We start from the raw sequence: 57,671 nt of genomic DNA on the forward strand, positions 1-57,671 counted from the left end.
ACGCCTCGTCCTGCGGCGACGGCACGTGAACCACGTGCATGCGGTCATGCTCGCCGCGCAGCCACGCGCGCAGGTTGATCACCAGCTTGATGACATCGAGCCGGTCGGTCTTCGCGCGTCGCTTGTGGCGTTCGACCGGAATGCTCGCCGGATCGACGACGTAGCACTCGATGCCGCGCGCCTGCAGCGCGCGACAGATCCAGAACGCGTCCTGGCCGGCCTCGTAGCTCACGACGACCCGCACGCCCGCGGGCAGCAACCACTTCTCCTTGTGCCATTCGATCAGGTCCAGCACCGCCTGCAGGCGGGCGGCGGCCTGTGGCTGCGCGACCGTGTGCACGGCGGGCTTCTCGCGCCGGCCGTCGTGCAGCGCGACCTTCCAGTTTGCTCCGGCAAGCTCGAGTGATACCGCCAGCACCGGTTCCTCACCACCCGTCGTGAACGTCTGATCCGTGCGCATGATGCTCTCTCCTTTGAACAGGACTCGACACGCTGATTTTACGTATCAGTTCGTCGACGTCCCCTGCTCATAGGATCTGTTCGAGGGTTTGGAGCTTGCGGACAAAGCCGCTTCTTCACTAGGTCGACTCGACCGACTGGGCACTCGCAAGGCCAATGCAGCCGCCAAGATTCACCGGAATCTGGCGGGTGAAGCCCCATGTATCGCGCCGCCGCATGAAGCGAGGTGCGAGGGGCCCAGCTGCAAGTTCACATTTCACAAAATCGGAGAAATGTATGAATGCGCATCCCAATCACACTACATTTAGCGACGAGTTAACAGACCTGATAGCCCGCCTGCACAGCTTCGGTAGCTTGGCCGACGCCAGACACAGTTCACTGCCGCCTCGAGCGTCTTTGCCCGAGAAATGTCACGGCGTGCTCGCTATGGCGGAGGCGCCTCGAGCGGCGGCGATACACGGACGAAATTCTCCGACTTTGTGTCCGCTTAGCATCCGTCGGCTTTGCGCTCCCGCAACAAGCAGCCAAGTGGAATCGGAAGTCGATAGCCCTGACTACCGTAAGCGGCCCGGGCATCACGAGGTCAATCCTGGAATAGAAACAACGGTCAGTGTTTCTTGCCATGGTCGACTACTCGAAGTGACGGTTCTCACTCTAGAGATTCTTCGAGAGAGAGACTGGAGGCAGCCAAGCGATTGGGTATGTAGCTGGTCTACCGTTTTCTCTAACCATCATGTGTTTCGCCGTGTCTCAACCAGGCAAGCATTCGAACATGCGGTGCATCACCTCGCATCCTTACCCGCGTCGGTTGTCAAGGCTTATAACGATGCTTACCTTGACTACCAACTCACACCATGTACGGAGCACGGCCGCGCGAACGAAGCAAAAAGGCTGCGCGAATCGCTGAAAATTGCAACCACCTGGACGGAGTTGCGGGTGAGAGTGCGGCCAGTATTCGATGCCCGTCAGGTTGAGCTGCCGCACCAAGGCGTGCGCCGCTCGGAGCAGATGAGTCGTGTGCGAATCTTGGATAACTCGATTCCACGCCACACCGAGAAACCTTGCTCGGACGATTCACTTACGTGGCATCGCCCGCCTTACGCTCCAAGACCAAATCTGAAGAATGCAAACGGACGCGAGGCGCTGGCACCAGCTCAAGCAACCAACCCTAGTGCGTGACAGGAGACCATCATGAGCATTGCGCTCTTGCATAGAGATATGGACAACTATCCGATGCCCGCCCCTGATGCGGCTGACATGGTGCGACGACCTGCGAACAGCAGATGCATCGAAAGATGGAAGGACCACGCAGAACTCGAAGGCGTCGTCGAGGGATATGATGGGCATTCGGTCGCGTCGCCAGGAGACACGTCATTGACCTCTGCCGGGGGTCGGAGATGAGTGTCAACCTTCCTACTACCATCCCGAAAAAATCTCAGTGGCAATTGCTGGAAAGTCGTTGGTCCTGCGACAGCCCCATTGGAACCGCACTGTCGCCGTACTCCGACGCGGAATTGCGGACCGAACTCGAACGGTTGGGTACGCCGGTTGAAGGTCAACGATACATCTGGGAGGCCCGTGCTAAGTCACCGTCTCGAAAAGTCCAGTCGCGAAAGGGCAACATCATCTCTCGTTACACGTCCCGCAAGATGAAGTGCAGGATGGCAACAGAGAGTCGAAAGGCCGAGTTCGGTGCGGTCGTCAGATACGATTGGGATGGGACAACGCGCGAGTTCTATTGCCAGCCACCCCAGGTCAGAATCAGCGTGGAACTCGAGCGAAAGCGGCCAGACGGCACATTCACGGTCTATCGTGCTCCCACGCCCTATACGCCGGACATCCTTAGGCTGACGCCCTATGGCATCTACACCGATGAATGGAAAACGGAAAGGGACCTTGAAAAGCTTGCTGAAGAGTATCCGCGCCGATTCTACAAAGACGACGAAGGAACATGGAGATGTCCTGAGCGCGAACGGCACTTCGCTGCTTTGGGCATCACGTTTTGCCTACGCTCGGGGAACGAGAACGGCGCGATATTTGTATCGAATCTCGAGTTTCTCGACGACTATCTATGCGACAAGAGTGCACCGCTAACTGACAGCTCCTGGCGGGCGATTGAAAAAATAACAAGCACCTCCTGTCCGATGACCTTAGGCCTGCTTTTAACGTACGCCTATCCAGAGCGTACGCCGTGGAACGAGTCTCTCCTCGTCGAGACGCCACCCGACGCATTCCTCGTCGACGATGTCAATAAGGCGATAGCTGACCAGCGCATTTTCGTCGACCTCGAATACGATGACCTGAGCGAGCCAGACGACGTTGTAGTGTGTAATTCCCGCGCGCAGCTCGATGAGCTTCAGTTCAATCGACCGGTTCCGAAGGCAGTCAGCGACGAGGTTAGCTTCGGGGTCGATATGGGCACCGAGTTCATGTTTAAGGGTCGCCTTGAGGTGTTTGAGGTTTCGTTCGTCAGCTCGGAATCGGTTCACTACTTCGACCAGCGGAGCCACAACAGCGGCCTGATGCAAGTGTCTGACTTCGAGCGGGCGCTCTTCAACCGACAGATACTTCTACTTTCGTCTCAAACGTCGACCGATAAGCCCCTCTCTCAAATCGACGGTCTCACTGACTATCAGATTGTTGAAGGAAAAAAGCGGTTTCTCATTGTTCGCGACCTCGAAGCAGGCAAGAAGGTTCGGTGCAACCTAGGCCCGAGGCAGATACAGCGAATACGAAGGGAAGTGCGGGCGGCAGGCGAGTCGTTGCCAGCCCAGCGACGGGCCGCGACACCAAAGCGTCGGAGCGGCGGACGGTGCCAGATAATCCCTCAGCAGTTGGACCTGATTCGAGAGACCACCGAGCGGGGTAACAATTCAACAAATCCAAGCGGCGCTGCATCATATCGAATCTACGTGGAACTCAGCGAAGCTGCGGGAGTAGACGTCGTTTCGAGAAAGACGTACTACTTCCACCGACAGAAATTCCTCGACATCAAGGCCAGGCAAGGCAGCAGAGTCGCCTACAACGAGGAGCCCGCAATATGGTATCTGCACGTTGAAGACAAGATACATGGCGGCCGTCCATTCCATCGGGTCCACATCGACCATACCAAGCTGGATGTCTTCATAAAAATCCGAGGCAAAGGCGGGAGGGTTTTTCGAAAACGCCCATGGCTCACCGTCGTGATGGATGCCGAGACACGCATGGTGCTGGCCTTCTATCTCTCAATGCACGCGCCGAGCACCATAAGTTGCATGATGGCTATTCGAGCGATGGTCCGAGTGTTCCGACGTACACCCGCAATCATCATCGTCGACAATGGAAAGGAGTTTCACTCCGACGCATTCGATACTCTCTGCGACCTCCTTCGCATCACGTTGCAATTCCGTCCCGCGCACAAGTCCCGTTTTGGTGGCGTGATGGAGCGGTTGTTTGGAACAACCAATAGCAAGCTTATCCACTACTTGGTAGGCAACGCAAAAGCGTTACGCAACGTCCGAACGGTGACGCGGTCCGTTGACCCGATAAGGGCTGACCTCATGAGTTTCGCGGAATTGCATGGGCTTCTCGATGAATACTTCTTCAGGGAATACAACCTCCAGGTGCACCCAGCCCATGACCATTCTCCCATTGAATACATGCATCTCCGGTTTGCCCTTACCGGGCGCCGCCTGAAAAGGCTGACTCCCTACGACTCCTACTTCTACATCCTGACATGTGTGCCGCCTTCAAAAGGCGCAACTCGAAAGCTCGACAAGCAGATGGGTGTCAAAGTCGGTCATGTCTGGTATTGGGCAGATGAGTTCGCCGACAAAATGGTGCGTCCGCAGAATCTTCCGGTGCTCGTGGACATGTGGGACGTAAGCATCGTCTATGCATTGCTCAATGGCAAATGGGTTCGTTGCCAATCGCGGCTGCTAATGAAGTACCGGAAGCTGACGTACGTGGAGTGGGGCTACGTCATGTACGAGGTCCGAATGCGCATGCGCGGCGAGCCCGATGAAGCTCTGGAAACTGCACTGTACGCCGTGCTCAAAGGTCATGTCCTCCCAGATGTGGCTTCGATGACCGAAGCTACGCGCCAAGTTTACGGCGATGCTCGCCTCATTGAAGACCATACGGCAGCTCAGAAGGAAGCAATCATCGAGTTGCCGGTTACCACACCTGCCGAGCTTGGCCCGCCCGAGGACGACAGCATTATGCGCATCCCTCTGCCCAAGGCGCAGAAGGGTCGATTCAAGATGAACTACAACTCCCTGCCCACGTCCCGCCCGGTCTAGTCGAGGAAACGTCATGAGTTCAATCACTTTTCAACAAGCGTTACACGGAAGTCCGAACGAAAAGGGTGCGTACATCGCCTCACTTCGATTCATGCACCGAAATCTTGAGAGAGTCCTGGGTGAAGTCGAACGGCATATGATTCCGAGCGCCGGTCTCTCGCTTACCGTTGTCGTTGGTCCCGCAGGCGTTGGTAAAACAACATTTGCCGGGCTCGAGACTGAAATGCTGCTCAAGCTCTATGACGCGGAGATACGCGATAACCCCGGCGTGATTCCGGTCGTATTGAGCAGTATTGACGCCGCAGATGGGAAGGAAATCAACTGGCAATTGTTCTACCAGCATCTCCTTGATGACCTTCATACATTGAGTCCGGACGTCCCCGCCCAACGAGACGGACAACCTGTTGACGTTGTGAAGAGCTATCGGGTGACCTTTCAAAAAGCTCTGCTTAACCGAAAGGTTCGTCACGTGTTGCTCGACGAAGCTGTGCACTTGACCGATTCGAGAACGGAACCTTTGCAGTACGGAAACCTTCTGAAGTCTCTGGCGAACCGTGGCTCCATGAATTTGCTGCTCGTGGGTGCCTACGGCTCTGAAAGGCTGGTTCGCGCTAGCGGACAATTGGCTCGGCGAACCAGCGTGGTCCACTTCCCGCGGTATCTGGCGAATCAGGACGATTTCGACGCGTTTACGCAGTTCATCAAAGACTTGGCGAAGGAGCTTCCGCTGCCATTCGAGGTTGACCTCGGGAAGTACGTGGAAACGCTCTTTGACGCTCACCTCGGCATCCCGGGATATGCGGTCAAGACCTTAGTCAGGTCGGTCATTGCGTGCGCGTACGAAGGATGCAACTCGTGGAAAGACGAATACGTATGGAACTCGCTACCGTCCAGAGCAGAATACGAGACGATTGCGACTGAGACGTTGGAGGAAGAAGAAAACATCAAGCCTTATCTCTCGTCTGCAACACCGATTACATATCCGAGCGAAGCTGAATTGCTTGCCGGCATTTCAGCGAGGCAGGCACGAGCGCTCGGTGACGCTGCGCGAGGGTTCCGTCGATGAAGAGTCCGTTTCGAACGCGATTGCCTGGCGGCTGGCCCGACGACGCGCCGCCGCGGTCAATTCTGCCCAGCCTTCCACCCTACGGGTGCTCGGGCGAAGACCGCGAGAGTCTGGGCAGCTACGTTTCTCGACTGAGCGATGCTCAGGACATTCCGCGCGGCGCGTTGGGGTATCGAATCGTGGGTCCAACCGCGCACGAGCTGTTTGGCACTGACCCGCTCCGGTTGGCTCAAGACATTGGACGTTCCGATTACGCTGCCAATGTCTCTAGCCTTACAGAAGAAGCGAAGCATTGGGCGTACGCGCTTAACAGCCTCACGCTGCGCAATAACCTGCAGCTGTGTACGCTGCTGCCAATGAAAGGCCTCGTCTCACCATTGAAGTTGATGTCAAGCGACAGGCGATTTTGTCCCGTTTGTTTCAAGGAGGACGAGAAGTCGGGGCGCCAGCGTTACGACAGGTTGCTTTGGAGCATCAAGGCTGTCGTTGCATGCCCTCTACACCGAACACGGCTCGTCACGCGCCTGGAGCAAAACCGGGACGCCAGCTCATGCAACGGTGCAAACGTTCGTCCGGCCCAAGGCGGGTTGCCCGAATCACCCCCAACAGTTCCGGCGTCAGAATACGAAATCGAGAGCGCACGTCTAATCGCGGAACTTCTGGACGATGCAATCTTCTTTCCAGGTCTTAGCTACGTGCCATCTGCTCAGTCCGCCTTTCTAGTCCACGCCATTGATGCTCTGTTCGCAGGAAAGTCCGCTCATTTCGCGGCGCATCTTCGCGTCGGCAAATCGCAAGTGCATGCATGGGTTAAGGGAAAGGTGCGCATGAGCCTCCCCCGGCTCGCGCTGACTGCCTACTGTTGCGGGTGTGCAATCGCGGACATATTGCTCGGCAACCGGGTGATGCTTTCACGGCGAGCAGCACCGGAGTGTCAAGACCGGCGATTGCTACAAATTGGCGGCACCGGAGCCAAGCAACCGAAGAATGAGCTTCGGTCGAAACTCGGAGAACTGATTTGCGGAGGTACCGTTAAGAGTGCGGCGGAGGCGGCGAAGGCCGTTGGAATATCTGAAAAGTTTTTTCGAAGGGAATTTCCGCTAGAACATGCGGCCGTGAAACAGCAGGGTCGCGACCTTGTGACGACTCTCCGGGACGAGAACAGAGACTCGTATGACCAACTTTACCTGGCGGAACACATCGCACTCTGGGAAATGGGAACCTATCCTTCCAGAAGGCGGGTCACCAAGCGCATGCGTGGGAAGACAGAGAGCTTGGGACGACACCAAGATGCGCACAGGGCTCAAATGAAAGCTCACGCGCTCACGGGAATACCAATCGCTCGATGTGGAGGCAGAATGCCGGGGCGTCCGGTCAGCGGATAACCGGAAAAAAGGATGTGATGCGGGACTTTTTAAGGCTGCTCGTACTACCTACAGATGTCGTTTACGACATCTGTAGAGTAACGACACATACCGCCCGGCTTCCACTAAGTACTTGATTTTCTTGGTGCGCCCGGCTGGGATCGAACCAGCAACCCCTGCCTTCGGAGGGCAGTACTCTATCCATTGAGCTACGGGCGCTTCAACACGAAAGCGCGGCAACCTGAACAGGAGCGACGCCAAAGCGAGACAGAAAGGATACCCGGTTTCAGCCCAACCGTCCACCGGACGGCCTATATGGCGAGATTGGGCGCCATCTGTCCGCCATCCCGCAGGTGCCGGCTACACCTCGCGATGCGGGTAAACGCCTGCTGAACACCTCGCCGCGCCCCTCGCCGCCGCCGAAATGTTGCGTCTATAATCGTCCGTGCCTGAATAAAGCAAAGAAAAAGAAGTTGCCGTCACGCTGTACCGCTCACATACCCACGGAGACGAGACAAGCATGAGCGAAGCACCACACGGAGCCCCAATCAAAACCCCCGGGCAGCTCATTGCCGCGATCATTGCCAGTTTTGCGGTACCGATCGTCATCATCGTTCTGCTAGTGATCTACGTCGATAACTCGACGCGCACCGGCGCCGGCACCGACAGTCTTTCCCAAGCCGAGGTCAGCGCGCGCATCAAACCGCTCGCACAAGTCGACATTCGCGACGCCAATGCGCCGCGTGTCTACAAGACCGGCGAAGAGGTTTACAAGGCCGTTTGCTCCGCGTGTCACGCGTCGGGTGCGGCAGGCGCGCCGAAATTCACCAACACCGCCGACTGGGCCCCTCGCATTGCGCAGGGCTTCGACACGCTGTGGCACACGGCGCTCGCCGGCAAGGGCGCGATGCCCCCGCGCGGCGGCACCAGCCCGGACGACTACAGCGACTTCGAAATCGCCCGCGCCGTGGTTTACATGGCGAACAATTCCGGCGCGAGCTTCCCTGAACCGGCGCAACCGGCAGCGGGTGCGGCGGCGGCCGCCTCGGGCGCTGCTGCTGCCGCGCCGGCGGGTGCTTCGGACGCTGGCGCCGCACAAGCCGCTGCCGCGATGGCAGCCATGGCAAGCGTGCCGCAAGCAGCTGCACCGGCAGCCGGCGGGACGCAAAGCGCGGACGCCTCGCAAGCCGGCAAGGCGCTTTATCAGCAGGTTTGCCAGGCGTGTCACGCGGCCGGCGTGTTGAACGCACCGAAGTTCGGCGACAAGGAAGCGTGGGCGGCACGCCTGAAAGACCCGATCGACACGGTCTACAACTATGCGCTGCACGGCAAGGGCGCGATGCCACCGAAAGGCGGATCTACAGCTTCCGACGCCGACGTGAAGGCCGCTGTCGATTACATGATCAGCGCCGCGAAATAAGGCGCTTGCGAGATCGCTTCGGGCGGTTCTCGCAAAACAGAAAATCCCTGCATCGTGGCGACACGGGCAGGGATTTTTTCTTCAAGGTTTCTGCAACAGCGCCTTCAAACTCGCGAGCCGGTCTTTCGGCGACATCGGCGCTTCTTCGGGCGTCGGCGGCGGAGCATCGTCGAGCAGCATCTCCGGGATGAAGCGCGACGGCTCGCACACCACGGTTTCGCGCGCGCGCTTGCGCTTTTTGCACCAGTTCAGATGCAGGCTGCGCTGCGCACGCGTGATCGCGACGTACATCAGACGGCGCTCTTCCTCGATGCGCGCGTCGTCGATCGGCTCGTCGTCGGGGCCGCCGCGGTGCGGCATGATGCCTTCTTCGACGCCCACCAGAAACACGTGGGGATATTCGAGCCCCTTGGACGCATGCACGGTCGAAAGCCGTACCGCATCCGGATCTTCTTCACGGCCTTCGAGCATCGACATCAGTGCGACGGTCTGGATCAGGCCGAGCAGATTCTTGCCGGTGTCGCCGAGGCCATCGGCGGTGTCATAGCCGGTTGCTTCGCTTTTCTCCGAACCCTCGGGCTCAGCTTTGGTGCCTTTGCGCTTCAACCATTCCATGAACTCGAGCACGTTCTGCCACTTGGACTGCGCCTGACGTTCGTCGAACGCGTCGTACAGATAGGCTTCGTAGTGGATCGCGTCCATCAGTTCGTCGAGCAGCGGGCCGGCGGCGTCTTTCTCGGCGCGGTCGGTGAGACGCTGCATGAAGTCGCAGAACACGCGCATCGGTTCAATCTGGCGCGGCGACAGGCGCGCCTCGATGCCGCCCATGTACACCGCTTCGAATAGCGACACCTTCGCCTGACCCGCGAACGACCCGAGCGCTTCGAGCGTCGTATTGCCGACGCCGCGGCGCGGTGTGGTGATCGCGCGGATAAACGCGGGGTCGTCGTTCGCGTTGGCGATCAGGCGCAGATACGCGCAGATATCCTTGATCTCGGCTTTGTCGAAGAACGACTGGCCGCCGGACAGCACGTACGGGATCCGTTCACGGCGCAGCACCTGTTCGAAGATGCGCGCCTGGAAATTGCCGCGATACAGGATCGCGTAGTCGCGGAAATTCGCGCGCCGCTCGAACTTGTGCGCGGACAGGCGGAACACGACGGACTCGGCTTCGTGCTCTTCGTCGTTGCAAGGCGTGACGGTGATCGAGTCGCCCATGCCGTGTTCGGACCACAGCTTCTTTTCGAACAGCTTCGGGTTGTTCGCGATCACGTTGTTCGCGGCGGTGAGAATGCGCACCGTCGAACGGTAGTTCTGTTCCAGCTTGATCAGATGCAGCTTCGGAAAATCCTTGCTGAGCTGGCCGAGATTTTCGAGCGTCGCGCCGCGCCAGCCGTAGATCGCCTGATCGTCGTCGCCGACGGCCGTGAACGCCGCACGGGGGCCGGCCAGCAGCTTCACCAGTTCGTACTGACAGGCGTTGGTGTCCTGATACTCGTCGATCAGCAGATAGCGCAGCTTGTTCTGCCAGCGGTCGCGCACCTGCTCGTTCTTCTCGAAGAGTTCGGCGGGCAGGCGGATCAGATCGTCGAAATCGACCGCCTGATACGCATGCAGCGTCGCCACGTAATTGCGGTAGACGATCGCGGCCTGATGCTCGTCCTCGTTCGCGGCGATCGCGATCGCCTGCTCGGGCATGATCATGCCGTTCTTCCACAGCGAGATGATCGACTGGATCTTGCGGATGAAGCCCTTGTCCGTCGAGCCGACCTGCTCCTGGATCATGCCGAAGCAGTCGTCCGAATCCATGATCGAGAACTGCGGCTTGAGGCCGACATGTTCCGCTTCCTGCCGCAGAATCTGCACGCCGAGCGAGTGGAAGGTGCAGACCGTCAGCTGGTTGACGGGCACTTTGCGGCCTTCCTTGCCGGGTGTGGTCAGCGTCTTGCCTTCGAGCAGCTTGCCCACGCGCTCGCGCATTTCCAACGCGGCCTTGTTCGTGAACGTGACGGCGGCGATGTGGCGCGGCTCGAAGCCTTTGGCTTCGATCAGGTGCGCGATTTTCTGCGTGATCACGCGCGTCTTGCCGCTGCCGGCGCCGGCGAGCACGAGACACGGACCGTCAAGATAACGGACCGCTTCATTTTGAGCGGGGTTCAGGCCTGCGGACATCGTCTGTGGATGGGTAATGCGGTTGAGGGCGCTTAGGTGCGGAATCGCGAGACCGAAGGCCCGGGGGCATGCTGCGAGGGGCCAGCGGCTGGAATGGCACAGCGCGTGCTGCGGGATTCCGGCTCGCTACGCTCCGCGCGAGAGGAGCGATGTTAACACGGATAAATGCGACGGATAAATGCGACGGATGATTGCGACAGACTGGGGACGGATGACCGCAGCGGACACGCCGCGCCGGATGCCTCGACGGCGGATCCCAGGCGACGTCGCGTCCACGCTTGAGCGATGAGATGACAGATATCGCTGACAGCCATCCATGACAACGCTGACAGTCTGCCTTCGGGACATGCCACAATTACGCTGTTGCGCGCCGTCGCCGCGGTGGCAAAGCGGCGCGCCGTTTTTGCAGGAAGACACGCATGTCCGCATCGCTGAAGATTGGATTGATGGGTTACGGTTTTGCTGGCGCGACCTTTCATGCGCCGGTGATCGAGCACTGCGGGCGCGCGAGCATCGCGGCCATCGCGACGAGTCAGCCGAAGCACGCACTGGCCGATTACCCGCACGCAAAGGTGGTGGCGGATCTCGACGCGCTGCTGGCGCTTGAAGAAGTCGAGTGCGTCGTGATCGCGACGCCTAATGACACGCACTTCGACCTGGCGCGCCGCACCCTGGAAGCAGGCAAGCACGTGGTGGTCGACAAGCCGGTCACGCTCACCGCCGCCGACGCCCACACGCTCGCCAACATTGCGCTTGCTCGCGGCAAGCTGTTCGTGCCCTTTCACAACCGCCGCTGGGACGGTGATTTTCTGACCGTGCGTGATCTGCTTGCCAGCAGAGAGTTGGGGCGCATCACGCAATACGAGTCGCATTTCGACCGTTTCCGGCCAGAGGTTCGGCAGCGTTGGCGTGAGGAGGCTTCGCGCGGCGGTGGTTTGCTATTGGATCTTGGACCGCACCTCATCGACCAGGCGTTGGCGTTGTTCGGCGCACCGCAGACCGTATCCGCGACGGTTCGAACACATCGCGACCAGGCCAGCGCGCCGGACTACGTGCATATTCAACTGGGGTACGGCGAGTTCGAGGTGGTGTTGCATGCAAGCGCATTGACTGCGCTGGTCGCGCCGAGGTTTGCGATCCACGGCACGCAGGGGAGCTATGCGAAATACGGGCTCGATACACAGGAAGATCAGCTGAAGGCCGGCTTGCGGCCTGGCGACGAAGGGTTCGGCGCCGGCAATACAGCGGGGGTATTGCGCGTGCTCGAAGGCGATCAGGAAGTCGAGCGGGCGGTGCCTACGCGTAACGGCGAATACGTCGGTTTTTATATTGCCCTGGCGGATGCCATTCAGAACGGCGTGAAATTTCCTGTCAGCGCTCAGGATGCGGTCGACGTGATGACGATTATCGAGCTTGCCGCCCGAAGCTCCGAGGAAGGTACCCGGCTGCCGTTCGAGCGTATTCGCTGAGTTCTTCCTTACGAGGCGTGTTCTGGCTATCTAGCGGTGGCACATGGGCAAACCGTGTCGCCGCCAAATCGAAATTCCTGACAACGCCGAAAGGAACATAACGTTACAAATAACCCCGCCTCCGCGGTCAGCGCGAATCCCCCGTAATCCGTTGCTACCCCAGTAGCACCACAAAACGACAACGACTTCCGGAGAGTCCATGCCCCGTATCGTCCGCGCACTAGCAGCATGCGCATTGCTTAGCTCACTGGCCGCCTGCGTGGTGACCCCGCAGCAACCTGCACCGGCGCCGCGCCCCAACCCGCAGCAGATCGCGGATGAGCGTCTCCATCAGGTGAACGGCCGTATCGACAACCTGAGCCGCCGCATCGACGCACGCGTCAACCAAGGCTACTACCCGCCCCCGCAAGGCGGCGCGTTGCACCACCGCCTCGACGTGATCCGTCAGGAAGCGCACGACATGGCGGCGCAACACGGCGGCGGCCTGTCCGGCGACGAACAGCGCGTGCTGAACCAGGAACTGGACAACGCGGCACACGCCATCGGCGAATAATCGCGCAGGTTCAGGCACTGAAGCAAAGAAGCGCGGGCATCATGTCCCGCGCTTTTTTTTGGCTTTCGCGAAGCCGCAGGGCCAACCGCCATGCCCCTTGCGGGCCTTTATTTGACAAGCCCCCGGCCCTCGCGTACATTCGCCGCACGCGTCGGGAGAGCGTGCTGGCCGCAGAAAATTGCAGGCCGCGCCGCCGAAGGGGCACACCCGCAAACTCTCAGGCAAAAGGACCGACCGCGTCGAAGAACCCGCGCCCAGGCAACATCAAGGCATCGGTTTTTCGCACTCTGGAGAGCGGCAGTAGCCGTCTGCGTCGCGTACGTCAAACGTGCATCGAGCAGATATTGGCAGGCTGCCCACCGAAGGGGCGCGCGTTTCACCGTAGCGATCACGGCTTCAACATCGCACGGTGGCGCAATCTCTCAGGTATCGAGGACAGAGGGGTCATGCAACGCATTCGCTCGCAGCCGGCAGGCCGCGAGGCGTAGCGCCGCATGGCCTTTTTTGTTTCACGAGACGCCTGAGGCCCCATGACCGAACTCAAACACACCCCGCTCAACGCCACCCATCGTGCGCTCAACGCCCGCATGGTCGATTTCGGCGGCTGGGACATGCCCGTCAACTACGGCTCGCAGATCGACGAACACCGCGCCGTGCGCACCGACGCCGGCATGTTCGACGTCTCGCACATGTGCGTCGTCGATTTCACCGGCGAACGCGTGCGCGCCTTCTTCGAATACGCGCTGGCCAACAATGTCGCCAAGCTGCAAACGCCGGGCCGCGCGCTCTACTCCTGTCTGCTGAACTCGAATGGCGGCGTGATCGACGATCTGATCGTCTATTACTTCGGCGAAGATCACTTCCGCGTGGTCGTCAACGCCGGCACCGCCGATAAAGACATCGCCTGGTTCGGCCAGCTCAACGCAGAGGGCAGCTTCGGCCTGACCATCACGCCGCGCCGCGATTACGCGATCGTCGCCGTGCAGGGCCCGAACGCCCGTGAAAAAGTCTGGCAAACCGTGCCGGCCGCCCGCGCCGCCACTGAAGCCCTGAAGCCGTTCAACGCCGCGCGCGTCGAAGACACGCCGTTTGGCGAACTCACCGTCGCCCGCACCGGCTACACCGGCGAAGACGGCTTCGAAATCATCGTCCCGGCGGATCACGTCGCAGCGCTGTGGAACGCGCTGCAAGCACAAGGCGTGCGCCCCGCAGGTCTCGGCGCGCGCGACACGCTGCGTCTCGAAGCCGGCATGAACCTGTACGGCCAGGATATGGACGACAACGTCTCGCCGCTCGACGCCGGCCTCGCCTGGACCGTCGATCTGACTTCGCCGCGCGATTTCGTCGGCAAAGGCAAGCTCGAAGCCGACGGCTCGCAGGCCGCGTTCGTCGGTCTGATCTTGCTGAAGGAAAACGGCAAGGCGGCAGGCGTGTTGCGTGCTCACCAGAAAGTCGTCACGCCGCAGGGCGAAGGCGAAATCACCAGCGGCACGTTTTCACCCACGATGCAGGAATCGATCGCCTTCGCGCGCGTGCCGAAAGGCGTGCAGCCGGGCGACACCGTTCACGTCCAGATTCGTGACAAAAACGTTCCCGCAAGCGTGGTAAAACTGCCGTTCGTGCGCAACGGCAAAGTGCTCGCAGTTTAAGCAGCCGTCGCGTGCGTCTACCTTTTTAAGTTCATACCGAATAACACCGCATAGGAGCATCCGATGAGCATCCCGGCCGATCTGAAATACACCGAATCGCACGAGTGGGTCCGCACCGAAGCGGACGGCACGCTGACGGTCGGCATCACCGACCACGCGCAGGAAGCGCTCGGCGATATCGTCTTCTTCGAAGTCCAGGAACTGGGCAAGACCGTCGAAGCCGGCGACACCGTCGCCGTGATCGAATCGGTGAAGGCCGCTTCCGATATCTACGCACCGGTTTCGGGCGAAATCATCGAAGCGAACCCGGCCGTCGCCGACACGCCGGATGGCGTCAACAGCGCGCCCTACGAAAACTGGCTCTTCAAGATCAAGCCGGCCGCGGGCGCAGCGCTTGACCGCCTGATCGACGCGGACGCGTACTCGAAGGCGATCGGCGCCTGATTCACCGCAAGCTGCACCATTACGTTTAAACCCGACAGGCGCGGCGCGTCCGATTCAATCGCTGAACGGACGCCCGCACCGGCAGGAACACCTCATGAAGCTCGAACACCCGGATCGTCTGATGAACCGCACTCCTCTCTCGCTCGCCGCGCTCGAAGTGCATGATGCCTTCGCCGAACGGCACATCGGCCCGGATTCGGCCGACCAGCATGCGATGCTCGAAGCCCTCGGCTTTGCGTCGCGCGCCGCGCTGATCGACGCCGTCATTCCGAAGACGATCCGCCGCACCGAAACGCTGCCGCTCGGCCCCTTCGCCCAGCCGAAGAGCGAAGCCGAAGCGCTCGCCGCGCTGCGTGAACTCGCGGACAAGAACCAGGTGTTCCGCTCGTACATCGGGCAGGGTTATTACAACGCGCACACCCCGACGGTGATCCTGCGTAACGTGCTGGAAAATCCGGCGTGGTACACCGCGTACACGCCGTATCAGCCGGAAATCTCGCAAGGCCGTCTGGAAGCGCTGCTGAACTTCCAGCAGATGATCGTCGACCTCACCGGTCTGGCGATCTCGAACGCCTCGTTGCTCGACGAAGCGACCGCAGCCGCCGAAGCGATGACGCTGCTGCAACGCGTCGGCAAGCCGAAGTCGAACGTGTTCTACGTCGCCGACGACGTGCTGCCGCAAACCATTGAAGTGGTGAAGACGCGCGCCACGCCGGTCGGCATTGAAGTGAAAGTGGGCCCGGCTGCGGATGCAGCGAACTCGAATGCATTCGGCGTGCTGCTGCAATACCCGGGCGTGAACGGCGATGTGCGCGACTACCGCGCACTTGCCGACGCCATCCACGCAGCGGGCGGCCACGTGGTGGTCGCCGCCGATCTGCTCGCGCTGACCGTGCTCACGCCGCCGGGCGAATGGGGTGCGGACGTAGCCGTCGGCAACACGCAGCGTTTCGGCGTGCCGGTTGGTTTCGGCGGCCCGCACGCGGCTTACCTCGCTGTGCGCGACGAATTCAAGCGTCAGATGCCGGGCCGTCTGGTCGGTGTGACCGTCGATGCCCAAGGCAATCCGGCGTTGCGTCTGGCTCTGCAAACGCGCGAACAACATATCCGCCGCGAAAAGGCGACCTCGAACGTGTGTACCGCGCAAGCGCTGCTCGCGATCATGGCCAGCATGTACGCCGTCTATCACGGCCCGCACGGCCTGAAGACGATCGCGCTGCGCGTGAATCGTATCGCTGCGCTGCTCGCGGCCGGTGCGAAAAAGCTCGGCTACACGCTCGTCAACGACACATTCTTCGACACGCTCACGTTCGAAACCGGCGCACGTACTCAGGCGCTGCATGACGCCGCCACCGCGAAGCGCATTAACCTGCGCCGCGTGAGCGACACGCGCGTCGGCATCTCGATCGACGAAACCACCAAGCGCAGCGATCTGGCCGATCTGCTCGCGGCATTTGCGCAAGCGGCGTTCGTGAACGACGTGCCGCAAATCGACGCCCTCGACGCCGAACTGCCCGCCGAAAGCACCGTGCCGGCCGCGCTCGAACGCACCAGCGCGTACCTCACGCACCACGTGTTCAACCGCCACCATTCGGAAACGGAAATGCTGCGCTACCTGCGCAGCCTCTCGGACAAGGATCTGGCACTCGACCGCTCGATGATCCCGCTCGGCTCCTGCACGATGAAGCTGAACGCGACCTCGGAAATGCTGCCGGTCACGTGGCCCGAGTTCGGTCAGATTCACCCGTTCGCTCCGGCTGAGCAAACGGTCGGCTACCGCGAAATGATCGATCAGCTCGAACAGATGCTGGTCGCGGCCACCGGCTACGCAGCCGTGTCGCTGCAGCCGAACGCCGGCTCGCAAGGCGAGTACGCGGGTCTCTTGATCATTCACGCGTACCACGCATCGCGCGGCGAAGGTCACCGCAACGTCTGCCTGATTCCCGCTTCGGCGCACGGCACGAACCCGGCGTCGGCGCAAATGGCCGGCATGCAAGTGGTCGTGGTTGCTTGCGACGCGCAAGGCAACGTCGATATCGAAGACCTGAAGAAGAAGGCCGAGCAGCACGCCGACAAGCTCGCGGCAATCATGATCACGTATCCGTCAACGCACGGCGTGTTCGAATCGAACGTCCGCGAAATCTGCGAGATCGTGCATGCGCACGGCGGTCAGGTCTATGTGGACGGCGCGAACATGAACGCCATGGTCGGGCTGTGCGCGCCGGGCCAGTTCGGCGGCGATGTCTCGCACCTGAATCTGCACAAGACCTTCTGTATTCCGCACGGCGGCGGCGGACCGGGTGTCGGTCCGGTCGCAGTCGGCGCGCATCTCGCGCAATTCCTGCCGAATCAGATTTCGTCGGGCTATGAGCGCGCGCCGAACGGTATCGGCGCCGTGTCGGGCGCACCGTACGGTTCCGCGTCGATTCTGCCGATTTCGTGGATGTACATCGCGATGATGGGCGCGAAGAACCTCACGGCCGCCACCGAAACCGCGATCCTCAACGCCAACTACGTCGCGAACAAACTCGCCCCGCATTATCCGGTGCTGTATTCGGGCCCGGGCGGACTGGTTGCGCACGAGTGCATTCTCGATCTGCGTCCGATCAAGGAAACCAGTGGCATTTCGGTCGACGACGTCGCCAAGCGCCTCGCCGACTACGGCTTCCACGCACCGACCATGAGCTTCCCGGTGCCGGGCACGCTGATGGTCGAGCCGACTGAATCGGAGTCGAAGGAAGAACTCGACCGCTTCGTCGAAGCGATGATCGCGATCCGCGAGGAAATTCGCGCGGTGGAAGATGGCCGCTCGGATCGCGAAGACAATCCGCTGAAGCACGCGCCGCATACGGCAGCGGTGGTCATCGCCAACGACTGGAAGCATGCGTATGCGCGCGAAACCGCCGCTTATCCGCTGCCCACGTTGATCGCGAAGAAGTACTGGCCGCCGGTCGGCCGTGCGGACAACGTGTACGGCGACCGCAATCTGTTCTGCTCCTGCGTGCCGATCGCCGACTACGAGTAAGCGTGGCCGCCAGCCGCGCATCGCCTGAAGGTTGTAAGCAGGCGTTGCGCGGTTCTGTCGCTTGTCACGGCAAACGGCTAACATCACACACCGAATCAGCCTAACGAGGAGTTTCGCATGGCGCGAAAGGTGCGATTGATGCAGAGCCGGACCGAAGCAAGGCGAGCCCAGACGTGGCAGCAGGCTTGCACACTGTTGTTGGCAGGCGCAGCGATGCTGCTGCCGCTGCGACAGGCGCAAGCGGCGATGAATTTTTGTGCAGCACCCGCGCTGCAAACCAGCGAGCGCACCAACGCTGATCCAGGCGTCAAGGCATTGGTGAGCAATGTGCAGGCGCATCTGAACGACCCGCCGCATGCGCTGGCGAAACTGCATACCGAGGGCACGCTGCCGCACGAGGGCATCTACGATCAAAGCGTCGAGGCGGAGAAGGATCTCGATCTGCTGCGCGACGCCGCGCTCGCCTGGCGCGCGACCAGCGACGACCGTTATCTGAAGCTCGTCGACCGCCTGCTGTATGCGTGGGTCACGACTTATCAGCCCAGTTTCAATCCGATCGACGAAACCCATTTCGATGGCCTGATCCTCGCTTACGACATGACCGCGAGCGCGTTGCCGGTGAAGACGCGCAATGCATCGATGACGTTCCTGACGAAGCTCGCGAGCGGCTACATCGCGCAGATCGACGCGCAGCCTCGGCCGCTCAAGGGCACGTTCAAGAACAATTGGCAGAGCCACCGGATCAAGCTGATCGCGATGGCCGCGTTCACGCTCGATAACCGCAAGATGATCAACGCGGCGCAACGTTTGTTCGACGAGCATATCGGCGACAACATCGCGCCGGACGGCTCGACGGTGGATTTCGCCGAGCGCGATGCATTGCATTACGTCACCTACGACCTGCAGCCGCTCGTGACCGCCGCGCTCGCGGCGCGCCGCCACAACCGCAACTGGTTGCCGGAGAAGGGGGCAAACGGCGCGTCGCTGCAAGCCGCACTCGACTGGCTCACGCCGTATGCGGACGGCAGCAAGACGCATGAAGAATTCGTGCATTCGACTGTTCCGTTCGATGCCAAACGTCGCGAGGCTGGTTTGCCTGGCTATTCGGGTCAATGGGATCCGAAAAACGCGACGGAACTGTTTCACCTGGCGGCGCGTCTCGATGGACGCTATACGCCGATCGCGCTGCAGCTCGCACCGACGCCGCCCGCGTGGCTCGCCGTGTGTTTACCGCTGCCGGCGCGCTAAACTAACTTTTATCAGCAGGAGCAGTAAATGGCAGTCAGCGTCTTCGACCTTTTCAAAATCGGCATTGGTCCGTCCAGTTCGCATACGGTCGGGCCGATGCGCGCTGCGCTGATGTTCGCGCAAGGGCTCGAACGCGACGGGCTGCTTGCGGCGACAGCATCGGTGAAAGTGGATTTGTATGGTTCGCTCGGCGCGACCGGCAAGGGGCACGGCACCGATCGCGGCGTGATGCTCGGCTTGATGGGCGATGCGCCTGACACGGTCGATCCGGACACGATCGCGCAGCGTCTGGACGCGGTGAAGGCGTCGCGCAAGCTCGCCTTGCTCGGCACGCACGAGGTGCCGTTCATCCAGAAAGATCACATTTCGTTTTATCGCCAGGCGCTGTCCGAGCATCCGAACGGCCTGAAGCTGCGTGCGCTCGATGCGCAGGGCGAGACGCTACGCGAGTCGACGTATCTGTCGGTGGGTGGCGGGTTTGTGGTGACGGCGGGCGCGCCGAACACGAAGGTGCTGAGCGCCGTCGAACAATTGCCGCACTCGTTCCGCAGCGGCAACGAATTGCTCGCGCTGTGCAAATCGACCGGCAAGAGCATCGCGCAATTGATGTGGGAAAACGAGCGGGTCTGGCACACGGAAGAAGAGACGCGTGCGGGCTTGCTGAAGATCTGGAACGTAATGCAATCGTGCGTAGCGCGCGGTTGCGGCATCAACAATCCGGTTGCAGACGGTACGTTGCCCGGTCCGTTCCAGGTGAAGCGCCGCGCACCACAGTTGTATCGTGCGTTGTCGAGTAATCCTGAGCTGGCGCTGCGCGATCCGCTGTCGATGGTCGACTGGATTAATCTTTACGCCATCGCCGTGAATGAAGAAAACGCTGCGGGCGGGCGCGTGGTCACGGCCCCGACCAATGGCGCGGCCGGCATCATTCCCGCCGTGCTGCATTACTACACGCGCTTCATGCCGGGCTCGAACGAGCAGGGCGTGATCGACTTCCTGCTGACGGCGGCGGCAATCGGGATTCTGTACAAGCTGAACGCGTCGATTTCGGGCGCGGAAGTGGGGTGCCAGGGTGAAGTGGGCGTGGCCTGTTCGATGGCTGCGGGTGCGCTCGCGGCGGTGATGGGCGGCACGCCTGAGCAAGTCGAGAATGCTGCCGAGATCGGCATGGAGCATAACCTCGGGCTGACGTGCGATCCGGTCGGCGGGATGGTGCAGATTCCGTGTATCGAGCGCAATGCGATGGGCTCGGTGAAAGCCGTGAATGCCGCACGAATGGCACTACGCGGTGACGGTACACATTACGTGTCGCTCGACTCTGTGATCAAAACAATGATGCAAACCGGCGCGGATATGAAGACGAAGTACAAGGAAACGTCGCGCGGTGGGTTGGCGGTGAATATTGTGGAGTGTTGAGAGCGCAACGACCCGATCGCACCCATCGCAACGCCTGGAGGCTTCATCGCAATGCCGCTCGCTTCTGAAACTTCTTCCACCGCCCAAACCACCGGCGCGCGTCTCGTCGTCGATGCCTTGCTGACGCACGGCGTCGAACGTGTTTTCTGTGTTCCTGGTGAGAGCTTTCTCGCCGTGCTCGATTCGTTGCACGATGAGACCGAACGCATCCAGACCATCGTCTGCCGTCACGAAGCGGCCGCGGCGAACATGGCCGAAGCGGTTGGCAAATTGACCGGCCGTCCGGGCGTCGCTATTGTCACGCGCGGACCCGGTGCGACTCACGCGTCGATCGGTGTGCACACCGCGTTTCAGGATTCGACGCCGATGATCCTGCTGATCGGTCAATGCGCGCGCGAACATCTGGACCGCGAGGCCTTCCAGGAAATCGACTACCGGCGCATGTTTGGGCAGATGGCGAAATGGGTCGCGCAGATCGACGATCCAAAACGCATTCCCGAATATCTGAGTCATGCGTTTCACGCGGCGACGTCGGGACGGCCGGGGCCGGTCGTGTTGTCGTTGCCGGAAGATGTGTTGAGTGATGCGTGTGACCTTGTTGCCGGCGCGCCCGCGTACAAGCGTGTGGCGGCGTCACCGTCAGCAGCGCAGATGGAAGAGTTGCGTCGATTGCTGGAAGGGGCACAACGGCCGATGGTGATTGCGGGCGGCAGTGGTTGGACGCCCGCGGCATGCGCCGACCTGCAACACTTCGTCGAAAACTGGCAATTGCCGATCGGCCTCGCGTTCCGCTTCCAGGATACGCTCGACAATGAGCACCCGAACTACGCGGGTGATATTGGCCTCGGTATCAATCCGGCGCTTGATCAACGTATCCGCGATGCGGACCTGCTACTCACGCTCGGACCGCGCCTAGGCGAAGCCACGACGAACGGTTACACGCTGCTCGACATTCCCAAGACCAATCAAACGTTGGTGCATGTGCATCAAGGTGCGGAAGAACTTGGGCGGGTCTATGCAGCAGACTTGCCGATCGTCTCCGGTATGCCCGAGCTGGCAGCGCTGCTTGCGGTGTTGAAGCCTTCTGCCGGGAAGCTCGCATGGGCCGGTGCGGCTGAAGAAGCCCATCGCGCGTATCTCGACTGGCGCAAGCCCCGTCAGATTCCCGGTGACGTGCAAATGGGCGAAGTAATCCAGCAGTTGCGCGCGCACCTACCGGAAGATGCGATCCTCACAAACGGTGCGGGCAACTACGCCACGTGGCTGCATCGGCATTTCTCGTATCGGCATTTCCGCTCGCAGCTAGCGCCGACCAGTGGCGCGATGGGCTACGGCGTACCGGCGGCGATTGCGGCGAAGTCGATGTATCCGCAACGCGCGGTCGTCGCGTTAGCCGGCGACGGCTGTTTCATGATGTCCGCGCAGGAACTCGCGACGGCGATGCAGTACGACCTGCATGTGATTTTCATCGTCGTGAATAACAGCCACTTCGGCACGATCCGGATGCATCAGGAGCGGCACTATCCGAATCGTGTGCACGGCACCGGTCTCACGAATCCCGATTTCGCCGCGTTCGCGAGGTCATTCGGCGCGCACGGTGAAACCGTGGAGCGGACTGAAGATTTTCTGCCTGCGTTGCAGCGCTCAATGGAAGCGAAGCGTGCCGCAGTGATCGAGATTCGCATGCCGCAGGAGGCAAGTACGCCGGGCGCAACGTTGGAGCAGATTCGCGAGCAGGGGAGGAAACTGCGAGGCGAAACGGCTTAGTGTAAAACGCTTGTGCGCAACGTCCCTCTGCGCCGGCGAATCCTAAATCGAATCTTTGACGTACAGCAGACTTCCCATTCGATCGCCTTGTGTGTCGTTTGACGAATCGGCTACGGTTGCTGTTCGTCTGAACGATTCAAGGAGTCGATATGCTTAAGGCTGCGGTATTTGCGGGTGCGTTGGGACTGTCGAGCGCCGTGTTCGCAATGGACGTGTCCTGTCCAGTTCATCCCACGGCGGAATGGCTGAAGGAGAGTGACGCCCGTGCGCAGATCGAAGCGCAAGGCTACAAGATCGCGAAGTTCGAGATCGACGACAACTGCTATGAGGTCGAGGCCTACAACAAGGACGGCAGAAAGGTGGAATTGAACTACGACACCAAGACGCTTGCAGTCATTCGGCAGAAGATGGAATGACGCCATCGGCTCACGCAAGTAGCTTCATAAAAAAGCCCCGCGGAAAAGCGAGGGCTTTTTTTTACCTTCACGCTACAACCTGTTTACCTGGCAAACGAACAACTACGCGTATATGACCGACAACGCACCAAGCTCTTTCATCAGCGCGGGCTTTTGCGATTCGATCACGTCGGTTTGGATTTGATAGATCACGGACTTGATGACTTCTGTCTGACTCATGGTCGTCTCGTGCATGAGTGTCTTGATATCTTCGGCGATGCGCGGCGTCACCTTCATCGACAGCCGCCGCCGTGCAGCGCCGCGGCGCTCCTTGAAGCGTTCGGTCGCCGATTTATGTGCCTTGATCAGCCTTGCCCGCGGATATTCACCGGACGCAAACCGGTGCAGATAGAGCGTCATGAGCACCTTCCGAAATTCGGTCGAGCTCGCGCTGTCGACCATATACGCAGCCAGGTCGAGAACATCCAGATAGATGGCGGGCAGTTGTGCCTCGATCGGCCTGACTTCCTTCTGCCGCGCTTCGCGGACGGCTGGCGTGGATTGCGCTGGAATGGCGACCACATGGTCACAGACGTCACACACCGCTGCGAGAATATTCTTCACCTCACCTTTGCCGTCACTGAAAGGTACGTCACGCCGCGCAAAGGTCGTGCTCACAAGCTGCTTGCAGTGATGGCAGATTGCCTTGCTCTTTTCGCCTTCTTCGTAGAGTTTCATCTTCATGGCTTCACTCACTGGTGCACGCTGATAAACACGGTTTCCGGGTCGCCCACGAAGTAGAACTTCACGTACCAGCCGCCGGACTCAATGATATGAACATCTATTGCCGGCGCGTTGTGATGAGGTGACGAACTGTATTGTGTGCCATCGCTCTTCGTAACGAGAACCTCGACGAACTGAGCTGTGACTTGCCCGGTCGACAGAAGGTTTTTCACGTTAATGGCAGAACGGGCCTCATGCTCGAACTTCCCGGACCTGAGCGCGGAGATGACCGCGCGCTTCACTTGCCTGTACTTGCTTGGTATCGACAACCGCACCTCCGATTATACGATATGTCTCGTATAAAACGCGCTTCACTAATTTCGTGCCACCCTCGGGGATTGTCGATGCATTTTTTTCGGGAGAAGGCTAACTACACTTGCGTGCGGACTCGACCTCGATACGCCAGCCATAAAAAAACCCCGCCGAAGCGGGGTTCCCGTGACGCCAAAGCAAGCAGCAAAACAGCTTACTTCCCGCCCACGCTTTGCAGCGTCGTCCACTTGCCGTCGACAACCTTGTACAGCGTGATGCCGCCGTTCTTCAGGTCGCCCTTGCCGTCGTACGCGAGGTTCGCTGCCGTCACTGCCGGCATCGAGGTCTTCGCGAGCAGCGGCAGGTACTTCGCCGGATCGGTGGAGTTAGCCTTCTTCATTGCGTCGAACATGGCCATTGCGCCGTCGTATGCGTACGGCGAGTACGTTTGCACGTCTTCGTTGAAGCGCTTCTTGTACTTCGCGACGTAGTCCTTGCCACCCGGCATTTCTTCCAGCGGCAAGCCGGCCAGCGATGCCACCGTGCCGTTCGCTGCGTCACCCGCGAGCTGGATGAACGTCGGCGTGTGAACCATTTCGCCGCCCATCAACGGAGCCTTGATGCCCAGTTGCTTCATCTGCTTGACCATCGGTGCTGCTTGCGAATCCGCGCCACCGTAGTAGACCATGTCCGGGTTGACCGACTTCAGCTTGGTCAGGATCGACTTGAAATCGACAGCCTTGTCGTTCGTGTATTCGCGATCGACGATCTGGCCGCCCGCAGCCTTCGCTGCCTTTTCGAACTGATCTGCCAGACCCTGGCCGTACGCCGTGCGGTCGTCGACGATCACGATCTTCTTCATGCCCAGGGTCTTCACCGCGAACGTGCCGGCGACCGAACCTTGCTGCGTGTCGGACGTCATCATGCGGAACGTGGTCTTGAAGCCTTGTTGCGTGTACTCAGGCGCCGTCGCCATGGCGATTTCGGGGATGCCCGCGTTCGCGTAGATGCGCGAAGCCGGAATCGTGGTGCCCGAGTTGAAGTGGCCGAGCATGCCCTTGATGCCGTCATCCACCAGCTTTTGTGCAACGGTCGTGCCGGTGCGCGGGTCGGCCTGGTCGTCGGCCGAATCCAGCACGAAGCGAACCTGCTTGCCGCCGATCACCGGCTTGGTCGCGTTCATGTCTTCCACTGCCAGCGTGATGCCGTTCTGGAAGTCCTTACCGTAGTGCGCCTGTGCGCCCGTCATCGGACCGGCAAAGCCGATCTTCACGTCTTCGGTCGATTGAGCGTTGGCCGTCCCCGCCAGCGACATTGCCGCAACCAGCGCTGCGCCTGCCAGCTGTTTCATCTTGTGTTGCATAGCTTCTCCTTGGTACCAGGTGTGGATGGAGCGGTTTTTCGGGGTCGCCGTACCGCTTCCGTTTTAATACAGAGCGCCCCCAAAACCTGTCGCTTCGCGCCAGGCCCCCCCGAGGGGGCAATAAAATTTGGGAGCGGCCCTGCATTTTATTGAAGTAATCGATGAGGTTCGCTCAACCGATCGTCATCAAATTCGCATTACCGCCTGCTGCTGCCGTATTCACGCTGACCGAGCGTTCCGTCAACAGACGCTCGAGTGCATAGTCCTCATCGCCGCTTTCCAGCGCACGTGCCGCGACGCCCTGCACCGAGACGATCGGCCCCGGACGTTTCGCGACTTCCTTCACCAGCGCCAGCAGTTCGTCGCTATCGCCTTCGAACAGCACTGCGTCGAATGGCGTATCGGCGCTCTTCTTCACGCTTGCGTAAGACTTCAACGCGGCAGGCAACTGCGACACCAATTGTTCACCAGCCGCGCCCTCGAATAACGCGCGATTTCCCGTAGCCAGCGCCGCGGCAAACTGCACACGCGCACCGCTCGCCGTCGAGGCAATACACAGCACCGTGCCGCGCGCGCCCAACGTGTACGTGTTGCGCTCGCCGGTGGGCCCCGACAATACCGCAGTTGCGCCCGCCGGCACATGCGACAGATAACCGTCGCAGCGTGCGGCCAGCACCAGCTGCTGTTCGCTGATCAACCAGTCGCGCAGCGCCGTCAAGGCAGCGGACGGATTGTCGCTGTTTTCACCGGCTTGTGGCGTATCCACGATCAACGACTGCGCCAGCGACTTCGGCAAACCAGCCGGACGCGTAGCCAACAGACGTTGCAGATACAGCGCGCCGCCGGCTTTCGGACCCGTGCCCGACAAACCTTCGCCGCCGAACGGCTGAACACCGACCACCGCGCCGATCACATTGCGGTTCACGTAGATGTTGCCGACGTGCGCGCGGCTGATCACGTGAGCGATGGTCTCATCAATCCGCGTATGGATGCCGAGCGTCAGGCCGTAGCCGGTCGTACGGATCTGTTCGAGCAGCTTGTCGAGCTGGCTGCGACGGTAACGCACCACATGCAACACCGGGCCGAAGACTTCGCGCTTCAGTTCGTCGATGCTGTCGAGTTCGATCAGCGTCGGCGGAACAAACGTGCCTTGTGCGCCGCCTTCCGGCATCGGCAATTGCTCGATCTTGCGGCCTTTCTCGCGCATCGCCGCGACGTGCGCGTCGATCCCGCGTTTCGCGTCGAGGTCGATCACCGGGCCGACGTCGATCGACAGGCGGTCCGGATTGCCCACCGACAGTTCGCGCATCGCGCCCGTCAGCATCTCGAGCGTGCGGTCCGCAACATCTTCTTGTAGACAGAGAACGCGCAACGCGGAACACCGTTGACCGGCGGAATCGAACGACGACTGCAGCACGTCCGCGACGACCTGTTCAGCGAGCGCCGACGAATCGACGATCATTGCGTTCTGGCCGCCGGTTTCGGCGATCAGCGGAATGGGCTTGCCTTCCGGGTCGAGGCGATTCGAGAGCGTCTTGTTGATCAGACGCGCGACTTCCGTCGAACCGGTGAACATCACTGCACGGGTGCGCGGATCCGCCACCAATGCCGCGCCGACGGTTTCGCCGTCCCCCGGCAGCAGTTGCACCGCGCCCGCCGGCACACCGGCTTCGCGCAGGAGTCGCACGGCTTGCGCGGCGATCAGCGGCGTTTGTTCGGCCGGCTTCGCGAGCACGGTGTTGCCGGCAGCCAATGCCGCGGCCACCTGGCCCATGAAAATCGCCAGCGGGAAGTTCCACGGGCTGATACACACCACCGGACCGAGCGGGCGGTGCGTGTCGTTCGAGAACTCGTTGCGGATCTGCGTCGAGTAGTAGCGCAGGAAATCGATCGCTTCGCGGATTTCCGCGACCGCGTTCGCCAGCGACTTGCCGGCTTCACGCACCACGAGCCCCATCAGCGTGTGCATTTGGGCTTCGAGCAGATCGGCGGCACGCGCGAGGCAATCGGCGCGGGCATCGACCGGCGTGGCTTGCCAGATCGGTGCGGCAGCGACCGCGTGTGCCAATGCTGCGCTCACATGTTCCGACGTCGCTTCGACGACCGTGCCGACGAGGTCGCGATGATCGGCCGGATTGCGCACATCACGTGCTACGCCGACGGCGATCTCGTTGTCTTCGAGCATCGGCGCGGCGCGCCACGGATGATGCGCACTCGCCAGCAACGCCGACGACAGCGAGGCCAGACGATGTTCGTTCGACAGATCGAGGCCCATCGAATTGAGACGCTCGGCGCCAAACAGATTGCGCGGCAGCGGAATCTTCGCGTGCGGCGCGCCGAGCGGGACGATCTTCGAGGCTTCGTCGACCGGGTCGGCGATCAGGTCCTTGATCGCAACGCTTTCATCGGCGATGCGGTTCACGAACGACGTATTCGCGCCGTTTTCCAGCAGACGGCGCACGAGGTACGCGAGCAGCGTTTCATGCGTACCGACTGGCGCATACACGCGGCACGGACGGTTCAGCTTGTCGCGGCCAGTGACTTCCTCATACAGCGGTTCGCCCATGCCGTGCAGGCATTGGAACTCGTACTGGCCCGGGTAGTAGTTATTGCCCGCGAGATGATAGATCGCCGATAGCGTGTGCGCGTTGTGCGTCGCGAACTGCGGATAGACCGCGTCCGGCGCACTGAGCAACTTCTTCGCGCAGGCAACGTAGGACACATCCGTGTAGATCTTGCGCGTGTAGACCGGATAGCCTTCGAGGCCGTCCACTTGCGCACGCTTGATTTCGGTATCCCAGTACGCGCCCTTCACGAGACGAACCATGATGCGGTGACGGCTGCGGCGCGCCAGGTCGATCAGGTATTCGATCACGAACGGGCAGCGCTTCTGATAAGCCTGAACCACGAAACCGATGCCGTTCCAGCCGGCCAGCTCCGGGTCGAAGCACAACGCTTCGAGCAGATCGAGCGAGATTTCGAGGCGGTCGGCTTCTTCAGCGTCGATGTTCAGGCCGATGTCGTAGCGGCGCGCGAGAATCGCCAGCGAGCGCACGCGCGGCAGCAACTCGCTCATCGTGCGTTCCTGCTGCGAACGCGAATAGCGCGCGTGCAGCGCAGACAGTTTGATCGAGATGCCCGGGCCTTCGTAGATGCCACGGCCGCCGGCGGCCTTGCCGATCGCGTGGATCGCCTGTTCGTACGATGCGTAGTAGCGCTGCGCATCGGCTTCGGTGGTCGCCGCTTCGCCGAGCATGTCGTACGAGTAGCGGAAGCCGCGTGCTTCGTACTTGCGGCTGTTGGCGAGCGCTTCGGAGATGTTCTCGCCGGTGACGAACTGCTCGCCCATCAGGCGCATCGCCATATCGACACCCTTGCGGATCAGCGGCTCGCCGCCCTTGCCGATCAGGCGCGTAAGCGCCGACGACAGACCCGTTTCGCTATTGGTCGTCACCAGCTTGCCGGTGATCATCAAACCCCACGTCGCGGCGTTGACGAACAGCGACGGCGCCTGGCCGACGTGCGACTTCCAGTCGCCCTTGCTGATCTTGTCGCGAATCAGCGCGTCACGCGTGGCGCGATCGGGGATACGCAGCAGCGCTTCGGCGAGGCACATCAGCGCCACGCCTTCCTGGCTCGACAGCGAGAATTCGTGGATCAGTCCTTCGACGCCACCACCCTTGCTCTTCGTGCGTAGCGTTTCGACCAGCTTGCCGGCCATCGCTTGCACGTCGCCCGCGAGATTAGCCGGCAGTCGCGCCTGGCCGAGCAGGAACGGCACGCATTCCGGCTCAGGACGGCGGTACGCAGCAGTGATCGCCGCGCGCAGCACCGATTGCGGTTGCACGTTCTGCGCGAATTCGAGGAACGGATGCGACGCACCGTCTTCCTCCTGCTCCACTGTTGCGCCATCAGCCAGATCGGCCGAGCCGGTGTGGCCCGACAATTCAGGCGGCAATTGGCCGTGTTCGATCCTTTCTAGGTACGCGAAGATCGCCTGCTTGATCAGCCAGTGCGGAGTGCGTTCAAGACGAGTGGCGGCATCTTTCAGCCGGGAACGCAGGAGGTCGTCGACCTTGACGCCAAGGGTGGTGCTAGCCATGTTTCCTTCTTCGGATACCAGACGAATTCGCTGGAGAAAGACTAAAAGTTGGGCGAATCGTACGCCTCCCAATAAAAAGGTGCAACCATGCATTGCGCATGGTTGCACCTTCGTGAAAGCCCTCTATGGCGGGGGTTTGCGCCGGACGGCGCTGCGCGTGGCGACGGCGGTTGCGATCAGTACTTTCCCTGGCGTGAATCTTTTCGCTTTTACCCTTATCAGATTGCTCGGCGCGCCGTTATACAGAACATGGATGGTCGCGGCCGCAAGGCACGCACATAAAAACGGTACGGGGTTTTAGAGGACTGGCGAAATGGAAAAGTGGTTAGTGATATTAGGCATCTGGGCCATGTGCGCGACGTGCGCAGTGCTGTTCATTCGTGGCGCGACGGGTGGCTCGGGCAAACGCGAGGCTGTCGAAAAGCGCACGCGCCCGGCGTCGCGCGCATCGGCTGGCGATACGCGGGCAGCGTTGAACGATTGAGTGGTGGAATCCGGCGACTTGCTGGAGACATAGCGATCTGCGCCTCTCGGCTGACATAGCGAGCGGTGAATAACGCGCCGCCGGATTCAACCGGCGGCGAAACAGACGCGCGCGCCAGGTGCAAGGCGTCAAATGTCGAGCGGGTCGACTTCCAGGTTCCAGCGCAGCACGCCTTTCAGGCCACGCAGCTTCGGTTGCCATGCGCGCAAGGTGGCCTGCAGCGCGGCCCGCGACGCGCTCTCGATCAGCAATTGCGCGCGATGCACATGCATCACTTTGACGATGGTGAGCGGCACGGCGTCATAGACTGTCACGCGCTCGGCGGCCGGGATCTCCGTCAGCGCGGCGGCGGCCTGCTGCAGGAAGGCGAGCGCGGCTTCGAGCGTGCGGCCTTCGGCGCGCAGCAAGGCCTGATAGACGAACGGCGGCAAATGGGCGTCGCGCCGCTCGGCCAGCGTCGAATTGGCAAAGCCGACGTAGTCGTGCCGCCCCAGCGCGTGATACAGCGCGTGACGCGGGTAGCGCGTTTGCACCAGCACTTCGCCCGGTAAACCGCCGCGGCCTGCGCGACCGCTCACTTGCATCAATTGCGCGAAAAGGCGTTCGCTCGCGCGGAAGTCGTGTGAAAACAAGGCCGTGTCGGCATTCAGCACACCGACCAGCGACACCCGCTGGAAGTCGTGCCCCTTCGCGATCATCTGCGTGCCGACGAGGATGTCGACCTCGCCGGCGTGGACGTCGGAGAACAGCGCCTGCGCGCTGCCTTTGCGGCGCGTGCTGTCGGCGTCGATGCGCAGCACGCGGGCGCCGGGTACTGCGCTCGCCAGCGTTTCTTCGACGCGTTGCGTGCCGCGTCCCATCGGTGCGATGTCGACGTTACCGCACTCCGGGCACGAGCGCGGAATGCGCGCTTCCCAGCCGCAATGGTGGCAGCGCAACGCTCGCTCGGGTTTGTGCAACACGACGTACGCGCTGCAACGCGGACAGCCGGCAACCCAGCCGCAGGCGTCGCAGGCGAGCTGTGGCGCGTAACCGCGCCGGTTCAGGAACACGAGACTTTGCTCGCCGCGCTCGAGCCGCGCCTTCAACGCCGCGATCAGCGGCCCTGACAAACCCTCCACCGAGGCCCGCCCGCGTCGCCGTTCTTCTTCCAGATCGATCAGTTTGACGGTCGGCAAGACGGCTTCAGCGACGGCGCGGCGCGACAGAGTGAGGCGCTTATAGCGCCCCTGATCCGCCTGCCACCAGCTTTCCAGCGACGGCGTGGCGGAGCCGAGCACGACCGGTAAGCCGAGTTGCTTCGCGCGATAGATCGCAAGATCGCGCGCCGAATAGCGCAGGCCTTCCTGCTGCTTGTAAGCCGGATCGTGTTCCTCGTCGACGACGATGATTGCAAGTTTCGGCAGCGATGCGAGCACCGCCAGCCGCGTGCCGAGCACAATGCGGGCACGCCCGGTATGCGCTGCGAACCAGTTGCGAGCGCGTTCGCCTTCCGCAAGGCCGCTGTGCAGCGTGACGATCGACGTGCCTTCGAGCGCAGCAAAACGCGCACGGAAGGCCGACTCGAACTGGGGCGTCAGATTGATTTCAGGGACGAGGACGAGCGCCTGCGCGTCGGGTTTCGCCGCCAGAATCTCGGCGAGCGCGCGCAGATACACCTCGGTCTTACCGCTACCCGTCACGCCGTGCAGCAGGAACGGCGCAAAGCCGTTCGCGTCGCGGATCGCTTCGACTGCGCTCGCCTGTTCGTCGGTGAGGGTGGGTAGGGTTGGGGCGGGTGTATCCGGTGATGCGGGGGTGGCGAGCACCTCGGCGGCTTCGACCACCTCCAGCGCAACCCAGCCTTCGGCTAGCCATGCATCCAGGGTTGCGATGGCTTTAGGATGCAGCGCACGGGCGTCGGCTGCGATCAGAAACTCGGCCTCGGTCAGGGCCCGGGCAAGCTTGCGCAACGCGCTGGCGCGAGCCGGCAATGTTTCCGGTAACGCGACGCGACCCTGGGCCGTCAGGCTGTAACGCTCTTCCGGTGCGAACAGACGCGACCAGCGCGAAGCATCACGCAGGGCTTGCGGCAAAGCGGGTAGCGCGACTTCACCTAGGCCGCGTTGATAGTAGTCGGCGGCGAAGGCCGTAAGAGCCAGCCATTCGGCCGACACGGGCGGGCAGGCGGTGCAAACATGGTTGACCGCCCGCAGGCGCTCAGCGGGCACGTCACTGTGAGTGGTCACTTCGCAGACGAGACCCACCACGTGACGTTTGCCAAACGGCACGCTCACCAGCATGCCCGGCGCGACACGCTCGGCCGTGTCGCAGCGATAGTCGAACAAAGTCGGCAGCGGATGATCCAGCGCGACGCGGACGAACACTTCACTCACGCGGTGGTGTGGATCGGGTAAATGGATGCGGCACAACGCCGCGTCACGGTGCACATTGGACAGACGGCGAACCCATCGAAGTTAAAGTAAAACTTCAATTTCGGCGCTAAGTTTTGGATTCGGCTGAACAATTGCAATCGGCCCGCTTGCCTGTGGATAACTTTGTTGAGAACTTCGGTCAGATAGGCCAAGAACCGCGCCGCAGCGGCCTTCTGTGGGATTCCGCACATTTTGTCGCCAACCCGTGAAACCCTTGCCAGACAAGGCTTAGATCAAATGCGCCTGCAATGTGCAAGGGCAATGACACGACGAAAGCTTCTACCGCGCCGCAGCGTGATCAATGTGCATAAGTCAAGTCTTGACTTTCGCAGGACCGCCATCTGACGGCCCGCCGACTACAAATATTCCCTTAGACCAAGAGCCCAGTTCGCTGCGCCGCAGCAAAAATGACAACGATTACGGCGTCAGGTTGGTGCATGCGCGCCACTGCGAATCGCTCGGCTATGACGATGTACTTCGTCCACGAGTTCGGCAACATTCTCCGGCGGCGTGAACTGCGAAATGCCGTGGCCGAGATTGAAGACGTGGCCAGGGTGATTGCCGAAGCTGTCGAGCACGGCGCGCGCTTCCATGCGGATCGAAGCCGGAGGCGCAAACAGCACCGAAGGATCGATATTGCCTTGCAGCGCCACCTTGCTGCCCACGCGCTCACGCGCCTTGCTCAGGTTGACGGTCCAGTCGAGACCGACCGCATCCACGCCGATGTCGGCGATCTCGTCGAGCCACAACCCACCGCCCTTCGTGAAGGTGATCACCGGCACCTTTTCGCCGTCGTGATCGCGTTTCAACTGACTCACCACTTGCTGGATGTACTGCAACGAGAAACGTTGGTAGACGCCGTCCGCGAGCGCCCCGCCCCAGGTGTCGAAAATCATCACGGCTTGCGCGCCGGCTTCGATCTGCGCATTCAGATACGCCGCAACCGACTTCGCGTTGACGTCGAGAATACGGTGCATCAGGTCTGGGCGCGCGTACAACATCGATTTGACCGTGCGGAAGTCCGCCGAACCGCCACCTTCCACCATGTAACACGCCAGCGTCCACGGGCTGCCCGAGAAACCGATCAACGGCACGCGCTGACGGCCTTGCGCGTCGGTAAGTGCGGTGCGGATTTCACGCACCGCGTCGGTCACGTAGCGCAGCGTGGCGTCGATATCCGGCACGGCAAGGCGCGCCACATCGTCTTCCGTGCGCACCGGGCGGGCGAATTTAGGACCCTCGCCGGTGACGAATTCGAGACCCAGGCCCATCGCGTCCGGCACCGTCAGAATGTCGGAGAACAGAATCGCGGCGTCGAGCGGGTAGCGCTCGAGCGGCTGCAGCGTGACTTCCGTTGCGTACGCCGGGTTCTTCGCCAGACCGAGGAAGCTGCCCGCGCGAGCCCGCGTGGCGTTGTATTCCGGCAGGTAGCGCCCGGCCTGCCGCATCAGCCAGATCGGCGTGTAGTCGGTCGGCTGGCGCAGCAGCGCGCGCAGGAAAGTGTCGTTCAGGAGTTTATGGGCCACGTTGCATACGACTGAGGGCAAAAAGGCATTTTACCGGACCCGGCTCGCCGCATCGCGCTTGATGCGGGCAATAACTCTCACGCAACTTGCTTGCGACTGGCTCTTTTGCTGCCCCGTGCGGCGCCATGACTCAGCTGAACGGCCAATGTTCAAGTGTGAATTGCCGGGCTATCATCCGACAGCCTTACCAAACAATTACGCACAACCAAGGAGACCCGATGAAGAAGGCAGCACTCGCACTGCTCGGCGTTTTAGCCGGTGCTTTGATGCACGCAGGCGTGGCCCAGGCGCAAACCAGCGCCGCCGCGGCGCCCTCGCGGCTCGATGAAATCCTCACGCGCGGCACGCTGCGCGCCTGTACAACCGGCGACTATAAACCGTACTCGTTTTACAAGGCAGACGGCCAGTTCGAAGGCATCGATATCGACATGACGGAGTCGCTCGCCAAATCGCTCGGCGTGAAGGCGGAATTCGTCAAGACGTCGTGGCCGAACCTGATGAACGACTTTGTCGCAAAGTGCGACATTGGTGTGGGCGGTGTTTCGCCGACGCTCGAGCGCCAGAAACGCGCGTTTTTCACGCAGGCGTACATGATCGACGGCAAGACGCCGATCGTTCGGTGTGACGACGTCAGCAAATATCAAACGGTCGCGCAGATCGATCAGCCAGCGACTCGCGTAATCGTCAATCCGGGCGGCACCAACGAGCGTTTCGCCAAACAGTATTTCCCGCATGCGAACTTGACCGTCTATCCGGACAACGTGACGATCTTCAAACAGATCCTCGCCGGCAAGGCCGACGTGATGGTGACGGATGCATCGGAGACGTTGTTGCAGCAAAAGCTGAATCCGGGTCTTTGCTCGGTGCATCCAGACAAGCCGTTCCAGTACGGCGAGAAGGCCTGGTTGCTGCCGCGTGGCGATGTGACGTTCCAGCAATACGTCGATCAGTGGTTGCACCTCGCGCGAGCAACCGGCGAATACCAGACGATCTCGGACAAGTGGCTGAAGTAAGGTTATGGGGTACGGCCGCCAGCGTCCCGCTCGACCGGAAACGCAGGCGGCTTGAAGGCATTAATAGGTTCGCATGGCTGGCACAATCATGTAACCGGACCCCAATGTGTTAAGCAGAAACCGAACAATGCGCGTGGACAGGGCTCCAACGATCCGGCCATCTGCGCTCGCTTCTCGCACGGGTGAAGTGTTGCAGCGCAGCACGGGTGCCCTGCGTTGAACCAGGCGGTTGCCTGATGCCGGAAGGCGCCTGTGACAGGGGAAATTCTTTCCAAAGAAGTTGAGCGTGCAACTATTTCATGCGGAATCGACTGAACGGATTACGCCGCACTATGCGTCGCGAATCGCATCAATCAGGCGTATGAAATTGCCCGTCAGTCATCGGTAAAAATTACGTTTAAAACGTTTCAAAATGGAAATAAGTCCCGCAGCGCCTTGTCTGACGGGCGTTACAACCTGAAACACTTTGTTACCGCGCTCGTAGGTTAATTCGCCCACAATGCCCTCAACGGTTTCAACACGGATGTGGCTGGGTGCGTGGTGTGAGCGGATACGATGCACTTGCCGGTCGGCCTATGCCGAAGCCCTGTGAAGGGGCATCCCTGCTGGGGCCGTAGTCGACGCAGGGTCGTCGTCTCAGTTGGTTCCATCTTTGGTCTCCTCGCGCTAACCCCGTAGCGTGTGGTTTTTAGCGGGCTCCAGGCCCGCTTTTTTTTCGTCTGGTCAAACGTTTGCGAGCTTGCTGACAGCTGATTTTGCAGCTGAGCTGGCCGCCAGGTTCGCCGCCTACAGCGGCTCATTCCAACGCAAACGGTTCCCCCAAAATGCCGGTCGGCGTCGCGCGAATTTACGTGCGGCGCCAAACCAGCATTGCCGTCAGGCTGTCTTGTCTTCCTTCACCTTCAATTCGCTGATCATCCGTTCGCGCATGATGAATTTCTGTACTTTCCCAGTCACTGTCATCGGCAGTTCGTCGACGAAGCGGATGTATTTCGGCACCTTGTAGTGCGCGATCTGGCCCTGGCAGAACTGCTGGATTTCCTCGGCTGTGGCCTGCTCTCCTGAGCGCAATACGATCCACGCACACACTTCCTCGCCGTACTTCGAGTCGGGCACGCCAAACACCTGCACGCTCTGGATCTTCGGATGCCGGAACAGAAACTCTTCGATCTCACGCGGGTAGATGTTTTCGCCACCGCGGATCAGCATGTCCTTCAGACGGCCGACGATGTTGCAGTAGCCTTCGGCATCGAGCGTCGCCAGATCGCCGGTGTGCATCCAGCCGTCGACAATGCTTTCCCGCGTCTTCGCTTCGTCGCCCCAGTAGCCTTGCATCACCGAATAGCCCCTGGTGCACAGTTCGCCCGTCTCGCCCACCGGCACGATCTTGCCAAGCGGATCGACGATCTTCACTTCCAGGTGCGGCTGAATACGGCCGACCGTCGTGGTGCGCTTGTCGAGCGGGTCCGTGGTCGAACTCTGGAAGGACACCGGGCTTGTTTCCGTCATGCCGTAGGCGATGGTGATCTCGTTCAGATGCATTTTCGAGACGACCTTCTTCATCGTCTCGATCGGGCACGGCGAGCCGGCCATGATGCCGGTGCGCAGACGTGAGAAGTCATAGGTGGCGAAGTCCGGATGATCCAGTTCCGCGATGAACATGGTCGGCACCCCGTGCAGCGCGGTGCACTGCTCTTCGGCGACGGCCGCCAGCGTCGCAGCCGGGTCGAAGCCCTCGCCCGGGAACACCATATTCGCGCCGACCGATACGCACGCCAGCACCGCCAGCACCATGCCGAAGCAGTGGTAGAGCGGGACAGGAATGCACAGGCCGTCCTGCTCCGTTAGACGCATCGCCATCGCGATATAGCGCGCGTTGTTGACGACATTGCTGTGGGTCAGCGTGGCGCCCTTCGGATTGCCCGTCGTGCCGCTCGTGAACTGAATGTTGATCGGCTCGTGGCAGGACAGCGTCGCGCCGATGGCGTCGAGCTTCACGACGTCGAGTGTTGCCCGGCCCTGCTCGATCACGTCGGAAAAGGTCAGCATGCCGGGCGTTTCCGTGTCGCACATGCGAATCACGTAGCGCAGGTCGGGCAGACGAGCGGCGCGCAGTTCGCCCGGCGTTTGCGTCGCCAGTTCCGGCGCAAGCTCCTGCAGCATCTCCAGGTACATCGACGTCTTGAACCGCTCCGCCGCAATGATCGCCTTGCAGCCGACCTTGTTCAACGCGTACTCGAGTTCCGCGAGACGATAGGCCGGGTTGATGTTGACGAGCACCGCACCGATGCGCGCGGTCGCGAACTGCGTAAGCAGCCATTCCACCCGGTTCGGCGACCAGATGCCGACGCGGTCACCCTTCACGATGCCAAGCGCCAGAAGCCCGGACGCCAGCACGTCGACTTCTTCGGCGAACTCCTTCCAACTCCAGCGGATTCGTTGTTCACGAAACACCACGGCCGGGCGGTCAGGAAAGCGCGCCGCAGTGTCGCGCAGAAATTGCCCAACGGGCGCTTCGCTCAACGGAATTTCGGTCGATCCTCGGACATACGACAGATTGTCTTTGGGTTCGATGAGTGCGTCTTCTCCGGACATGTGCGTTGCCATGGTGTTGTCTCCGTGAGCGGAAGCTCGCCCTATTAATAAATACCCTCAGCCTGTCGCGCCAGATTCCGGAGGAGTCATTCCCTCGAGGGGACTTCCCGCGGGGGGAAAGCTTGGGGCGGCACGGCGACTTCCTGAGAAAGGAATTTGAAACCGATTGTGCCACCGGCGTATGTCCACGGCATCAAGTGTTACCCGCCCTCTGCGGCCGCCTTGGCTGCCACGGCGGCTCAACGCCCGTTCGGCATATGCGATTTTGCTGACCTTTCCGTAAACGTCAAGTAGAGGTCAAAAAAAAGCAGCCACGAAGGGCTGCTTTTTCTCTGCTACGTATTGCTTAGTTCTGACCGCGCAACTTGCGCAGACGCTGGATCGCAGCGAGCTGAGCCGTCGCGTACGCCAGTTCCGCTTGCGCGGTCGCGTATTCGAGGTTCGAACCCGTGTTTTGCAGCGCCTCTTCCGCACGCTTGCGTGCATCTTCGGCCTTGGCTTCGTCGAGATCCTTGCCGCGGATCGCAGTGTCGGCCAGAACCGTCACAGCGCCCGGTTGGACTTCGAGAATGCCGCCGGCGACGAACACAAACTCTTCTTCGCCGTTTTCAATTTCGATGCGCACCGCACCCGGACGAATCCGCGTGATGAGCGGCGTGTGGCCCGGCAGAATGCCGAGTTCACCCGCTTCGCCCGGCAGCGCGACGAACTTCGCCTGGCCCGAGAAGATTTGCTCTTCCGCGCTGACGACGTCTACTTTAATGGTTGCCATATCGACTCCTGTTGCGACCCGAGTTAGCGCTTTAGCGCTTACTCGGGTCCCATGCAAGGCTCGACCAGAGTTGGCGCTTTAGCGCTTACGCTGGTCCCATGCAAGGCTGTTGAGCGTAATAAGAGGCGCCGGTTTTGCGTGCCGGTACAGTTAAGTACCGATCCCGCGCGAGGCCGGCGCCCGCTTCGTTACACCCGACCTTTACTGGATCTTCTTGGCCTTTTCGAAGGCTTCGTCGATCGTGCCGACCATGTAGAACGCTTGTTCCGGCAGGTGATCGCACTCGCCTTCCACGATCATCTTGAAGCCACGGATCGTTTCCTTCAGCGGCACGTACTTGCCCGGCGAGCCCGTGAACACTTCAGCGACGTGGAACGGCTGCGACAGGAAACGCTGGATCTTACGAGCACGCGCCACGGCGAGCTTGTCTTCTGGCGCCAGTTCGTCCATACCCAGAATCGCGATAATGTCGCGCAGTTCCTTGTAGCGCTGCAGCGTTTGCTGCACGCCGCGCGTGATCGAGTAGTGCTCTTCACCAATCACGTTCGGGTCGATCTGACGCGAGGTCGAATCGAGCGGGTCCACTGCCGGGTAGATACCCAGCGAAGCGATGTCACGCGACAACACGACCGTTGCGTCCAAGTGGCCGAAAGTCGTAGCCGGCGACGGGTCGGTCAAGTCATCCGCAGGGACGTACACGGCCTGAACCGACGTGATCGAGCCGGTCTTGGTCGACGTAATACGCTCTTGCAGCTTACCCATTTCTTCAGCCAGCGTCGGCTGATAGCCCACTGCCGACGGCATACGGCCGAGCAGTGCCGACACTTCCGTGCCTGCCAGCGTGAAACGGTAGATGTTGTCGACGAAGAACAGCACGTCGAGGCCTTCGTCACGGAAGTGCTCAGCCATCGTCAGACCGGTCAGCGCGACGCGCAGACGGTTGCCCGGCGGCTCGTTCATCTGGCCGTACACCAGCGCGACCTTGTCGAGAACGTTCGAGTCCTTCATTTCGTGATAGAAGTCGTTCCCTTCGCGGGTACGCTCGCCAACACCGGCGAACACGGAGTAACCACCGTGTTCCTTAGCGATGTTGTTGATCAGTTCCATCATGTTCACGGTCTTGCCCACGCCGGCGCCACCGAACAGGCCAACCTTACCGCCCTTGGCGAACGGGCAGATCAGGTCGATAACCTTGATGCCGGTTTCGAGCAGTTCCGTCGACGGCGACAGTTCGTCGAACGCCGGAGCCTTCTGGTGAATACCGCGAACCACGTCCGAGTTGATCGGGCCGGCTTCGTCGATCGGGCGACCCAGCACGTCCATGATCCGGCCGAGGGTGGGCTTGCCAACCGGCACGCTGATCGGCTTGCCGGTGTTCTTCACCGTCGTGCCGCGGCGCAGACCGTCCGAAGCACCCAGACAGATGGTACGGACGACGCCGTCGCCCAGCTGCTGCTGGACTTCGAGGGTCAGTTCCGAACCTTCGAGAATGAGCGCATCGTAAATCTTCGGCATGTCCGAACGCGGGAATTCCACGTCGATCACCGCGCCGATGCACTGTACGATCTTGCCTTCTACCAAAGCAGTAGTACTCATCGCTTTTCCTTTAGATACTCAATTCTTCACTCGCGCAAAGGCGCAGTTTCGGTGGGGTCGCCTAGGCGGATGCGCCACGAAGGCGCACACGAAGCGGCGTGCTTGACCTTTATGGTCAGACTGCCGCTGCGCCACCGACGATTTCCGACAATTCTTTCGTGATCGCGGCCTGACGGCTCTTGTTGTACACGAGCTGCAGTTCGTTGATGACCGTCTTCGCATTGTCCGAAGCGGCCTTCATTGCGACCATTCGTGCCGACTGCTCCGATGCCATGTTTTCCGCGACGGCCTGATAGACCAGCGCTTCGACATAACGCACCAGCAGTTCATCCACCACTGCCTGTGCATCCGGCTCGTAGATGTAGTCCCACTGCGTGCTCGGCGTCGCGCCGTCTTCGTCCTTGCGCTCGAACTGGTCTGCCGACAGCGGCAGCAGTTGCTCGATCACCGGCTCTTGCTTCATCGTGTTGACGAAGCGCGTGTACGCGAGGTACACCGCCGAAACCTTGCCTTCCGAGTACATGTCGAGCTGCACCTTCACCGCGCCGATCAGCTTTTCCAGATGCGGCGTGTCGCCCAGATGCACGACATTCGACACCACCTTGGCGCGCAGACGGTTCAGGAAACCCAGACCCTTGGTGCCGATCGCAGTTGCTTCGATCGTCTTGCCCTGGCCTTCCAGTTCCTTGAACTTCTGCAGCGACGCGCGCAGCACGTTGGTGTTCATACCACCGCACAGACCTTTATCGGTCGTGACGAGGATGATGCCGGCCGTTTTCGCACCTTCGTTCGACACCATGAACGGGTGACGATACTCCGGGTTCGCACGGCTCATGTGCGCAGCGATATCGCGGACCTTGTCGGCATACGGGCGAGCAGCGCGCATGCGCTCCTGAGCGCGGCGCATCTTCGATGCGGCCACCATCTCCATCGCTTTCGTGATCTTGCGCGTGTTTTGCACGCTCTTGATCTTGCCGCGAATTTCCTTCATTCCAGCCATTGCTTGCTCCTTGTCGGCCCGAGTTAGCGCTTTAGCGCTTACTCGGGTCCCATGCAAAGCGATCGAAGCGGCGCGGGTTCAGTTGCCTGCGGTCCGCGCCGCTTCAAGGTCCGTTTATGCCTTGCGGATCACTCGCAGATCAATAAGCGCCGGACTTCTTGAAGTCTTTGAGAGCCGTATGCAGCAGGGCTTCGTCGTCCTTCGAGAGTTCCTTGGTATCTTCGATGCGCTTGACCAGGTCAGCGTGGCTCGTCTTCAGATAGTCGCGCAGGCCTTTTTCGAACGGCAGCACTTGCGCAACTTCCAGATCGTCGAGGTAGCCGTTGTTCGCGGCGAACAGCGAGACAGCCAGTTCCCACACTTGCAGCGGCTGATACTGCGGCTGCTTCAGCAGTTCCGTCACGCGGCGGCCGCGCTCCAGCTGCTTGCGGGTGGCTTCGTCGAGGTCCGATGCGAACTGCGCGAATGCTGCGAGTTCACGGTACTGTGCCAAGTCGGTACGAATACCGCCCGACAGCTTCTTCACAACCTTGGTTTGAGCCGCACCACCAACGCGCGAGACCGACACGCCGGCGTTAATTGCCGGGCGGATACCTGCGTTGAAGAGGTCGGTTTCCAGGAAGATCTGGCCGTCGGTAATCGAGATCACGTTCGTCGGAACGAATGCGGTCACGTCGCCTGCTTGCGTTTCAATGACCGGCAGTGCCGTCAGCGAACCGCTCTTGCCCTTCACTTCGCCGTTCGTGAACTTCTCGACGTACTCTTCCGAGACGCGAGCAGCACGCTCCAGCAGACGCGAGTGCAGATAGAACACGTCACCCGGGTAAGCTTCGCGGCCCGGCGGGCGGCGCAGCAGCAGCGAGATCTGACGGTATGCCCAAGCCTGCTTGGTCAAGTCGTCATAAACGATCAGCGCGTCTTGACCGCGGTCGCGGAAGTATTCGCCCATCGAGCAGCCGGCGTACGGCGCGAGGTATTGCATCGCTGCCGATTCCGAAGCCGAAGCGGCCACGACGATCGTGTATTCCAGCGCGCCGGTTTCTTCCAGCTTGCGGACCACGTTCATGATCGACGAAGCCTTCTGGCCGATCGCGACGTAGATACAGAAGAGGTTCTTGCCCTTCTGGTTGATGATCGCGTCGACTGCGACTGCGGTCTTGCCGCACTGGCGGTCGCCAATGATCAGCTCGCGCTGGCCACGGCCAACCGGCACCATTGCGTCGATCGACTTCAGACCGGTTTGGACCGGTTCCGAAACCGACTTACGCCAGATCACGCCCGGAGCAATCTTTTCGATTGCGTCGGTCTTCTTCGCGTTGATCGGGCCCTTGCCGTCGATCGGGTTGCCGAGTGCGTCGACCACGCGGCCGAGCAGCTCCGGACCCACCGGCACTTCGAGAATGCGGCCCGTCGTCTTGACGATGTCGCCTTCCGAAATGTGTTCGTACTCACCCAGAATCACGGCGCCGACCGAGTCGCGCTCGAGGTTCAGTGCGAGACCGAAGGTGTTGCCCGGGAATTCGAGCATTTCGCCCTGCATCACTTCCGACAGGCCGTGGATACGCACGATACCGTCGGTCACGGAGATCACGGTGCCCTGGTTGCGAACGTCTGCGCTCGCTTCAAGGCCCTGGATCCGGCTCTTGATCAGCTCGCTGATCTCAGAGGGATTGAGTTGCATTATTCGCTCCTGATAGTCAATTCTGTTGCGTGCCAGCCGCTAAAACGCCTCAGGCGCTTCAGGCCGTCAGAGCCGTCTGCATGCTGGCAAGCCGCGCGCGGACCGAGGTATCGAGCACTTCGTCGCCGACCGTCACGCGCACGCCGCCGATGAGCGACGCGTCGACTTCGACCGTCGGCTTCAGCTTGCGCTTGAATTTGCGTTCGAGACTTGCGACGAGTTCGTTCAACTGCGCGCCTTCGAGCGGGAATGCGCTGACGATCAGCACATCTGCCGCCCCTTCGCGGGCATTCTTCAACTCTTCGAACTGCACAGCGATTTCCGGCAGCAATTGCAGGCGATGGTTATCGACCAGCATTTGCACCAGATTCTTCGCTTGCGCGTTGTCCTTGAGCGGCGACTTGACCGCGGCCAGCAGCAGTTCGCTGACCTGGGCGCGGCTTACTTTCGGGCTCGAGGCGATCGACAGCACTTCGGGCAGACGCGCAACCTGTGCCAGCTCCTGCACGAGCGTGGACCAGGCGGCGATGTCACCAGCTTCGGCCACGCCAAACAGCGCTTCTGCGTACGGACGGGCGATGGTTGCAAGTTCGGCCATGATCAGAGCTCGGCTTTCAGTTGATTCAGCAGGTCAGCGTGAGCTGCCTGGTCGACTTCGCGCTTCAGGATCTGTTCAGCGCCCTTCACGGCGAGTGCGGCGACTTCGCCGCGCAGCGTTTCGCGCGCCTTCACGACTTGCTGGTCCGCGTCGGCCTTCGCTTGCGCGATGATGCGAGCGGCTTCAGCTTGTGCTTGAGCCTTGATTTCGTCAGCGACTGTCACAGCGCGCTTTTCTGCGTCAGCAATGCGTTGCTGACCATCGTTGCGTGCCTGAGCGAGTTCCTGGTCGACGCGCTTGTGAGCGGCTTCGAGTTCAGCCTTGCCCTTTTCAGCGGCAGACAAACCGTCAGCAATCTTCTTCGAGCGCTCGTCGAGGGCGTTGATCAACGGCGGCCACACGAACTTCATCGTGAACCACGCGAGGATCAGGAACACGACCATTTGCGCAAACAGGGTTGCGTTGAGATTCACGGTGTTTCCTTAAACGTTGCTAGTTCGGAAAGTGAAACGGCAAGGCGCTCATCGATTCTGTATTCGATCAGCGCCTAAGTGCCCGTTCCGCCCTGCACCTTCACTAGTTATAGCTCAGGCGCAAACTTCCGAGGAACCTCAGCCTGCCAGCTTCGACAGCAGCGGGTTCGCGAACGCGAACAGCATTGCCACACCAACGCCAATCAGGAACGCAGCATCGATCAGACCAGCCAGCAGGAACATCTTGGTTTGCAGCGGGTTCATCAGTTCAGGTTGACGAGCACATGCTTCGATGTACTTGCCGCCCATCAGGCCGATACCGATACAGGCGCCGATTGCACCCAGGCCGATGATGATGCCGATACCGATGGCGGTCAGACCCTGGATGTTGGCGATGAAAGCTTGCATGATCACTCCTTTGTGAAAAGTCTTTTAGAACTGGTTGGAACTGGGATTTAATAAAGCAAAACTAAAAACAATTCGTCGCTCGACACGCCGTGATTAGTGGCTGTCGTGTGCCTGTCCGATGTACACCAGCGTCAGCATCATGAAAATGAATGCCTGCAGCAGAACGATCAGGATGTGAAAGATCGCCCAAACCGTGCCTGCGATGACGTGGCCGATAAAGCCGAGCACTGACGCGTCCGCGCCGAAACCCCACATGCTGCCGAGCAGGGCAATCAGCAGGAACAACAGTTCGCCCGCGTACATGTTGCCGAACAGCCGCATGCCGAGCGAGACCGTCTTTGCGACGAACTCGATGATGTTCAATGCAAGGTTCGGGATCCACAGCAGCGGATGCGCGCCGAACGGAGCCGACAGCAGTTCATGCACGAAGCCGCCTGCGCCCTTGATCTTGAAGTTGTAGTAAATCATCAGCGCGAACACGCCGAGTGCGATACCGAGCGTACCGTTCAGGTCGGCCGTCGGCACGATGCGATGATGGGGAATGACTTGCGACAGACCCAGCCAGCCAATCACGCGACCCGGCAGGTCAACGGGGATAAAGTCGAGCGAGTTCATCAATGCGACCCAGACGAACACGGTCAGTGCCAGCGGTGCGATGAAGGTGCGCGAGCCGTGGATCATCGACTTCGATTGATCTTCGACCATCTCGACCAGCATTTCGATCGCGCACTGGAAACGACCCGGCACGCCGGACGTCGCCTTGCGGGCTGCCAGATGCAAGATGGCGATCGTGGCCAGACCACAAACGATCGACCAGAAAAGGGTGTCCAGATTCCACACGTGAATGTCGAAAATCGACGTCTGGTGCGCGGTGGAAAAGTTCTGCAAGTGGTGCGCGATGTACTCGGACGGATCCAGAGCGCGCGTGCCTTCGCTAGCTGCCATATCGTTAATGCCACCCAAATTGTCGAAAATCGTCTTAGGTCGTTCCCGCCGCAATTCTGTATTGCGGGAACACACCGGGTGCGGATCGTGTCATATCCGCACTCCTTACGCCAGCGCTGCGCGCCAGCCTGAATTTTGTGCTGCTACTCTCTGCTACGACCTTAACGCCACGCGAGGGCGATCCAGTAAGTCTTGAGCGCGATGAGGTAAGTCACGAGCAGCGGCACCCAGCATACGTCGTGATACCAGAAGGCGATGGCTACAAACATCGCGATCGTTGTCCCCATCTTGAGCGCTTCGCCAATCATCCAGCTCATCGCTGTTTTGGCGCCGCTCAGCGTTCTAAGACGTGCCGCGAACAGCGCGCTCGGCACCCAGCAGATCGCTCCCCCCAGGAACGCGGACAGCGCAGCAGCGCCCGGCGGCTTGTAGAACAGCCACCACACCAGCGTCGCACCCAGGGACAAAACCATTTGCGCCGCCACGACCTTGAAAGGCGTGACACGCGATGGACGACTCACATTCGGGCCAAACAGCTTTTCAGCCTCGACCCGGGTGAGCGGAACGATATTGTTATCTTGTTGCTCGACATCCCACGCATCGTCAGTTGTAACGTGCTGACCGGTGGACGCAACGGAAACGGTGCGTTCAGCGCGGTGGTCGTCACGCCCATTCTTCGGCGCTTGATTCGACGTTTTAACCGCCATCGCAGTGTTCCGAAAGTCTTGTTCCAGCCCGCGAGCTTACGCTGCGCTTACGGGGTTGCCGTGCAATTAAATCCGGGCGATTGTAAGCGATAGTTGCAGGCAATTCAAGACTTTAGGCCGTTCAATAACCAGCGTGAAAACGGCCTTCACCATGCGGGAACGCGGTCTCGCCCGACTTGTACACGGCAAATGTAAGGCGGTCGGGGGATGGCAAAACATGCGCAATGAATCGGTGAGGTTGAAGTGCGCGAATGCGTCGTTTCGACGCTGCGACGGACGTCTCAAAAATGCAACAGACGATGGTTTTTGGCAGCTTTGGTGGACATGAAGGACGGCACAGGGTAGTAGAGAGACGGCGGCTGTCGACCCTCTTTTCCTATGGCGATCAGACAACGTAGAACGCGGCCCTCTGCATCGGACGATCGACGCCGCGAGCAAGCAGGCGCCAGCTACTTCATTTCGATGCCCGCTCTGCACTTCGCCTGGCCCATCCGCGTGTCGGCACACAACGCGCGTTGCCAGATCCGAACACGCCAAAGGACGAAGTAAGTGGAACCAGGTGCAGTGGTAAGGCTAACCCGCAAGCAACCACGCCTGAGCGACCAACTCAGATCGCCGCACAACCCAGCTAAGCCTGCGTCACGGCGAAAATATCAGGGCAGGCCAATACATCGCAATCCTTACTATTAAACATGGCAAACAGTTAGGAATCCAACCGACATCCACCTAGGTTTTCGATCAATCAAGGAGAGCGTCAAACGAGCCAGACTTACAGCAGGTACGACCGCGCTCCACCACCGCTGCCGAAAACACACGAAACGCGCCGAACAGCTTGCGAGCGAGACCCAGCCAGGCCGCAAGCATGTTCAACGCTTCCACGTTCAACCCGCCATGATTAGACTGTAGCGTTACCACGCAACCGGACAAGAATGCCTTCCAGCGCATCCAGATCGCCGAAATCCACCAGTACCTGGCCACGGCCGCGCCGGCCGAGCTTGATCTTTACGGTTGCTGAGAGCAGATCGGACAACTCCTCTTCAAGCCGCCGCGTGTCGCGACCACCGTCCTGATTCGCCCGCGCCTTTACTGCGGGCGCAGCCTTGGTGGTCGTCGTCACCAGCTTTTCGGTCTCGCGTACCGACATGCGCTTGTTGACGACCTGGTTGGCCAGCGTGATCTGCGTCGCAGCGTCGACTGCCAGTAGCGCGCGTGCATGGCCCATGTCGAGATCACCGGCCAGCAACATCGTCTGCACCGGCGCCGCCAGATTCAGCAAACGCAGCAGATTCGATACAGCGCTGCGCGAGCGCCCTACCGATTCAGCCGCTTGCTCATGCGTGAAATTGAACTCGTCGAGCAAGCGCTGAATACCCTGCGCTTCTTCCAGCGGATTCAGATCTTCGCGCTGGATATTCTCGATCAGCGCCATCGCCGCGGCGGCCTGGTCTGGCACGTCCTTCACCAGCACCGGCACCTCGTCGAGTCCGGCAAGGCGTGCAGCGCGGAAACGCCGCTCGCCGGCAATGATCTCGTACTTATCCGCCGAAACCGGTCGCACGAGGATCGGCTGCATCAGCCCCTGGGCACGGATGCTGGCCGCCAATTCCTGCAATGCGCCTTCGTCCATACGCGTGCGCGGCTGGTACTTGCCGGCCTGCAGCTTGCTGAGCGGCAGCACGTGCGGTGCACCTTCGATCGCCATAGCCTCGGTAATGTCCGCACTGCCACCAAGCAGTGCTTCCAGGCCGCGGCCCAACCCTTTTTTTCTTGCTACTGCATTCATCGTGCTTCCTCGATCCGCTTAGGACGCCTGGGGCGCGTCATTCAATGTGCGCACCCGCTCAATCATCTCTGCACCGAACTGCACATACGCCTGGGCGCCGCGCGACGCCTTATCGAACACAACGCCCGGCAACCCATAGCTAGGCGCCTCGGCAAGACGCACGTTGCGCGGGATCACCACATCGAACACCTTGTCCCCAAAGTGCTCCTTCAGCTGATCCGAAACTTGCTGTTGCAATGTGATGCGCGGATCGAACATGACGCGCAGCAGGCCGATCACCTTCAGATCGCGATTCAGGTTCGCATGCACCTGTTTGATCGTGTTGACCAGGTCGGACAGCCCCTCGAGCGCGAAGTACTCGCACTGCATCGGAATCACCACGCCGTGCGCGGCGCATAAGCCGTTGAGCGTCAGCAGCGACAAAGCCGGCGGACAGTCGATCAGGACGAAATCGTACTCACTTTCGACCGCCGCCAAGGCGACCTTCATTTGGCGCTCACGGTTCTGCACGCCGACCAGTTCAACCTCGGCACCTGCGAGTTCACGGTTAGCGGGCAGCACGTCGTAGCCGACGGCTTCTGGGCGTACTCGCGCATCTGCCACCGACACGCCATCCACGAGCACTTCGTAGACGGTGTTTGTGCATGCGGCCTTGTCGACGCCGCTGCCCATCGTGGCATTGCCCTGCGGGTCCAGATCGATGAGAAGGACTCGCTGTTCCTGCGCTGCCAAGCTCGCGGCCAGATTGACCGCCGTCGTCGTCTTGCCGACGCCGCCCTTCTGGTTCGCAACGCAGAAGATTTTTGCCATCGTTGGTGTGTCCCTTTTGCTGCTTGAATAAAGTAGAAAGCGCTTCTGGTACGCGGTGCGTGCCTTGCACCTGCAGGTAGCGCCTGTCAGTTGTCGGCGTCCACCAGAACCTTGATCAGATGCCGCTCCGCGTCGAGCGACGGCACGTTCAGTCGAATAATCTGTTCCACGTGTGTACCCGCTGGCAGGCGCTCGATCTCGCCATCCGGGCGCACCCCCTTCATCGCCCAGATCGCACCGTGCTCCGCAACCAGATGACGGGCCAGTGTAACGAAATCCGAGAGCTCTGCGAATGCGCGCGACACGATTACGTCGAACTTTGCCGGTACTTCGGCGCCCGGCTGCAAAGTCTCGACGCGCCCCGTGACGACCGACAGATTCATAAGGCCAAGCTCAGCTTTGGCCTGAGCCTGAAAAGCAGTCTTCTTGTGAACGATGTCGTTCACGGTGACGGTCCAGTCAGGCAACACAATTGCGAGCACGATACCAGGTAATCCGCCACCGGAACCCACGTCCAGCACCGAGGAAGCGCCGCGCGTAGCGAGATGCGGCACGATCGAAAGCGAATCCAGGATGTGCTGGATGAGCATCTGCCTCGGGTCGCGAATCGCCGTCAGGTTGTAGACGGCGTTCCACTTGGACAGCAGCGCAACGTAGTCAAGTAGTTTGCCGAGTTGCGCGTCGCTTAGATCGAGGCCGAGCTCGCGAACGCCGTCCGCTAATATCGGCGCTAGTGCCTCGTTACCCCTTCCCTTCTGACTCACCGTCATTGCGCCACCGGCGTGCTGTCGGTGCCGGGTTCGGCGGGTTTCGTCGAACGACGCCCCAAGCCACGTTTCAGGTGGACCATCAGCAAGGAGATCGCCGCCGGGGTAATGCCGGAGATACGCGACGCCTGGCCGATGGTCTCAGGGCGGAACTGCGTCAGCTTCTGACGCGCCTCGAACGATAGCCCCCTTACTTCGGCGTAATCCAAACCTTCCGGCAACCGCGTACTTTCGTGCGACTCATTCCGCTCAATCTCATCGGCCTGGCGGTCGATATACCCTTGATACTTGATGCCAATCTCGATCTGTTCCTTGATCTGGGCGAGCAGAACGTCGTCTTCGGCCAGCGTTTCAGGCGCAGCACATGCCCCCGCGCGCAAACCGCAGACGCCGTCGTATGTCACGCCCGGACGGCGCAGCAGATCGGCCAAGCTGTATTCGTGGTCGATTGGTTTGCCGAGCAACGCAGTCGCTTCTTCTGCCGGTAACGTCTTAGGATTGACCCACGTCGTACGAAGGCGCTCTGTTTCACGTGAAACAGCCTCGCGCTTGCGGCTGAATGCGTCCCACCGGACGTCGTCGACCACGCCAAGCTCGCGCCCGATCTCCGTCAGACGCATATCGGCGTTATCTTCACGCAGACTCAAACGGTATTCGGCCCGGCTCGTGAACATGCGATACGGCTCGGACACCCCCTGCGTCACCAGATCGTCGACCAGAACCCCCAAGTACGCCTGATCGCGGCGCGGGCACCATGCGTCCCTGCCCTGCACGTGCAAGCCGGCGTTAATCCCCGCCAGCAAACCTTGAGCAGCCGCCTCTTCGTAACCGGTGGTGCCATTGATCTGGCCCGCAAAGAACAGCCCGTTGATTACCTTGGTTTCCAGCGATGCCTTCAGTCCACGCGGATCAAAGTAGTCGTATTCGATCGCATAGCCCGGCCGCAGAATATGCGCGTGCTCCAGACCACGCATTGATCGCACGAGTTCCAGCTGCACGTCGAACGGCAGACTGGTGGAAATCCCATTTGGATAGAACTCGTTGGTCGTCAACCCTTCCGGTTCGAGGAAGATCTGATGCGATTCCTTCGACGCGAAGCGGTGAATCTTGTCTTCGATCGACGGGCAATACCGCGGCCCTACCCCTTCGATCACGCCCGTGTACATCGGCGAACGGTCAAGACCGCCGCGGATGATGTCGTGCGTACGCTCATTCGTATGCGTGACCCAGCACGGCACTTGGCGCGGATGCTGCTCGACGCGCCCCAGAAACGAAAAAACCGGCACCGGATCCAGATCACCCGGTTGCTCTTCGAGCTTCGAAAAGTCGATCGTCCGGCCGTCGATACGCGGCGGCGTCCCGGTCTTCAGGCGGCCTTGGGGCAGCTTCAATTCCTTGAGGCGTGCGGACAGCGACACCGCTGCCGGATCGCCGGCACGGCCACCGGTGTAGTTGTTCAAACCCACGTGAATCTTGCCGTCGAGGAACGTTCCAGCCGTCAAGACGACTGCGCGCGAGCGGAAACGAATCCCGACCTGCGTCACTGCGCCGACGACGCGGTCGCCCTCCACCATCAGATCGTCGACCGCCTGCTGGAACAGCCACAGGTTCGGCTGATTTTCCAGCCGATGCCGGATCGCCTGCTTGTACAGCAGACGGTCCGCCTGCGCGCGCGTTGCACGAACAGCAGGCCCCTTTGACGAATTGAGGATACGGAACTGAATCCCGCCCTCGTCCGTCGCAGCCGCCATCGCACCGCCAAGCGCATCGACTTCCTTCACCAGATGGCCCTTGCCAATACCGCCAATGGACGGATTGCAGCTCATCTGACCGAGGGTTTCGATGTTATGCGTCAGCAGGAGGGTGGTATTGCCCATACGTGCCGAAGCCAAGGCGGCTTCGGTGCCGGCATGACCGCCGCCGACGACGATTACGTCAAATTCTGTGGGAAAAAGCATCGCGGATCTCACGCCAGATCGTCGCGTGAGCCTTTCAAAGGAAAATGTATGGGCGAATTATAACGGGTTCGGTTTAGGCCCGAATTTCGGCCGAATGGCCAGGCAACAAAAAAGCGGTGTGTTTCACGTGAAACACACCGCTTCGAACCGCAGCGATCTGAACAAAAATGGGGAATTAAGCCACTTTCTTGGCCAACCCGAGATACGTTTCGATCACGCGCGGATTCTGCGCCAGATCTGCCGCGGGCCCTTCCAACGCCAGTTCACCGGTTTCAAGCACGTAGCCATAGTCGGAGATTTGCAGCGCAGCACGTGCGTTCTGCTCGATCAGCAGCGTCGCAACACCGGTCTGCCGCAGCGCACTAATGATATGGAAGATTTCCTTCACAATCAGCGGCGCGAGACCCAAGCTCGGTTCGTCGAGCATCAGCAGATCGGGTTTGCCCATCAAGGCACGCCCGACCGCCAGCATCTGCCGTTCACCGCCGGATAGCGTCCCGGCCGCCTGCTTCCGACGCTCTTTCAAGCGCGGAAAAAGCGTAAAGACCGGCTCGAGTTGATCGAGAAAGTCGCGCTCCCCTGCCCGTTTGCGCCGATAGGCGCCGAGAACCAGATTGTCTTCAACGGTCATCGACGCAAACAACTCCCGCTTCTCCGGCACGAGGCACATGCCTCGCGCGACCCGTTTTTCAACCGGCACCGCGCTGACGTCTTCACCTTGATACAGAACCACGCCTTTCGCATGGCCAGTGGTCGGCAGCGCGCCCATGATCGCATTCAGCAACGTCGACTTGCCTGCGCCGTTCGGGCCAATCACCGAGACGATCTGCCCGGGGCGCACTTTGATCGCAGCGCCGTGCAGCGCTTCGACCTTGCCATAGCGGACCGACAAACCGTTCACGTCGAGAATCGGTGCGGCAGCATTCATCGTGTTCTCCATCATTCCACCCCGCCCAGATACGCTTCGAGCACAGCCGGATCTTGCTGGACATCCTGCGGCAGGCCTTCTGCGATTCGCGTGCCGAACTCCATCACCACCAGACGATCGGTGAGATTCATCACGAAATCCATATCGTGCTCGACCAGCAGCACGCTCATGCCTTCGGCTTTGAGGCGGCGCAGTAAGTCCGCCAATTGAAGTTTTTCCTGATACCGCAGACCGGCGGCAGGTTCGTCCAGTAGCAGCAGCGTCGGATCGCAGCACAGCGCGCGAGCGATTTCGAGAATCCGCTGCTGCCCCAACGCCAGGCTGCCCGCTTCGTCGTACATATGCTGCTCGAGCCCGACGCGACGAATCTGGCGAGCCGCCTCGGCCATCAAGCGCGCTTCTTCCGCGCCGTTCAGGCGCGCAACGCTGCGCCACACGCCGGCCTGACCACGCAGATGCGCGCCGATCGCAACGTTCTCCAGCACCGTCATCCCAGGTAGCATTTTGACGTGCTGGAAGGTGCGGCCAATGCCGCGCTTGACGATTTCACGTGAACTCAGCGAATCGATACGCTCCCCGCGGAACGTGATTTCGCCGCTCGTCGCTTGCAGCACGCCCGTGACCAGATTGAAGGTGGTCGACTTGCCGGCGCCATTCGGGCCGATTAAGCCGATGATCTGCCCTGCTTTCACCTCGAAGCTGACATCGTTCACCGCGACCAGCCCGCCGAACTGCTTGCGCGCCTTATTCACCGTCAGCAGATCTTCACCGGCGGCCGGCTTGCTGCGTTGCGGCAACGGCTCCGCATGGTCCGACAGATGGGCGCGCGGACCCTTCGGGAAAAACCGCGCGACAAACGGCCAGACGCCTTGGCGAGCGTATTGCAGCAATAGCACCATCAGGATGCCGAACACGATCACTTCGAAGTTACCGTTCTCGCCAAGCAACTTGGGCAGCAGCGTTTGCAGATAGTCCTGCAAGATGGTCAGGATCGCTGCACCGAGCACGGCGCCCCAGACGTGCGACACACCACCCACCACTGCCATGAACAGAAACTCGATGCCGTGGTTCAGACCAAACGGCGTCGGATTCACCGCGCGTTGCAGGTGGGCGTAAAGAAAACCTGAAATCGACGCCAGCACTGCGGCATACACGAAGATCACCACGCGCATCCACGCCGTGTTGACGCCCATTGCTTCGGCCATCATGCCGCCGCCGCGCAGTGCACGGATCGCCCGCCCAGGCCGGCTATTAAGCAGATTTTGAACAGAAATCACCGCGCCGAGCACCACCACCCAGATCAGGTAATAGATATGGCGGCCGGACTCCAAGTTGATGCCGAAAACATTCAGCACCGGAATCCCGTTGATGCCGTCGTACTTGCCGAGCATCTCCAGGTTGCCGAACAGATAGAACAGCGCCAGCCCCCACGCGATCGTGCCGAGCGGCAGGAAGTGGCCCGATAGCCGCATCGTCACCAGCCCCAGCATCAGGGCAATCAACGCCGTCACCACCACGCCCGCGATCAGTGCGAGCCACGGCGACACGCCGTACGTCGTCGTCAGATACGCGGTCGCATAGGCGCCGATACCGACGAACGCCGCCTGCCCGAAGCTCGTCATCCCGCCGATACCCGTCAGCAGCACGAGACCGATCGCGACGATCGAATACAGGCCGATGTAGTTGAGCAGCGTCACCCAGTACTCGGGCACATGAATCGGGTGCGGCAACACCGGCAACGCGAACAGCACCACGAGGAACAGCCAGAAGAACTTGTTTTTCATGATCCGTTTCATCGTGTCACTCCTCTTCCTCTTCCTCTTCCGAGTGCGGGCTGGCCAGACTTCGCCACAGCAGCACCGGGATGATCAGCGTGAACACGATCACTTCCTTATAAGCGCTCGCCCAGAACGACGAATACGACTCCAGCAGACCGACCAGGATCGCACCCGCGGCCGCCAGCGGATAGCTGACCAGACCGCCGATAATCGCCCCCACGAAGCCCTTCAAACCCATCAGGAAGCCCGAGTCGTAGTAGATAGTGGTCAGGGGTGCAACAAGGATGCCGCACAGCGCACCGAGGCCCGCAGCGAGCGTAAACGCGAGGCGCCCTGCTTGCGTCGTGCCGATGCCGACGAGCCGCGCGCCAAGGCGGTTCACGGACGTCGCACGCAAAGCCTTGCCGGAAATCGAGCGATCGAAATACAGGTACAGCCCGCCGATCAGGACCACCGCCGTGCCGACCACCCACAGGCTTTGCCCGGAAATCGACAACGTGCCGAGGTTGAAGGTTGCATCGGAGAACGCCGTGGTGCGTGAGCCCTCCGCGCCGAACATCACGAGCCCGAGGCCGACCATTGCGAAGTGCACCGCCACTGCCACAATCAACAGCAGCAGCGTGGTCGCCTCCGCGATCGGCTCATACGCGAGCCGGTAAACGAACGGCCCCATCGGAATCACGATCAGCAGCGTCAATGCGATCTGCGCGAGCATCGGCAGCTGATGCAGGAAAACACCTTGTGTGAGCGCGTACACCGCGATCGGAAACAGCAGATATTTGCCGACCAGCATCACCAGCGTGCGAGCCGCATGCCGGCGTCTTTCGGCATGCCGTGCCAGCCCCGCTATCTCGACGACAAAGCATGCCGCGCCCATCGCCATCAGCAGCCAGCACGTCGCTGGAAATTTCTGCGTCTGCAGTGCGGCGAGCGTCAGCGCGCCGTACGAAACAAACTCCCCCTGCGGGATAAAAATCACCCGCGTCACGGAGAACACCAGCACCAGTGCAAGCGCGAGCAGCGCATAGATCGCGCCGGTGGTGATGCCGTCCTGCGCGAGGATCGCCGCAATTGATAGATCCATACTTCCTCGTCCTGAAGCGTCGAAATCGAAACCGGGAAGCAGTCGTGGCGGCAGAATCCGCGGCCGGCCAGCGACCTGCAATGCCTGAAAAAGCGACCGCCGCGCCGGAATACGGCACGGCGGTCGTTGCCATTGTCATCGAACACAATGGCAATGCGGCGTCATGTGCCGCATGTTGCGCGAGAGGCGCGTATCGCTTTCGTTGTTAGTCGTTCTGCAGCTTCCACTTGCCGTCGACGATCTGCACGATCACGCGTGCGCGCTTGTCGAGGCCGTTGTGGTCGGTCGTCGTGGTGTTCATGATGCCGTGCGAGACCGGCAGCTCCTTGATGTTCTCAAGCGCGCTGCGCAGTGCCTCGCGGAACGCTTCAGTACCCGGCTGAGCAGTCTTCAGCGCGACCGGAATCGCAGCTTGCAGCATCTGGCCTGCGTCCCATGCGTGACCGCCGAAGGTCGCCACCGAACCCGCGCCATACGCTTTCTCATACGCTGCCTTGTAGGCCTCCGACGACTTCTTCACCGGATTCGATTCCGGCAGTTGGTCCGCCACGAGGATCGGGCCGGCCGGCAGGAACTCGCCTTCGCAATCCTTGCCGCACACGCGCAGGAAGTCGTTGTTGGCGACGCCGTGCGTCTGATAGACCTTGCCCTTATAGCCGCGCTCCTTGAGCGTCTTGGCCGGCAGCGCCGACGGCGTACCTGCGCCCGCGATCAGCACCGCATCCGGGTTCGCGCTCATCGTCTTCAGCACCTGGCCGGTGACCGATGCGTCGGTGCGGTTAAAGCGTTCGTTGGAAACGATCTTCAAATGGTGTGCTGCGGCAGCGGCAGTAAAGACATTGTTCCAGCCGTCGCCATACGCATCCGCAAAGCCGATGAAGCCGACTGTCTTCACGCCGTGACGCTCCATGTAGTCGGCGATTGCGTCAGCCATCAGGCTGTCGTTTTGGGGCGGTTTGAAGGCCCAGGCGCGTTTCGCGTCCATCGGCGAGATGATCGCAGCCGATGCCGCCAGCGAGATCACCGGCGTCTTACCTTCCGCTGCGGGGTCGAGCATAGCGAGCGAATTCGGCGTGACGGTAGAGCCGATGATTGCGTCGACGTGGTCTTCGTCGATCAGCTTGCGCGTGTTCTGCACGGCCTTGCCGGTATCCGATGCATCGTCGAGGATGATGTATTGCACCGTCTTGCCGCCGATCTCTTTCGGCAGCAGCGCGATCGTGTTCTTTTCAGGAATCCCGAGCGATGCGGCAGGACCCGTGGTGGACAGCGTGACGCCGATTTTCACCTGCGCGAAGGCCGCGCCCGCGCCGCACATCAACGCCATCGCGATACCGGTGCGTACCCATTGCTTTGTCTTTTTCATTGCAAGTCTCCAAACGCTTTGAAGCGCGTATCTGTAATCCGGCTCACGGGCCGGGTGTCTGAATCTAGTTATAGGGCTCAGGCATGCCAAGCATGGTTTTCCCTGCTCAGCGTCAATGCCGTCGCCGCTCTGGTGCCACTCCCCTGCTGCGAACCACTGCTACGATTTCTTATGCACAAAACACTAACATGTTAGTAGTATTGCGCCCTGTATCATCCACGGTCAATAGACGGTCGCCCGAATGCGGGTTTGTCCTGAAACCAGCCGCTTTCGCCTCACCTTGACCGCTCATCCTTCGCTTATCCAGGGCACTCCCCGCACCACAATCCATCAAGCGCGGACAATAAAAAAGACGCGTCAACTTGCACGCGTCTTTTCGATGGGGTTCCGTATCGCTTCGCCTTCGCTCAGTCGCCGGACAGCTTCCACTTGCCGCCGACAATCTCCACCATCACGCGCGCCCGCTGGTCGAGGCCAGCGTGGTCGTTCGCGCTTATGTTGAAGATGCCGTGGGAAGCGGGCATATCTTTAGTGTTTTCCAGTGCCGCACGCAGCGCCTCGCGGAACGCAGGCGTACCCGGCTGACCTTTCTTCAGCGCCAACGGAATCGCGCGTTGCAACAGCAAGCCTGCATCCCATGCGTGACCGCCGAATGTCGATACCGAACCGGCGCCGTACGCGGCTTCGTAAGCATGCTTGTACGCGAGCGAGGTCTTCTTCACCGGGTTCGAATCGGGCAGTTGGTCAGCGACCAGCAGCGGACCGGCCGGCAGATAAGTGCCTTCGCAATCCTTGCCGCACACGCGCAGGAAGTCGTTATTGGCGACGCCGTGCGTCTGATAGTACTTGCCCTTGTAGCCACGTTCCTTGAGGGTCTTTTGTGGCAACGCGGCCGGTGTGCCCGCGCCGGCGATCAGCACCGCATCCGGATTCTGCGACATGATCTTCAGCACTTGACCGGTCACCGAAGCGTCGTTGCGCGCGAAGCGTTCATTCGCGACGATCTTGATCTTCGCAAGATCGGCCGCCTTGCCGAATTCCTTGAACCAGCTTTCGCCATAGGCGTCGGCAAAGCCGATGAATCCGACCGTCTTCACGCCGTGATTGGCCATGTGCTGCGCGATCGCGGTGGCCATCAGAATGTCGTTTTGCGGCGTCTTGAAGACCCATGCGCGCTTCGCATCCATCGGTTCCACGATGCTCGCCGCAGCGGCCATGGAGATCATCGGCGTGGTGCTTTCAGCAGCGACGTCGATCATGGCCAGCGAGTTCGGCACGACGGTCGAGCCGATCAGCGCGTCCACGTGATCTTCGCTGGTGAGCTTGCGTGCGTTCTTGACGGCCTGGGTCGAATCGGTGGCGTCGTCGAGCACGACGTAGTCGATTTTCTGCCCTGCCACTTCTTTAGGCAGCAGTGCAATCGTGTTCTTTTCCGGAATACCGAGCGATGCGGCCGGCCCCGTTGCCGACACCGTCACGCCGATCTTCACGTCCGCGAATGCATATCCGCTCCATGCAGCGGATACCCCGGTGGCGACTAGTGCCGCGCTTATCCAACGCAATGCCGACTTCATCCCGCTCCTCTATCTACCCCGTTATTCATTTGAATTTAAATCCGCAGATTTAAATCACCGACCCAGCGGTCGGTGAATAGCGAGTTTAGCGGACGAAAGCGCCGCGCCGCAAGCATTTTGCAGGGTTGCGGCAGGCAAAATTGGGAGCGGTTCGGTGAATAAAAAAGGGTCACCGAATTAGTGC

Annotated in this window: 41 protein-coding genes, 1 tRNA gene, 1 pseudogene and 2 riboswitches; of the genes and pseudogenes, 15 read left to right on the plus strand and 28 right to left on the minus strand. The window is 60.7% G+C overall.

Annotated features, from left to right (window positions below; all coding sequences use genetic code 11):
• Nucleotides 1-460: pseudogene (locus KHO31_RS13395) on the minus strand (IS110 family transposase); the annotation flags it as partial.
• 1,396 nt (nt 461-1,856) lie between these two features.
• Between KHO31_RS13395 and KHO31_RS13400 the strand changes: the two are divergent.
• The 3 genes from KHO31_RS13400 to KHO31_RS40015 are packed head-to-tail and all read left to right on the plus strand — an operon-like array spanning nt 1,857 to nt 7,190.
• The gene (locus tag KHO31_RS13400) at nt 1,857-4,739 is read left to right on the plus strand and encodes a DDE-type integrase/transposase/recombinase (protein WP_211623532.1); all 2,883 of its coding nucleotides are present in this window, start codon (nt 1,857-1,859) and stop codon (nt 4,737-4,739) included.
• Nucleotides 4,740-4,752: 13 nt separating this feature from the next.
• Nucleotides 4,753-5,805 carry an ATP-binding protein gene (locus tag KHO31_RS13405; RefSeq protein WP_211623533.1) on the plus strand — a complete coding sequence of 351 codons (1,053 nt, stop codon included), beginning with the start codon at nt 4,753-4,755 and terminating at the stop codon, nt 5,803-5,805.
• Nucleotides 5,802-7,190, plus strand: coding sequence for a TniQ family protein (locus tag KHO31_RS40015; protein ID WP_211623534.1), 1,389 nt, complete (start codon nt 5,802-5,804; stop codon nt 7,188-7,190). The genes KHO31_RS13405 and KHO31_RS40015 overlap by 4 nt, the downstream gene beginning before the upstream one ends.
• 122 nt (nt 7,191-7,312) lie before the next feature.
• Here the strand turns inward: KHO31_RS40015 and KHO31_RS13415 are convergent.
• A tRNA-Arg gene (locus KHO31_RS13415) sits at nt 7,313-7,388 on the minus strand.
• A 301-nt stretch (nt 7,389-7,689) separates the two neighbouring features.
• Between KHO31_RS13415 and KHO31_RS13420 the strand changes: the two genes are divergently transcribed.
• A complete protein-coding gene (locus KHO31_RS13420; RefSeq protein ID WP_201071458.1) occupies nt 7,690-8,589 on the plus strand; it encodes a c-type cytochrome in 900 nt (299 codons plus the stop codon).
• Between the two features lie 81 nt (nt 8,590-8,670).
• On the opposite strand, the gene KHO31_RS13425 is transcribed toward KHO31_RS13420, so the two are convergent.
• Entirely contained in the window at nt 8,671-10,761 is a 2,091-nt protein-coding gene (locus KHO31_RS13425; protein ID WP_201085789.1) for a UvrD-helicase domain-containing protein, read from the minus strand.
• Nucleotides 10,762-11,180: 419 nt separating this feature from the next.
• On the opposite strand from KHO31_RS13425, the gene KHO31_RS13430 reads away from it, so the two are divergent.
• From KHO31_RS13430 to KHO31_RS13470, 9 genes are all read left to right on the plus strand, one after another.
• Nucleotides 11,181-12,230, plus strand: a complete 1,050-nt coding sequence (locus tag KHO31_RS13430) for an oxidoreductase (protein ID WP_211623536.1) — start codon at nt 11,181-11,183, stop codon at nt 12,228-12,230.
• Nucleotides 12,231-12,429: 199 nt separating this feature from the next.
• Nucleotides 12,430-12,783 (plus strand): hypothetical protein, encoded by a 354-nt coding sequence (locus KHO31_RS13435; protein WP_201071465.1) that lies wholly within the window; start codon nt 12,430-12,432, stop codon nt 12,781-12,783.
• A 142-nt stretch (nt 12,784-12,925) separates the two neighbouring features.
• A riboswitch (glycine riboswitch) is annotated at nt 12,926-13,026 on the plus strand.
• A 34-nt stretch (nt 13,027-13,060) separates the two neighbouring features.
• Nucleotides 13,061-13,232: riboswitch (glycine riboswitch) on the plus strand.
• An 81-nt stretch (nt 13,233-13,313) separates the two neighbouring features.
• Nucleotides 13,314-14,432 carry a glycine cleavage system aminomethyltransferase GcvT gene (gene gcvT / locus KHO31_RS13440; protein ID WP_201071467.1) on the plus strand — a complete coding sequence of 373 codons (1,119 nt, stop codon included), beginning with the start codon at nt 13,314-13,316 and terminating at the stop codon, nt 14,430-14,432.
• A gap of 63 nt (nt 14,433-14,495) precedes the next feature.
• Nucleotides 14,496-14,876, plus strand: a complete 381-nt coding sequence (gcvH, locus tag KHO31_RS13445) for a glycine cleavage system protein GcvH (protein WP_201085787.1) — start codon at nt 14,496-14,498, stop codon at nt 14,874-14,876.
• Between the two features lie 94 nt (nt 14,877-14,970).
• Nucleotides 14,971-17,901 carry an aminomethyl-transferring glycine dehydrogenase gene (gene gcvP / locus KHO31_RS13450; RefSeq protein ID WP_211623538.1) on the plus strand — a complete coding sequence of 977 codons (2,931 nt, stop codon included), beginning with the start codon at nt 14,971-14,973 and terminating at the stop codon, nt 17,899-17,901.
• 117 nt (nt 17,902-18,018) lie between these two features.
• Nucleotides 18,019-19,149 (plus strand): alginate lyase family protein, encoded by a 1,131-nt coding sequence (locus tag KHO31_RS13455; RefSeq protein WP_211623540.1) that lies wholly within the window; start codon nt 18,019-18,021, stop codon nt 19,147-19,149.
• Nucleotides 19,150-19,176: 27 nt separating this feature from the next.
• A complete protein-coding gene (locus KHO31_RS13460) occupies nt 19,177-20,565 on the plus strand; it encodes an L-serine ammonia-lyase (protein ID WP_211623541.1) in 1,389 nt (462 codons plus the stop codon).
• Between the two features lie 51 nt (nt 20,566-20,616).
• Nucleotides 20,617-22,332 (plus strand): thiamine pyrophosphate-binding protein, encoded by a 1,716-nt coding sequence (locus KHO31_RS13465; RefSeq protein ID WP_211623543.1) that lies wholly within the window; start codon nt 20,617-20,619, stop codon nt 22,330-22,332.
• A gap of 149 nt (nt 22,333-22,481) precedes the next feature.
• Nucleotides 22,482-22,748: a PepSY domain-containing protein gene (locus tag KHO31_RS13470; protein WP_201071481.1), complete on the plus strand. Its 267-nt coding sequence runs from the start codon at nt 22,482-22,484 to the stop codon at nt 22,746-22,748.
• 102 nt (nt 22,749-22,850) lie between these two features.
• On the opposite strand, the gene KHO31_RS13475 is transcribed toward KHO31_RS13470, so the two are convergent.
• The 4 genes from KHO31_RS13475 to putA all read right to left on the minus strand — a co-directional run bounded on the left by KHO31_RS13475 (nt 22,851) and on the right by putA (nt 29,227).
• Nucleotides 22,851-23,471, minus strand: coding sequence for a hypothetical protein (locus KHO31_RS13475; RefSeq protein WP_201071484.1), 621 nt, complete (start codon nt 23,469-23,471; stop codon nt 22,851-22,853).
• 8 nt (nt 23,472-23,479) lie between these two features.
• On the minus strand, nt 23,480-23,752 hold the full coding sequence (locus tag KHO31_RS13480; RefSeq protein WP_236061275.1) for a hypothetical protein: 273 nt from the start codon (nt 23,750-23,752) through the stop codon (nt 23,480-23,482).
• Between the two features lie 224 nt (nt 23,753-23,976).
• Nucleotides 23,977-25,125 (minus strand): branched-chain amino acid ABC transporter substrate-binding protein, encoded by a 1,149-nt coding sequence (locus KHO31_RS13485; protein ID WP_201071490.1) that lies wholly within the window; start codon nt 25,123-25,125, stop codon nt 23,977-23,979.
• Nucleotides 25,126-25,297: 172 nt separating this feature from the next.
• Nucleotides 25,298-29,227: a trifunctional transcriptional regulator/proline dehydrogenase/L-glutamate gamma-semialdehyde dehydrogenase gene (gene putA, locus KHO31_RS13490; RefSeq protein ID WP_201085784.1), complete on the minus strand. Its 3,930-nt coding sequence runs from the start codon at nt 29,225-29,227 to the stop codon at nt 25,298-25,300.
• Nucleotides 29,228-29,540: 313 nt separating this feature from the next.
• Here putA and KHO31_RS13495 point away from each other — a divergent pair, with 313 nt between their 5' ends.
• Nucleotides 29,541-29,711 (plus strand): hypothetical protein, encoded by a 171-nt coding sequence (locus tag KHO31_RS13495; protein WP_201071494.1) that lies wholly within the window; start codon nt 29,541-29,543, stop codon nt 29,709-29,711.
• A gap of 128 nt (nt 29,712-29,839) precedes the next feature.
• On the opposite strand, the gene KHO31_RS13500 is transcribed toward KHO31_RS13495, so the two are convergent.
• Nucleotides 29,840-32,086 (minus strand): primosomal protein N', encoded by a 2,247-nt coding sequence (locus KHO31_RS13500; RefSeq protein ID WP_201085783.1) that lies wholly within the window; start codon nt 32,084-32,086, stop codon nt 29,840-29,842.
• Nucleotides 32,087-32,550: 464 nt separating this feature from the next.
• A complete protein-coding gene (hemE, locus tag KHO31_RS13505; protein WP_201071496.1) occupies nt 32,551-33,651 on the minus strand; it encodes a uroporphyrinogen decarboxylase in 1,101 nt (366 codons plus the stop codon).
• A gap of 218 nt (nt 33,652-33,869) precedes the next feature.
• Here hemE and KHO31_RS13510 point away from each other — a divergent pair, with 218 nt between their 5' ends.
• Nucleotides 33,870-34,664 (plus strand): transporter substrate-binding domain-containing protein, encoded by a 795-nt coding sequence (locus tag KHO31_RS13510; RefSeq protein WP_211623546.1) that lies wholly within the window; start codon nt 33,870-33,872, stop codon nt 34,662-34,664.
• Between the two features lie 876 nt (nt 34,665-35,540).
• Here KHO31_RS13510 and KHO31_RS13515 read toward each other — a convergent pair.
• From KHO31_RS13515 to KHO31_RS13605, 19 genes are all read right to left on the minus strand, one after another.
• Complete coding sequence (locus KHO31_RS13515) at nt 35,541-37,271, minus strand: AMP-binding protein (protein ID WP_211623548.1); 1,731 nt, start codon at nt 37,269-37,271, stop codon at nt 35,541-35,543.
• A 334-nt stretch (nt 37,272-37,605) separates the two neighbouring features.
• Nucleotides 37,606-38,031: a F0F1 ATP synthase subunit epsilon gene (locus tag KHO31_RS13520; protein WP_201071499.1), complete on the minus strand. Its 426-nt coding sequence runs from the start codon at nt 38,029-38,031 to the stop codon at nt 37,606-37,608.
• Between the two features lie 201 nt (nt 38,032-38,232).
• A complete protein-coding gene (atpD, locus tag KHO31_RS13525; protein WP_172161962.1) occupies nt 38,233-39,627 on the minus strand; it encodes a F0F1 ATP synthase subunit beta in 1,395 nt (464 codons plus the stop codon).
• 115 nt (nt 39,628-39,742) lie between these two features.
• Complete coding sequence (gene atpG, locus KHO31_RS13530) at nt 39,743-40,627, minus strand: F0F1 ATP synthase subunit gamma (protein ID WP_201071502.1); 885 nt, start codon at nt 40,625-40,627, stop codon at nt 39,743-39,745.
• 139 nt (nt 40,628-40,766) lie between these two features.
• Nucleotides 40,767-42,308 (minus strand): F0F1 ATP synthase subunit alpha, encoded by a 1,542-nt coding sequence (gene atpA / locus KHO31_RS13535; protein WP_201071505.1) that lies wholly within the window; start codon nt 42,306-42,308, stop codon nt 40,767-40,769.
• Nucleotides 42,309-42,366: 58 nt separating this feature from the next.
• Nucleotides 42,367-42,906 (minus strand): F0F1 ATP synthase subunit delta, encoded by a 540-nt coding sequence (locus KHO31_RS13540; RefSeq protein WP_201071507.1) that lies wholly within the window; start codon nt 42,904-42,906, stop codon nt 42,367-42,369.
• A gap of 2 nt (nt 42,907-42,908) precedes the next feature.
• The gene (locus KHO31_RS13545; RefSeq protein ID WP_074281809.1) at nt 42,909-43,379 is read right to left on the minus strand and encodes a F0F1 ATP synthase subunit B; all 471 of its coding nucleotides are present in this window, start codon (nt 43,377-43,379) and stop codon (nt 42,909-42,911) included.
• A gap of 138 nt (nt 43,380-43,517) precedes the next feature.
• Complete coding sequence (atpE, locus tag KHO31_RS13550) at nt 43,518-43,787, minus strand: F0F1 ATP synthase subunit C (RefSeq protein WP_007180033.1); 270 nt, start codon at nt 43,785-43,787, stop codon at nt 43,518-43,520.
• A 93-nt stretch (nt 43,788-43,880) separates the two neighbouring features.
• Nucleotides 43,881-44,732: a F0F1 ATP synthase subunit A gene (atpB, locus tag KHO31_RS13555; RefSeq protein ID WP_120346433.1), complete on the minus strand. Its 852-nt coding sequence runs from the start codon at nt 44,730-44,732 to the stop codon at nt 43,881-43,883.
• Between the two features lie 161 nt (nt 44,733-44,893).
• Nucleotides 44,894-45,439 carry an ATP synthase subunit I gene (locus tag KHO31_RS13560; RefSeq protein WP_201071509.1) on the minus strand — a complete coding sequence of 182 codons (546 nt, stop codon included), beginning with the start codon at nt 45,437-45,439 and terminating at the stop codon, nt 44,894-44,896.
• Between the two features lie 895 nt (nt 45,440-46,334).
• Nucleotides 46,335-47,222 (minus strand): ParB/RepB/Spo0J family partition protein, encoded by an 888-nt coding sequence (locus tag KHO31_RS13565; protein WP_201071512.1) that lies wholly within the window; start codon nt 47,220-47,222, stop codon nt 46,335-46,337.
• 18 nt (nt 47,223-47,240) lie between these two features.
• Complete coding sequence (locus KHO31_RS13570; protein WP_201071515.1) at nt 47,241-48,032, minus strand: ParA family protein; 792 nt, start codon at nt 48,030-48,032, stop codon at nt 47,241-47,243.
• A gap of 86 nt (nt 48,033-48,118) precedes the next feature.
• Complete coding sequence (gene rsmG, locus KHO31_RS13575; RefSeq protein ID WP_201071518.1) at nt 48,119-48,802, minus strand: 16S rRNA (guanine(527)-N(7))-methyltransferase RsmG; 684 nt, start codon at nt 48,800-48,802, stop codon at nt 48,119-48,121.
• Nucleotides 48,799-50,757, minus strand: a complete 1,959-nt coding sequence (mnmG, locus tag KHO31_RS13580; protein WP_201071521.1) for a tRNA uridine-5-carboxymethylaminomethyl(34) synthesis enzyme MnmG — start codon at nt 50,755-50,757, stop codon at nt 48,799-48,801. The genes rsmG and mnmG overlap by 4 nt, the downstream gene beginning before the upstream one ends.
• Nucleotides 50,758-50,932: 175 nt before the next feature.
• Complete coding sequence (locus KHO31_RS13585; protein ID WP_201071524.1) at nt 50,933-51,685, minus strand: ABC transporter ATP-binding protein; 753 nt, start codon at nt 51,683-51,685, stop codon at nt 50,933-50,935.
• Nucleotides 51,686-51,696: 11 nt separating this feature from the next.
• A complete protein-coding gene (locus KHO31_RS13590) occupies nt 51,697-53,481 on the minus strand; it encodes a branched-chain amino acid ABC transporter ATP-binding protein/permease (protein ID WP_201071527.1) in 1,785 nt (594 codons plus the stop codon).
• A gap of 4 nt (nt 53,482-53,485) precedes the next feature.
• Nucleotides 53,486-54,547: a branched-chain amino acid ABC transporter permease gene (locus tag KHO31_RS13595; protein WP_211623550.1), complete on the minus strand. Its 1,062-nt coding sequence runs from the start codon at nt 54,545-54,547 to the stop codon at nt 53,486-53,488.
• 205 nt (nt 54,548-54,752) lie between these two features.
• A complete protein-coding gene (locus tag KHO31_RS13600) occupies nt 54,753-55,913 on the minus strand; it encodes an ABC transporter substrate-binding protein (RefSeq protein WP_201071533.1) in 1,161 nt (386 codons plus the stop codon).
• Nucleotides 55,914-56,320: 407 nt separating this feature from the next.
• Nucleotides 56,321-57,487: an ABC transporter substrate-binding protein gene (locus KHO31_RS13605; RefSeq protein WP_211623552.1), complete on the minus strand. Its 1,167-nt coding sequence runs from the start codon at nt 57,485-57,487 to the stop codon at nt 56,321-56,323.
• Nucleotides 57,488-57,671 lie beyond the last annotated feature (184 nt).

It is taken from the genome of Paraburkholderia domus (assembly GCF_905220705.1).
Classification (GTDB): Bacteria; Pseudomonadota; Gammaproteobacteria; order Burkholderiales; family Burkholderiaceae; genus Paraburkholderia; species Paraburkholderia domus.

What these genes read in the sequence shown, in the direction of transcription:
- KHO31_RS13400 (WP_211623532.1), top strand. Translation starts at nt 1,857, where the DNA reads ATGAGTGTCAACCTTCCTACTACCATCCCGAAAAAATCTCAGTGGCAA.
- KHO31_RS13405 (WP_211623533.1), top strand. Translation starts at nt 4,753, where the DNA reads ATGAGTTCAATCACTTTTCAACAAGCGTTACACGGAAGTCCGAACGAA.
- KHO31_RS40015 (WP_211623534.1), top strand. Translation starts at nt 5,802, where the DNA reads ATGAAGAGTCCGTTTCGAACGCGATTGCCTGGCGGCTGGCCCGACGAC.
- KHO31_RS13420 (WP_201071458.1), top strand. Translation starts at nt 7,690, where the DNA reads ATGAGCGAAGCACCACACGGAGCCCCAATCAAAACCCCCGGGCAGCTC.
- KHO31_RS13425 (WP_201085789.1), bottom strand. Translation starts at nt 10,761, where the DNA reads ATGTCCGCAGGCCTGAACCCCGCTCAAAATGAAGCGGTCCGTTATCTT.
- KHO31_RS13430 (WP_211623536.1), top strand. Translation starts at nt 11,181, where the DNA reads ATGTCCGCATCGCTGAAGATTGGATTGATGGGTTACGGTTTTGCTGGC.
- KHO31_RS13435 (WP_201071465.1), top strand. Translation starts at nt 12,430, where the DNA reads ATGCCCCGTATCGTCCGCGCACTAGCAGCATGCGCATTGCTTAGCTCA.
- gcvT (WP_201071467.1), top strand. Translation starts at nt 13,314, where the DNA reads ATGACCGAACTCAAACACACCCCGCTCAACGCCACCCATCGTGCGCTC.
- gcvH (WP_201085787.1), top strand. Translation starts at nt 14,496, where the DNA reads ATGAGCATCCCGGCCGATCTGAAATACACCGAATCGCACGAGTGGGTC.
- gcvP (WP_211623538.1), top strand. Translation starts at nt 14,971, where the DNA reads ATGAAGCTCGAACACCCGGATCGTCTGATGAACCGCACTCCTCTCTCG.
- KHO31_RS13455 (WP_211623540.1), top strand. Translation starts at nt 18,019, where the DNA reads ATGGCGCGAAAGGTGCGATTGATGCAGAGCCGGACCGAAGCAAGGCGA.
- KHO31_RS13460 (WP_211623541.1), top strand. Translation starts at nt 19,177, where the DNA reads ATGGCAGTCAGCGTCTTCGACCTTTTCAAAATCGGCATTGGTCCGTCC.
- KHO31_RS13465 (WP_211623543.1), top strand. Translation starts at nt 20,617, where the DNA reads ATGCCGCTCGCTTCTGAAACTTCTTCCACCGCCCAAACCACCGGCGCG.
- KHO31_RS13470 (WP_201071481.1), top strand. Translation starts at nt 22,482, where the DNA reads ATGCTTAAGGCTGCGGTATTTGCGGGTGCGTTGGGACTGTCGAGCGCC.
- KHO31_RS13475 (WP_201071484.1), bottom strand. Translation starts at nt 23,471, where the DNA reads ATGAAGATGAAACTCTACGAAGAAGGCGAAAAGAGCAAGGCAATCTGC.
- KHO31_RS13485 (WP_201071490.1), bottom strand. Translation starts at nt 25,125, where the DNA reads ATGCAACACAAGATGAAACAGCTGGCAGGCGCAGCGCTGGTTGCGGCA.
- putA (WP_201085784.1), bottom strand. Translation starts at nt 29,227, where the DNA reads ATGGCTAGCACCACCCTTGGCGTCAAGGTCGACGACCTCCTGCGTTCC.
- KHO31_RS13495 (WP_201071494.1), top strand. Translation starts at nt 29,541, where the DNA reads ATGGAAAAGTGGTTAGTGATATTAGGCATCTGGGCCATGTGCGCGACG.
- KHO31_RS13510 (WP_211623546.1), top strand. Translation starts at nt 33,870, where the DNA reads ATGAAGAAGGCAGCACTCGCACTGCTCGGCGTTTTAGCCGGTGCTTTG.
- KHO31_RS13515 (WP_211623548.1), bottom strand. Translation starts at nt 37,271, where the DNA reads ATGGCAACGCACATGTCCGGAGAAGACGCACTCATCGAACCCAAAGAC.
- KHO31_RS13520 (WP_201071499.1), bottom strand. Translation starts at nt 38,031, where the DNA reads ATGGCAACCATTAAAGTAGACGTCGTCAGCGCGGAAGAGCAAATCTTC.
- atpD (WP_172161962.1), bottom strand. Translation starts at nt 39,627, where the DNA reads ATGAGTACTACTGCTTTGGTAGAAGGCAAGATCGTACAGTGCATCGGC.
- atpG (WP_201071502.1), bottom strand. Translation starts at nt 40,627, where the DNA reads ATGGCTGGAATGAAGGAAATTCGCGGCAAGATCAAGAGCGTGCAAAAC.
- atpA (WP_201071505.1), bottom strand. Translation starts at nt 42,308, where the DNA reads ATGCAACTCAATCCCTCTGAGATCAGCGAGCTGATCAAGAGCCGGATC.
- KHO31_RS13540 (WP_201071507.1), bottom strand. Translation starts at nt 42,906, where the DNA reads ATGGCCGAACTTGCAACCATCGCCCGTCCGTACGCAGAAGCGCTGTTT.
- atpE (WP_007180033.1), bottom strand. Translation starts at nt 43,787, where the DNA reads ATGCAAGCTTTCATCGCCAACATCCAGGGTCTGACCGCCATCGGTATC.
- atpB (WP_120346433.1), bottom strand. Translation starts at nt 44,732, where the DNA reads ATGGCAGCTAGCGAAGGCACGCGCGCTCTGGATCCGTCCGAGTACATC.
- KHO31_RS13560 (WP_201071509.1), bottom strand. Translation starts at nt 45,439, where the DNA reads ATGGCGGTTAAAACGTCGAATCAAGCGCCGAAGAATGGGCGTGACGAC.
- KHO31_RS13565 (WP_201071512.1), bottom strand. Translation starts at nt 47,222, where the DNA reads ATGAATGCAGTAGCAAGAAAAAAAGGGTTGGGCCGCGGCCTGGAAGCA.
- KHO31_RS13570 (WP_201071515.1), bottom strand. Translation starts at nt 48,032, where the DNA reads ATGGCAAAAATCTTCTGCGTTGCGAACCAGAAGGGCGGCGTCGGCAAG.
- rsmG (WP_201071518.1), bottom strand. Translation starts at nt 48,802, where the DNA reads ATGACGGTGAGTCAGAAGGGAAGGGGTAACGAGGCACTAGCGCCGATA.
- mnmG (WP_201071521.1), bottom strand. Translation starts at nt 50,757, where the DNA reads ATGCTTTTTCCCACAGAATTTGACGTAATCGTCGTCGGCGGCGGTCAT.
- KHO31_RS13585 (WP_201071524.1), bottom strand. Translation starts at nt 51,685, where the DNA reads ATGAATGCTGCCGCACCGATTCTCGACGTGAACGGTTTGTCGGTCCGC.
- KHO31_RS13590 (WP_201071527.1), bottom strand. Translation starts at nt 53,481, where the DNA reads ATGAAACGGATCATGAAAAACAAGTTCTTCTGGCTGTTCCTCGTGGTG.
- KHO31_RS13595 (WP_211623550.1), bottom strand. Translation starts at nt 54,547, where the DNA reads ATGGATCTATCAATTGCGGCGATCCTCGCGCAGGACGGCATCACCACC.
- KHO31_RS13600 (WP_201071533.1), bottom strand. Translation starts at nt 55,913, where the DNA reads ATGAAAAAGACAAAGCAATGGGTACGCACCGGTATCGCGATGGCGTTG.
- KHO31_RS13605 (WP_211623552.1), bottom strand. Translation starts at nt 57,487, where the DNA reads ATGAAGTCGGCATTGCGTTGGATAAGCGCGGCACTAGTCGCCACCGGG.